This is a genomic window from Pseudomonas viciae, assembly GCF_004786035.1.
GTDB classification, from domain to species: domain Bacteria; phylum Pseudomonadota; class Gammaproteobacteria; order Pseudomonadales; family Pseudomonadaceae; genus Aquipseudomonas; species Aquipseudomonas viciae.
In genome coordinates, this window is the sequence record NZ_CP035088.1 from 1,121,034 (window position 1) to 1,175,221 (window position 54,188).

Annotated in this window: 60 protein-coding genes and 1 tRNA gene (2 of these 61 cut by a window edge); 41 read left to right on the forward strand and 20 right to left on the reverse strand. The window is 58.1% G+C overall.

Annotation, left to right across the window (positions count from 1 at the left end):
- From dctM to EPZ47_RS04975, 4 genes are all read right to left on the reverse strand, one after another.
- Positions 1-1,031, reverse strand: the 5' portion of a protein-coding gene (gene dctM / locus EPZ47_RS04960; RefSeq protein ID WP_135843786.1) for a C4-dicarboxylate TRAP transporter large permease protein DctM. It extends 253 nt beyond the left edge of the window; 1,031 of the gene's 1,284 nt are visible here — the first part of the coding sequence; its start codon is at positions 1,029-1,031; the stop codon falls past the left edge of the window.
- Positions 1,028-1,660 (reverse strand): TRAP transporter small permease, encoded by a 633-nt coding sequence (locus tag EPZ47_RS04965; RefSeq protein WP_135843787.1) that lies wholly within the window; start codon positions 1,658-1,660, stop codon positions 1,028-1,030. The genes dctM and EPZ47_RS04965 overlap by 4 nt, the downstream gene beginning before the upstream one ends.
- Before the next feature lie 63 nt (positions 1,661-1,723).
- Complete coding sequence (gene dctP / locus EPZ47_RS04970) at positions 1,724-2,719, reverse strand: C4-dicarboxylate TRAP substrate-binding protein DctP (RefSeq protein ID WP_135843788.1); 996 nt, start codon at positions 2,717-2,719, stop codon at positions 1,724-1,726.
- 183 nt (positions 2,720-2,902) lie between these two features.
- Entirely contained in the window at positions 2,903-3,952 is a 1,050-nt protein-coding gene (locus EPZ47_RS04975; RefSeq protein ID WP_135843789.1) for a hypothetical protein, read from the reverse strand.
- A 115-nt stretch (positions 3,953-4,067) separates the two neighbouring features.
- On the opposite strand from EPZ47_RS04975, the gene EPZ47_RS04980 reads away from it, so the two are divergent.
- The 8 genes from EPZ47_RS04980 (at position 4,068) to EPZ47_RS05015 (ending at position 12,126) form a co-directional block, all read left to right on the forward strand.
- Complete coding sequence (locus EPZ47_RS04980; protein WP_135843790.1) at positions 4,068-4,439, forward strand: PH domain-containing protein; 372 nt, start codon at positions 4,068-4,070, stop codon at positions 4,437-4,439.
- A gap of 375 nt (positions 4,440-4,814) precedes the next feature.
- Complete coding sequence (locus EPZ47_RS04985; protein ID WP_178084234.1) at positions 4,815-5,969, forward strand: mandelate racemase family protein; 1,155 nt, start codon at positions 4,815-4,817, stop codon at positions 5,967-5,969.
- A 72-nt stretch (positions 5,970-6,041) separates the two neighbouring features.
- A complete protein-coding gene (locus tag EPZ47_RS04990) occupies positions 6,042-7,664 on the forward strand; it encodes an ABC transporter substrate-binding protein (protein ID WP_135843791.1) in 1,623 nt (540 codons plus the stop codon).
- A 34-nt stretch (positions 7,665-7,698) separates the two neighbouring features.
- Positions 7,699-8,736 (forward strand): ABC transporter permease, encoded by a 1,038-nt coding sequence (locus EPZ47_RS04995; RefSeq protein ID WP_135843792.1) that lies wholly within the window; start codon positions 7,699-7,701, stop codon positions 8,734-8,736.
- Entirely contained in the window at positions 8,736-9,644 is a 909-nt protein-coding gene (locus tag EPZ47_RS05000) for an ABC transporter permease (RefSeq protein WP_135843793.1), read from the forward strand. Before EPZ47_RS04995 ends, EPZ47_RS05000 begins: the two co-directional genes overlap by 1 nt.
- Positions 9,645-9,655: 11 nt before the next feature.
- A complete protein-coding gene (locus EPZ47_RS05005; RefSeq protein WP_135843794.1) occupies positions 9,656-10,495 on the forward strand; it encodes an ABC transporter ATP-binding protein in 840 nt (279 codons plus the stop codon).
- A 10-nt stretch (positions 10,496-10,505) separates the two neighbouring features.
- Positions 10,506-11,273, forward strand: a complete 768-nt coding sequence (locus EPZ47_RS05010; RefSeq protein ID WP_135843795.1) for an ABC transporter ATP-binding protein — start codon at positions 10,506-10,508, stop codon at positions 11,271-11,273.
- Positions 11,274-11,403: 130 nt separating this feature from the next.
- Positions 11,404-12,126 (forward strand): oligogalacturonate-specific porin KdgM family protein, encoded by a 723-nt coding sequence (locus EPZ47_RS05015; protein WP_135843796.1) that lies wholly within the window; start codon positions 11,404-11,406, stop codon positions 12,124-12,126.
- An 11-nt stretch (positions 12,127-12,137) separates the two neighbouring features.
- Here EPZ47_RS05015 and EPZ47_RS05020 read toward each other — a convergent pair whose 3' ends face one another.
- Entirely contained in the window at positions 12,138-12,881 is a 744-nt protein-coding gene (locus tag EPZ47_RS05020) for a FadR/GntR family transcriptional regulator (RefSeq protein ID WP_135843797.1), read from the reverse strand.
- 97 nt (positions 12,882-12,978) lie between these two features.
- Here EPZ47_RS05020 and EPZ47_RS05025 point away from each other — a divergent pair, with 97 nt between their 5' ends.
- The 3 genes from EPZ47_RS05025 to EPZ47_RS05035 all read left to right on the forward strand — a co-directional run bounded on the left by EPZ47_RS05025 (position 12,979) and on the right by EPZ47_RS05035 (position 16,376).
- A complete protein-coding gene (locus tag EPZ47_RS05025; RefSeq protein ID WP_135843798.1) occupies positions 12,979-13,692 on the forward strand; it encodes a FadR/GntR family transcriptional regulator in 714 nt (237 codons plus the stop codon).
- A 251-nt stretch (positions 13,693-13,943) separates the two neighbouring features.
- Positions 13,944-15,104 carry a hypothetical protein gene (locus EPZ47_RS05030; protein WP_135843799.1) on the forward strand — a complete coding sequence of 387 codons (1,161 nt, stop codon included), beginning with the start codon at positions 13,944-13,946 and terminating at the stop codon, positions 15,102-15,104.
- Positions 15,105-15,413: 309 nt separating this feature from the next.
- A complete protein-coding gene (locus EPZ47_RS05035) occupies positions 15,414-16,376 on the forward strand; it encodes an IS110 family transposase (protein ID WP_135843800.1) in 963 nt (320 codons plus the stop codon).
- Between the two features lie 68 nt (positions 16,377-16,444).
- Here the strand turns inward: EPZ47_RS05035 and EPZ47_RS05040 are convergent, their stop codons facing one another.
- The 3 genes from EPZ47_RS05040 to EPZ47_RS05050 all read right to left on the reverse strand — a co-directional run bounded on the left by EPZ47_RS05040 (position 16,445) and on the right by EPZ47_RS05050 (position 18,327).
- Entirely contained in the window at positions 16,445-16,861 is a 417-nt protein-coding gene (locus EPZ47_RS05040; RefSeq protein ID WP_135843801.1) for a VOC family protein, read from the reverse strand.
- Positions 16,862-16,987: 126 nt separating this feature from the next.
- Positions 16,988-17,719 (reverse strand): transporter substrate-binding domain-containing protein, encoded by a 732-nt coding sequence (locus tag EPZ47_RS05045; RefSeq protein ID WP_135843802.1) that lies wholly within the window; start codon positions 17,717-17,719, stop codon positions 16,988-16,990.
- 80 nt (positions 17,720-17,799) lie between these two features.
- Positions 17,800-18,327 (reverse strand): GNAT family N-acetyltransferase, encoded by a 528-nt coding sequence (locus EPZ47_RS05050; RefSeq protein ID WP_178084235.1) that lies wholly within the window; start codon positions 18,325-18,327, stop codon positions 17,800-17,802.
- 80 nt (positions 18,328-18,407) lie between these two features.
- Between EPZ47_RS05050 and EPZ47_RS05055 the strand changes: the two genes are divergently transcribed.
- Entirely contained in the window at positions 18,408-18,944 is a 537-nt protein-coding gene (locus EPZ47_RS05055; protein ID WP_135843803.1) for a DUF4256 domain-containing protein, read from the forward strand.
- Positions 18,945-19,041: 97 nt separating this feature from the next.
- On the opposite strand, the gene EPZ47_RS05060 is transcribed toward EPZ47_RS05055, so the two are convergent.
- Positions 19,042-20,550, reverse strand: coding sequence for a DUF6630 family protein (locus EPZ47_RS05060; protein ID WP_135847952.1), 1,509 nt, complete (start codon positions 20,548-20,550; stop codon positions 19,042-19,044).
- Between the two features lie 274 nt (positions 20,551-20,824).
- On the opposite strand from EPZ47_RS05060, the gene EPZ47_RS05065 reads away from it, so the two are divergent.
- Entirely contained in the window at positions 20,825-21,448 is a 624-nt protein-coding gene (locus EPZ47_RS05065) for a YopT-type cysteine protease domain-containing protein (RefSeq protein WP_135843804.1), read from the forward strand.
- A gap of 22 nt (positions 21,449-21,470) precedes the next feature.
- Here EPZ47_RS05065 and EPZ47_RS05070 read toward each other — a convergent pair whose 3' ends face one another.
- The 3 genes from EPZ47_RS05070 to EPZ47_RS05080 all read right to left on the reverse strand — a co-directional run bounded on the left by EPZ47_RS05070 (position 21,471) and on the right by EPZ47_RS05080 (position 23,695).
- Entirely contained in the window at positions 21,471-21,875 is a 405-nt protein-coding gene (locus EPZ47_RS05070; protein ID WP_135843805.1) for a DUF488 domain-containing protein, read from the reverse strand.
- A 130-nt stretch (positions 21,876-22,005) separates the two neighbouring features.
- Positions 22,006-22,893: a dihydrodipicolinate synthase family protein gene (locus EPZ47_RS05075; protein WP_135843806.1), complete on the reverse strand. Its 888-nt coding sequence runs from the start codon at positions 22,891-22,893 to the stop codon at positions 22,006-22,008.
- Positions 22,894-22,912: 19 nt separating this feature from the next.
- A complete protein-coding gene (locus EPZ47_RS05080) occupies positions 22,913-23,695 on the reverse strand; it encodes an aldolase (protein ID WP_135843807.1) in 783 nt (260 codons plus the stop codon).
- Between the two features lie 150 nt (positions 23,696-23,845).
- Between EPZ47_RS05080 and EPZ47_RS05085 the strand changes: the two genes are divergently transcribed.
- The 4 genes from EPZ47_RS05085 to EPZ47_RS05100 all read left to right on the forward strand — a co-directional run bounded on the left by EPZ47_RS05085 (position 23,846) and on the right by EPZ47_RS05100 (position 26,576).
- Positions 23,846-24,412, forward strand: a complete 567-nt coding sequence (locus tag EPZ47_RS05085; RefSeq protein ID WP_135843808.1) for a helix-turn-helix domain-containing protein — start codon at positions 23,846-23,848, stop codon at positions 24,410-24,412.
- 221 nt (positions 24,413-24,633) lie between these two features.
- Complete coding sequence (locus EPZ47_RS05090) at positions 24,634-25,119, forward strand: DUF3592 domain-containing protein (RefSeq protein WP_135843809.1); 486 nt, start codon at positions 24,634-24,636, stop codon at positions 25,117-25,119.
- 115 nt (positions 25,120-25,234) lie between these two features.
- Positions 25,235-25,840: a hypothetical protein gene (locus EPZ47_RS05095; protein WP_135843810.1), complete on the forward strand. Its 606-nt coding sequence runs from the start codon at positions 25,235-25,237 to the stop codon at positions 25,838-25,840.
- Positions 25,841-26,222: 382 nt separating this feature from the next.
- Positions 26,223-26,576 carry a DUF6124 family protein gene (locus tag EPZ47_RS05100; protein ID WP_135843811.1) on the forward strand — a complete coding sequence of 118 codons (354 nt, stop codon included), beginning with the start codon at positions 26,223-26,225 and terminating at the stop codon, positions 26,574-26,576.
- 70 nt (positions 26,577-26,646) lie between these two features.
- Here the strand turns inward: EPZ47_RS05100 and EPZ47_RS05105 are convergent, their stop codons facing one another.
- Positions 26,647-26,877: a DUF7683 domain-containing protein gene (locus tag EPZ47_RS05105; protein WP_135843812.1), complete on the reverse strand. Its 231-nt coding sequence runs from the start codon at positions 26,875-26,877 to the stop codon at positions 26,647-26,649.
- Positions 26,874-28,067: a colicin E3/pyocin S6 family cytotoxin gene (locus EPZ47_RS05110; RefSeq protein ID WP_135843813.1), complete on the reverse strand. Its 1,194-nt coding sequence runs from the start codon at positions 28,065-28,067 to the stop codon at positions 26,874-26,876. The genes EPZ47_RS05105 and EPZ47_RS05110 overlap by 4 nt, the downstream gene beginning before the upstream one ends.
- A gap of 492 nt (positions 28,068-28,559) precedes the next feature.
- Between EPZ47_RS05110 and EPZ47_RS05115 the strand changes: the two genes are divergently transcribed.
- The 3 genes from EPZ47_RS05115 to EPZ47_RS05125 all read left to right on the forward strand — a co-directional run bounded on the left by EPZ47_RS05115 (position 28,560) and on the right by EPZ47_RS05125 (position 31,426).
- Positions 28,560-28,919, forward strand: a complete 360-nt coding sequence (locus EPZ47_RS05115) for a DUF6124 family protein (RefSeq protein WP_135843814.1) — start codon at positions 28,560-28,562, stop codon at positions 28,917-28,919.
- A gap of 241 nt (positions 28,920-29,160) precedes the next feature.
- On the forward strand, positions 29,161-29,604 hold the full coding sequence (locus EPZ47_RS05120) for a hypothetical protein (RefSeq protein ID WP_135843815.1): 444 nt from the start codon (positions 29,161-29,163) through the stop codon (positions 29,602-29,604).
- Between the two features lie 238 nt (positions 29,605-29,842).
- Positions 29,843-31,426: a DUF6119 family protein gene (locus EPZ47_RS05125; RefSeq protein WP_135843816.1), complete on the forward strand. Its 1,584-nt coding sequence runs from the start codon at positions 29,843-29,845 to the stop codon at positions 31,424-31,426.
- Between the two features lie 295 nt (positions 31,427-31,721).
- On the opposite strand, the gene EPZ47_RS05130 is transcribed toward EPZ47_RS05125, so the two are convergent.
- The 5 genes from EPZ47_RS05130 to EPZ47_RS05150 form a co-directional block, all read right to left on the reverse strand.
- Positions 31,722-32,669 carry a retron St85 family RNA-directed DNA polymerase gene (locus tag EPZ47_RS05130; protein ID WP_135843817.1) on the reverse strand — a complete coding sequence of 316 codons (948 nt, stop codon included), beginning with the start codon at positions 32,667-32,669 and terminating at the stop codon, positions 31,722-31,724.
- Positions 32,666-33,613, reverse strand: a complete 948-nt coding sequence (locus EPZ47_RS05135) for a retron St85 family effector protein (protein ID WP_135843818.1) — start codon at positions 33,611-33,613, stop codon at positions 32,666-32,668. Before EPZ47_RS05135 ends, EPZ47_RS05130 begins: the two co-directional genes overlap by 4 nt.
- 433 nt (positions 33,614-34,046) lie before the next feature.
- On the reverse strand, positions 34,047-34,451 hold the full coding sequence (locus tag EPZ47_RS05140; RefSeq protein ID WP_135843819.1) for a hypothetical protein: 405 nt from the start codon (positions 34,449-34,451) through the stop codon (positions 34,047-34,049).
- A gap of 98 nt (positions 34,452-34,549) precedes the next feature.
- Entirely contained in the window at positions 34,550-34,879 is a 330-nt protein-coding gene (locus tag EPZ47_RS05145; RefSeq protein WP_135843820.1) for a hypothetical protein, read from the reverse strand.
- 256 nt (positions 34,880-35,135) lie between these two features.
- A tRNA-Leu gene (locus EPZ47_RS05150) sits at positions 35,136-35,220 on the reverse strand.
- 108 nt (positions 35,221-35,328) lie between these two features.
- Here EPZ47_RS05150 and queA point away from each other — a divergent pair.
- The 6 genes from queA (at position 35,329) to EPZ47_RS05180 (ending at position 41,412) form a co-directional block, all read left to right on the forward strand.
- Positions 35,329-36,378 (forward strand): tRNA preQ1(34) S-adenosylmethionine ribosyltransferase-isomerase QueA, encoded by a 1,050-nt coding sequence (queA, locus tag EPZ47_RS05155; protein WP_135843821.1) that lies wholly within the window; start codon positions 35,329-35,331, stop codon positions 36,376-36,378.
- Positions 36,379-36,392: 14 nt separating this feature from the next.
- Positions 36,393-37,508 carry a tRNA guanosine(34) transglycosylase Tgt gene (gene tgt, locus EPZ47_RS05160; protein WP_178084295.1) on the forward strand — a complete coding sequence of 372 codons (1,116 nt, stop codon included), beginning with the start codon at positions 36,393-36,395 and terminating at the stop codon, positions 37,506-37,508.
- A gap of 43 nt (positions 37,509-37,551) precedes the next feature.
- Positions 37,552-37,890, forward strand: coding sequence for a preprotein translocase subunit YajC (yajC, locus tag EPZ47_RS05165; RefSeq protein WP_007916913.1), 339 nt, complete (start codon positions 37,552-37,554; stop codon positions 37,888-37,890).
- 63 nt (positions 37,891-37,953) lie between these two features.
- Positions 37,954-39,822 (forward strand): protein translocase subunit SecD, encoded by a 1,869-nt coding sequence (gene secD / locus EPZ47_RS05170; protein WP_135843823.1) that lies wholly within the window; start codon positions 37,954-37,956, stop codon positions 39,820-39,822.
- Between the two features lie 9 nt (positions 39,823-39,831).
- The gene (secF, locus tag EPZ47_RS05175) at positions 39,832-40,746 is read left to right on the forward strand and encodes a protein translocase subunit SecF (protein WP_135843824.1); all 915 of its coding nucleotides are present in this window, start codon (positions 39,832-39,834) and stop codon (positions 40,744-40,746) included.
- A 117-nt stretch (positions 40,747-40,863) separates the two neighbouring features.
- Positions 40,864-41,412, forward strand: a complete 549-nt coding sequence (locus tag EPZ47_RS05180) for a glycine zipper 2TM domain-containing protein (protein ID WP_047227466.1) — start codon at positions 40,864-40,866, stop codon at positions 41,410-41,412.
- A gap of 219 nt (positions 41,413-41,631) precedes the next feature.
- On the opposite strand, the gene suhB is transcribed toward EPZ47_RS05180, so the two are convergent.
- Positions 41,632-42,450, reverse strand: a complete 819-nt coding sequence (gene suhB / locus EPZ47_RS05185; RefSeq protein ID WP_003185165.1) for a type III secretion system regulator SuhB — start codon at positions 42,448-42,450, stop codon at positions 41,632-41,634.
- A 144-nt stretch (positions 42,451-42,594) separates the two neighbouring features.
- Between suhB and trmJ the strand changes: the two genes are divergently transcribed.
- The 15 genes from trmJ to ispG all read left to right on the forward strand — a co-directional run.
- Positions 42,595-43,365, forward strand: a complete 771-nt coding sequence (trmJ, locus tag EPZ47_RS05190) for a tRNA (cytosine(32)/uridine(32)-2'-O)-methyltransferase TrmJ (protein WP_135843825.1) — start codon at positions 42,595-42,597, stop codon at positions 43,363-43,365.
- Position 43,366: 1 nt separating this feature from the next.
- Positions 43,367-44,143: a serine O-acetyltransferase gene (cysE, locus tag EPZ47_RS05195; RefSeq protein ID WP_135843826.1), complete on the forward strand. Its 777-nt coding sequence runs from the start codon at positions 43,367-43,369 to the stop codon at positions 44,141-44,143.
- A gap of 263 nt (positions 44,144-44,406) precedes the next feature.
- Positions 44,407-44,898: a Fe-S cluster assembly transcriptional regulator IscR gene (gene iscR / locus EPZ47_RS05200; protein WP_003185160.1), complete on the forward strand. Its 492-nt coding sequence runs from the start codon at positions 44,407-44,409 to the stop codon at positions 44,896-44,898.
- Between the two features lie 50 nt (positions 44,899-44,948).
- On the forward strand, positions 44,949-46,163 hold the full coding sequence (locus tag EPZ47_RS05205; protein ID WP_063322856.1) for an IscS subfamily cysteine desulfurase: 1,215 nt from the start codon (positions 44,949-44,951) through the stop codon (positions 46,161-46,163).
- Positions 46,164-46,206: 43 nt separating this feature from the next.
- Positions 46,207-46,593, forward strand: coding sequence for a Fe-S cluster assembly scaffold IscU (gene iscU, locus EPZ47_RS05210; protein WP_003185157.1), 387 nt, complete (start codon positions 46,207-46,209; stop codon positions 46,591-46,593).
- Between the two features lie 24 nt (positions 46,594-46,617).
- Complete coding sequence (iscA, locus tag EPZ47_RS05215) at positions 46,618-46,941, forward strand: iron-sulfur cluster assembly protein IscA (protein ID WP_135843827.1); 324 nt, start codon at positions 46,618-46,620, stop codon at positions 46,939-46,941.
- Positions 46,942-46,949: 8 nt separating this feature from the next.
- Positions 46,950-47,471: a co-chaperone HscB gene (hscB, locus tag EPZ47_RS05220; RefSeq protein ID WP_135843828.1), complete on the forward strand. Its 522-nt coding sequence runs from the start codon at positions 46,950-46,952 to the stop codon at positions 47,469-47,471.
- A 50-nt stretch (positions 47,472-47,521) separates the two neighbouring features.
- Positions 47,522-49,384 carry a Fe-S protein assembly chaperone HscA gene (hscA, locus tag EPZ47_RS05225; RefSeq protein WP_135843829.1) on the forward strand — a complete coding sequence of 621 codons (1,863 nt, stop codon included), beginning with the start codon at positions 47,522-47,524 and terminating at the stop codon, positions 49,382-49,384.
- A 3-nt stretch (positions 49,385-49,387) separates the two neighbouring features.
- Positions 49,388-49,729: an ISC system 2Fe-2S type ferredoxin gene (gene fdx, locus EPZ47_RS05230; RefSeq protein ID WP_003198002.1), complete on the forward strand. Its 342-nt coding sequence runs from the start codon at positions 49,388-49,390 to the stop codon at positions 49,727-49,729.
- Positions 49,730-49,743: 14 nt separating this feature from the next.
- Entirely contained in the window at positions 49,744-49,944 is a 201-nt protein-coding gene (iscX, locus tag EPZ47_RS05235; RefSeq protein ID WP_008147746.1) for a Fe-S cluster assembly protein IscX, read from the forward strand.
- A 92-nt stretch (positions 49,945-50,036) separates the two neighbouring features.
- Positions 50,037-50,462, forward strand: a complete 426-nt coding sequence (gene ndk / locus EPZ47_RS05240) for a nucleoside-diphosphate kinase (protein ID WP_042727994.1) — start codon at positions 50,037-50,039, stop codon at positions 50,460-50,462.
- A 28-nt stretch (positions 50,463-50,490) separates the two neighbouring features.
- Complete coding sequence (gene rlmN, locus EPZ47_RS05245) at positions 50,491-51,639, forward strand: dual-specificity RNA methyltransferase RlmN (RefSeq protein WP_047227475.1); 1,149 nt, start codon at positions 50,491-50,493, stop codon at positions 51,637-51,639.
- Positions 51,640-51,651: 12 nt separating this feature from the next.
- Positions 51,652-52,410, forward strand: coding sequence for a type IV pilus biogenesis/stability protein PilW (pilW, locus tag EPZ47_RS05250; protein ID WP_135843830.1), 759 nt, complete (start codon positions 51,652-51,654; stop codon positions 52,408-52,410).
- Entirely contained in the window at positions 52,410-53,414 is a 1,005-nt protein-coding gene (locus tag EPZ47_RS05255; RefSeq protein WP_135843831.1) for a RodZ domain-containing protein, read from the forward strand. Before pilW ends, EPZ47_RS05255 begins: the two co-directional genes overlap by 1 nt.
- 3 nt (positions 53,415-53,417) lie before the next feature.
- A protein-coding gene (ispG, locus tag EPZ47_RS05260; protein ID WP_003185136.1) for a flavodoxin-dependent (E)-4-hydroxy-3-methylbut-2-enyl-diphosphate synthase crosses the window boundary here: on the forward strand, positions 53,418-54,188 show its 5' portion. 339 nt of this gene lie beyond the right edge of the window; only the first 771 of its 1,110 coding nucleotides appear in the window; it begins with the start codon at positions 53,418-53,420; its stop codon lies beyond the right edge, outside the window.

A 54,188-nucleotide genomic window follows, 5' to 3' on the forward strand; every position in this document is an offset into this window, starting at 1 on the left:
AACAGGATCGGCGCCAGGATCAGGATGATCGCCGAGGGTTCCATGAACGCGCCAGCAATCAGCAGCACGATGTTCACCACCAGCAGGAACGTCACTGGCGTCAGTCCGGCATCGATCACCCATGCGGTGATTTGCTGCGGCAGTTGCTCGGTGGTCAGCACGTGAGCGAAAAGCATGGCGTTGGCGATGATGAACATCAGCATGATGCTCAGCTTCGCCGACTCCAGCAGCACCTTCGGCGTCTCGCGAAACGTGAGGTCCTTGTAGACGAACAGCGCGATGAAAGCCGAATACACAGCGGCCACCGCTGCGGCTTCGGTCGGGGTAAACATCCCGGAGTAAATCCCGCCGAGGATGATGACCATCAGCAGCAGACCCCAGAGGGCCTTGCGCGCCGTGGACAGCCATTCGCGGAACGTCGCCCGGGGCAGGGCTGGCAGGTTCTTCTTCACGGCTACGATGTAGATCGCCACCATCAAGGCAAACCCCAGCAGCAGGCCCGGGATCACCCCGGCCATGAACAACTTGCCCACCGACGTTTCTGTCGCCGCAGCGTACACCACCATTACGATCGAGGGCGGAATCAGGATCCCCAAGGTACCGGCATTGCACACGATGCCCGCGCCAAACGCCTGTGGATAACCCGAGCGCACCATCCCGGCAATGGCAATGGAACCCACTGCCGCCACGGTCGCCGGGCTGGAGCCGGACAGCGCCGCAAACAACATGCAGGCCAGCACCGCCGCAATCGCCAGGCCGCCACGGATATGTCCGACACAGGCGTTGGCAAAGTCGATCAGCCGTCGTGCCACGCCGCCGGTGGTCATGAACGCACCGGCCAGCAGGAAGAACGGAATCGCCAGTAACGTGTAGTGCTCGGAAGTTTCGAACAGCTTGATCGCCAGCGAACGCACCGAGTCCGGGCTGAAGAAAATAATGGTCAGCGAACCGGCCAGCCCCAACGAAATAGCGATGGGCACGCCGATAAACATCAGCGCGAACAGCGCCACGAACAGGAAGGCAATGGTCATGGCTTGTCTTCCTCATGTTCGGTCAGCTTGATGGCTTCCGCCGCTTCATCAGCCAGGCCCAGGCCGGTCTGACGATTCATCAGGATGCGTACGAGAATTTCCGCGAAGCGGATAAACACCAAGGTAAAACCCACCGGCACGATCAACCCGATGTGCCATTGCATGATGCCGAAATGGCCAAGGTCTTCGGCGCCAATCTCGGCGATCATCAAGGTATTGATCCACTCGAAACTCGCCACCGCCAGCAGCCCGGCGTAGGCCAGGCAACACAGGCAGGCGATCACGCCGATGAAGCGTTGCACCGGTTTGCTTGCCAGTTTCACCAGCGCATCGACGCCGATATGCCCGGCCGTGCGCACGCCATACGCCAGCCCGAAAAAGATCAACCAGCCAAACAAGGCCTTGGTCAGTGACGTGCTCCAGGTCATGGCCTGGGCCATGCCCATGATGCCGTCGCCAATGGCAAACATCGGCTCGCTGGCAGCCGGCCAGCTGTCACCGAGGCTGTAGAAAACGGTATAGAGGTTGTTGAGCACGACATAGACGAATGTAACCAGCGTCATGGCGGCCAGGAGGAAGGCAATGAAACCTTCCTCGAAGTGTTCCCAAATGCGCCGAAGGGCGTTCATGGATGACATCTCCTGCTGGAGGGACGACAGGCCGGCGCCGTCAGGGCGGCACCGGCCAACCCATTACTGAGCCTTGTTGGAGGCTTCGGCGGCTTTGATCAGGTCAGCGCCGATGTCACCTTCGAACTTCTTCCACACCGGTTTCATCTTGTCGCGCCATTCACTGCGTTCTTCAGGCGTGAGGGTAATGATTTCGGTGGTCTTGGCATCGAGGATGCGTTGCTTGTCATGCTGGTTCAACTGCGCCGCTTCCTTGTTCACATGCGCGGTCACTTCAACCAGGATCTTGTCCAGCTCGGTGCGCAGGTCTGGAGACAGGCCATTCCAGAACTTGGTATTGGTGATCAGCATGTAGTCGAGTACACCGTGATTGGACTCGGTGATGTACTTCTGCACTTCATGCATTTTCTGGCTGTAGATGTTCGAGTACGGGTTTTCCGCACCGTTGACCACGCCAGTCTGCAAGCCTTGATACACCTCGGCGAAACTCATCTTGCGTGGGTTGGCGTTCACCGCTTTGAATTGTTCTTCCAACACTGCCGATGCCTGCACCCGGAACTTCAAGCCGCGGGCGTCCTTGGGTTCACGCAGCGGTTTGTTGGCCGACAGCTGCTTCATGCCGTTGTGCCAATAAGCCAGGCCGGTGATGTTCTTGCTTTCCATGGACTTGAGCAGCTTCTGGCCTTCAGGGCTCAACTGGAAACGGTCCACCGCGGAAATGTCATCGAACAAAAACGGCAGATCGAACAACTGCACGGTCTTGGTGTACTGCTCGAACTTGGCCAGCGACGGCGCAATCATCTGCACGTCACCCAACAGCAGGGCTTCCATCTCCTTGCCATCGCCGAACAGCGAGGAGTTAGGGTAGACCTCGACTCTCACCTTGCCTGGCAGCCGTTCTTCCACCAGTTTCTTGAACAGCAGTGCGCCTTGGCCTTTGGGCGTTTGTTCGGCGACCACATGGGAGAACTTGATGACCACCGGGTCCGCAGCCATGGCCGTGCCCAATGCACTGAGGGCCAGGGTACAGGCGAGCGCTTTCAAAATAGGTTTGAACATTGCGGGGATTCCTCTTGTTTTTGTATTTATCGTGCGGGCTCATTCAAAACCCGGTGTACAGCGGACAACTGCAAGTCTAGGAGAAAAATTGATGGCTGCATGCTGGCGAAGTCAAACAGTGGCGTCGGTAGCCGGTGTTGTCTGGAACTGGCGACCCGCGCCACCGTGCGTGGTGGCTGTTTGTTATTTGCGCTTCCAGCACTCCGCAAACCGCGCGCACACCCCATAACGCTCATCCATCTGCGCCATCCGCTCCAGGTGATGATCCACGGCTTCGAGCGTAACGCCGTTCCCGATCCGGAAGTACTCCACCATCATCGCCACGTTCAGATCGGTTTCAGCCTTCTCCGGCTTGGCATTGGCCGCTTTTGGCAACGCCCACTGTTCCAGCTGCTCGTCCTTCAACTGCCGCAGGCGCGTCTGGTATTGCTCCTTGAAACGTTCCATTGAGCGCGCTTTGCTCTGCGCCATGTCATCGCCAAAGGTCTTCAGGTTTGCCCGGTACAGCGTCCAGTAGTCAGCCGGCAGCTCGAAGCCGAGCTTGGCCTTGCGTTCGCTGATCAAAGTGTCGAGTTTCTCTGGCGAATAACTCTCGATTTTTTCCTTGGCAGGATCAGTCTTTACGGTGACGACCAGGCTTTTATCGATAACCCGGTTCATCAGCTCCAGGCGATGTGGGGTATCTGCGTAGATCTTGGGAAACAGCGGACTGCGACCAGCGCAGGCGGGGAAGTCGTTTTTCAAGACTGGAATCGGCGTGCGCACATCCTTGCCGTCGACCCGTTGCAGGCGCTGCAACTGCGTCTGGCAAAAATTTCTCTCGGATTTGAACGTCACTTCATATTCGGTATTGGCCTCGGGCGTAAAGTTGAAGCCCTTGCCGCACACGGCATAACCGGTGTTCATGTTGGTGCGCAGGTAAATCTGCTCGCCGGGCTTGAGCTTGACCTCCAGGTAGCCCTTGGCGTCCTTGGGCGCGGGAACGCTCATTCCCACCCGCCGCGCGGTATCGCTCAACAGCAGGTTGTTGAGAATACCCGTGGTCTGCCCGTCGCAATGGGCTGCATCGAAATAATCCAGCGTGGCGTTGCTGGTATTGGCGACGAACCGCAACTTGGCGGCATCCGGTTCGGTGGCGTCGGGGTAACTGCCGTTGACGCTGCATCCGCCGAGCAATACAAACAACGCGGACAGTGCCAACAACGGGGAAGGGCGGCGGGGCAGGGTGAGCATGGGTCATCCTTGAGGGATAGAAAGTGGATGAATGCTACTGAAGTGCCACTACTGCGTCCATCATGTCCCGCTGAGCCGTAAGCAAACCCATCAGTTTTTTAACAAGGACTTACCGATGATCGATTTCAACAACAAAGGCTTCTTCAAACTCAAGCAAAACGACGAATACGCCGAACGCGTCACGGCCCTCCTGCTGGAGGGCGAACAGGTCATCGACGCCTATAAATCCATGCGCGACGGCGTGGTCTTCACCAACAAACGCATCATCGCGGTGAACGTGCAAGGCATCACCGGCAGCAAAAAAGACTTCACCTCCCTGCCGTACAAAAACATCGTCGCCTACTCGGTTGAAACCTCTGGCACCTTCGACCTGGACTCAGAGCTGGAGATCTACTTCTCATCCCTGGGCAAAGTGAAATTCGAATTCACCGGCAAGACAGGCATTGTTGAAATCTCCAAGCTGATCTCCAGACATCTTCTGGCCTGACCCGCTCCCTGGCGGGGTATTCACAAACTCCAAGTCCACCGCCAATCCCCTGTGGGAGCGGGCTTGCTCGCGAAGGCGGTGGCCCATCCCACATCACCGGCCCAGACCCACCGCTATCGCGAGCAAGCTCGCTCCCACAGTTCCTGCATTCAATGACTGCTCCCGCCTGGGGTAAGTGGTATCGCTTTTATGTCGCGTGGTATGACGACATTGTTGGTTGTCCTTCGAGAAAATAATAGCCTTTCCTCAGATGCACCCAAGATTACGCAAGTTTTATTGCGTATCCGGGGTTGACAGCTCGCCGCAAACGTCAGAATAATCCGGCACGTTGTATGACGACATACAAATTAATAACAAGATATGGTGCTCCTTCCTATGAGAATCACAGGCGTTCACGTCGAAGTTTTTGCCACCCCTTCGCGCCGTGCCCAGGACAGCGCCGGCCATGCTCATCCAGGCGATGAGGTCATGATCAAGATGGCTTTGCTGCGAATCGGTTGCGACGATGGCTCCGAGGGTTATGCCTTTGGCCCGCCTGAGTTGATTCGTCCGCACATCATTGAATCGTTCGTGCGCAAAGTGCTGATCGGTCGCGATCCGATGGACCGCGAAAGCATCTGGCAAGACCTGGCGCACTGGCAGCGCGGCAGTGCCGGGCAGTTCACCGACCGGGCGCTGGCGCTGGTGGAGCAGGCGTTGTGGGACTTGGCCGGACGCACGCTAAAATTGCCGGTGCACAAGTTGATTGGCGGTTATCGCGACAAGGTTCCGGCGTACGGCTCGACGATGTGCGGCGATGACCTGCCAGGCGGCTTGTCCACGCCGGACGAGTACGCTCAGTTCGCCGAGAAGCTGGTCCAGCGCGGTTACAAGGCCATCAAGCTGCACACCTGGATGCCGCCGATTTCCTTCGCGCCGAATCCGCAAATGGACATCCAGGCCTGCGCCGCCGTACGTGAGGCGGTCGGTCCCAACATCGCGTTGATGCTCGACGGTTACCACTGGTACAGCCGCATGGACGCACTGACCATCGGCAAGGCCCTGGAGCAGCTGGATTTTGCTTGGTTCGAAGAGCCGATGATGGAAGACTCCGCAGAGTCCTATGCCTGGCTCGCGGCCAACCTGGACATCCCTGTGCTGGGCCCGGAAAGCATCGCCGGCAAGTTTCACAGCCGCGCCAGTTGGGTGACACAAAAATCCTGTGACATCCTGCGCGCGGGTGTGGCCGGGGTCGGCGGTATCGGGCCGTGCCTGAAGGTGGCGCACCTGGCGGAGTCGTTCGGCATGGATTGCGAAGTCCATGGCAATGGCGCGGCGAACCTGGCGGTGGTCGGGGCGATCAGCAACTGCCGCTGGTACGAGCGTGGCCTGCTGCACCCGTTCCTTGACTACGAAGAAGTCCCGGCGCACCTCAATAGCATCGTCGACCCGATGGACGCCGACGGTTTTGTGCACCTCTCGGATCGGCCAGGGTTGGGCGAGGACATCAACTTCGCGTATATCGAGGCCAATACCTTGTCTCGACATTGATCGCGCATCACGTCCGAGGCGGATAACTGCCCGGACGACCAAGTCTTTATAAATATAAGAAAGGACTGAACCATGAAACTCTGGCCCAAGCGCCTGACCAGGCTGCTGTGTGTCGCCGTGGCCCTGTGCACAGTGCAAGTGCCCATCAGCCTGGCTCAGGGCGAAACGCCCGCCGACCAATTGGTGGTGGGCATGAGCATGATCAACCTGCTGTCCCTGGACCCCGCTGCGGCGACGGGTCTGGAGGTCGCCGAAGTCAACGCCAACGTCTATGACATGCTCCTGGAGCAGGACGCGGCGCAGCCGGACAGGCTGATCCCCGCCCTGGCGAAAACCTGGGAAATCAGCCCCGACCGCATGCGCCTGACCTTCCAGTTGCGCGACGACGTGCGTTTTCACTCCGGCGCAGCGCTCACCGCCCAAGACGTCGCCTGGTCGCTGCAGCGGGTGGTCACCCTCAACCGCGCCCTGGCTTCGACCTGGAAAGCCTACGGTTTCACCGCCGACAACGTCGTCCAGCTGATGCGCGCCGAAGGGCCGCACACCTTTGTCATGGAGCTGCCGCGCAGCACCGATCCGATGCTGGTGCTCAACACCCTGGCGACCTCTCCCAGTGCCTTCATCATTGATCGCAGCGTCGCCTTGCAACATCAGGTCGGCGACGATCAGGGCGCGGCGTGGCTGGCGACCCACACGGCGGGCTCCGGCGCCTTCAAGCTCGACATCTGGCGGGCCAACGACGTGATTCTGATGAGTCGTCATGACGACTATTGGCGCGGTCCTGCGAAGTTGCGCCGGGTGATCATGCGCAACATGACCGAGTCCCAGGCGCTGCGTCTGATGGTCGAGCGCGGTGACCTGGACGTCGCCCGAGGCATGGCCGCCACCGACATCAAGGCTCTGGGCAAGGTCGATGAGGTGCGCATCCAGAGCATCGCCCGCGGCACGCTGTACTACGTGGCGATGAGCATGCAGCAACCGTTGTTCCAGGACATCCGCGTACGCCAGGCCATCCGCCTGCTGATCGACTACCAGGGCATCAATGATGTGGTGATGCCGCACTACGGCGTGATCAATCAGCGGCCCTTGCAACTGGGGCTGCCGGCGCGCCTGGACGATCCGGGTTATCGCCTGGACGTGGCCGAGGCCAAACGGCTGCTGGCAGCGGCGGGGCACGCCGAGGGCTTCAAGGTGAGCATCCGTTCGCTGACCGATCCGCCGTTCATCAACATCGCCACCAGCCTGCAAGCGACACTGGCCCAGGCGGGTATCGAGGCGACGATCATCACCGGCACCGGCAACCAGATCTACGGGGCGATGCGCGACCGCCAGTTCGACATCCTCGTCGGTCGTGGCGGTGGCGGGGCGGAGCGTCATCCGCATTCGAGCCTGCGGGCCCTGGTCTACAACCCGGACAACCGCACCGAAGCCAAGCTGAGCAACTTCCAGGGCTGGCGCACCTCGTTCTTCAACCCGCAGCTCAATCAACTGATCGAGCAGGCCGAGCGCGAGCGTGACCCTGAGCGCCAGCGCGAAATCTACGCGCAGATCCAGACCCTTTACGACCAACAGGCCGGGGCGATCATGCCGGTCTCACAGATGGTCGACGAAGTGGTGATCCATGCGGATGTGCGCAACTACATCGGCCACACCGCCGCCACCACGCGTCTTCGGGACGTCTACAAGCAGCGCTGAAATCGACGGCCCCAGGGCCAAGGCAGGAAAGAACATGTCGACTGCATCCTTTTCAATCTGGACCACCCGGGCTGCTTCGGCGACCCGGCGCGGCGGCTCGGTGGCGGTGACGCTGCTGGGGTTGCTGCTGCTGACCTTTTTCATCGGTCGCGTCATGCCCCTGGACCCGGTGCTGGCCATCGTCGGCCCGGACGCCGACGCCTCGGCCTATGCCCAGGTGTACAAAGAACTGGGCCTGGATAAACCGTTGTGGACCCAGTTCGCGATCTACTTAGGCGACCTGCTGCACGGTGACTTCGGCATGGCCCTGCTGACCGGCAACCCGGTCATCACCGACATCGCCCGGGTTTTCCCGGCCACTTTGGAACTGGCCACCCTGGCCATTCTGTTCGGTGTGCTGGCGGGCCTGCCGCTGGGTGTCTACGCCGCGACCCACCAAGGCCGCGCCGGGGACCATATCGCCCGACTGATCACCCTGTTTGGTTATTCCACGCCGATTTTCTGGATCGGCATGATGGCTTTCCTGGTGTTCTACGCCTGGCTAGGTTGGGCCGGTGGCGTCGGGCGCATCGGCCTGGCCTATGACGGGCTGATCCCGAAACACACCGGGCTGTTGTTGATCGACACCGCCTGGTCCGGCGACTGGGAGGCCTTTCGCAGTGCGTTGCGCCACATCCTGCTGCCGGCGGTGATCCTCAGTTTCAATTCGGTGGCCTACATCAGCCGCATGACCCGCAGCTTCATGCTCGAGCAACTGTCCCAGGAATACATCATCACCGCCCGGGTCAAGGGTTTGTCCCAGCGGCGCATTGTCTGGGGCCACGCCTTCGGCAACATCCGCGTGCAGCTGTTGACCATCGTCGCGCTGGCCTACGGTGGCCTGCTGGAGGGCGCGGTGTTGATCGAAACCGTGTTTGCCTGGCCGGGCTTTGGCCAGTACCTGACCAGCAGTTTGCTGCTCGGTGACATGAACGCGGTGATGGCCTGCGTGCTGTTGATCGGCCTCATCTTCGTGACGCTGAACCTGATCAGCGACGCGCTGTACAAGATCTTCGACCCGAGGACTCGCTAATGAACCTGCCCCTGGCTTCCAGCGCATCCGGCGCCACCGCGCTGCCCGCTTCCAGTACCGCAGCGATGGCCGCCAGCGCTTTGCGCCTGCTGCGTTTTTTACTGCGTAACCCGATGACCTTCGCCGGCCTGGTCGTCGTCTCGACCCTGATGCTGGTGGCGGCTTTCGCGCCTTGGATCGCTGGCCACGATCCGCTGTTGCAGAACCTTGCCGGCGCGTTGCAGGCGCCGAGCAGCGCGCACTGGTTCGGCACTGACGAATACGGTCGCGATGTCTTCGCCCGGCTGGTGTATGGCTCGCGCATCACGCTGTACATCGTCTTGCTGGTGACGGTGATTGTCGGCCCCATCGGCCTGCTGGTCGGAACGGTGTCCGGCTACTTCGGCGGTTGGGTCGACAGCCTGTTCATGCGCATCACCGACATCTTCATCTCGTTCCCCAGCCTGGTCCTGGCGTTGGCGTTCATCGCCGCCCTCGGCCCGGGACTGGAGCACGCGGTGATCGCCATCGCACTCACCGCATGGCCGCCGATTGCCCGGCTCGCCCGCGCCGAAACCCTGCCGTTGCGCAACGCTGACTTCGTCGTCGCGGTGCAGCTTCAGGGCGCGTCGAGTACCCGGGTCATCCTGCGGCACATCATTCCGATGTGCCTGTCGTCGGTGATCATCCGCCTGACCATGAACATGGCGAGCATCATCCTCACCGCCGCCGCCCTGGGTTTTCTCGGCCTCGGCGCCCAGGCACCGTTGCCGGAGTGGGGCGCGATGATCTCCACCGGGCGGCGCTACATGCTCGAAAGCTGGTGGCTGGTGGCGGCGCCCGGTGCGGCGATCATGCTGGTCAGCCTGGCCTTCAACCTGTTGGGCGACGGCTTGCGCGACGTCCTCGACCCGCGCAGCCAATCCTGAGGAGCAGCCCCATGACTGAGATAAAACTTGCCGTGCAGGACCTGTGTGTGGAATTTCGCAACGCCGGCAAAACTTCCCTGGCCGTGCGTGATGTGTCGTTCACCCTGGGCCGGGAAAAACTCGCCATTGTCGGTGAATCCGGCTCGGGCAAATCCACCGTGGGCCGCAGCCTTTTGCGTCTGCATCCACCGACGGCGCGGGTCACTGCCAAGACCTTGCGCTTCGCCGATATCGACCTGTTGGCTGCCAGCGAGAAGCAGATCCAGGCGATTCGCGGTGCGCGCATGTCGATGATCATGCAAGACCCCAAATACTCGCTGAACCCGGTGGTGCGGGTCGGTGAACAAATCGCCGAGGCCTATCTGGCCCATCACAGAGTGCCCCATCGCGAAGCCCGCGAGCGCGCCCTGGACATGCTCGCCAAGGTGCACATTCGTGACCCCCGGCGGGTCTACGACCTGTACCCCCATGAAGTTTCGGGCGGCATGGGCCAGCGGATCATGATCGCCATGATGGTCATCACCGACCCTCAGGTGATCATCGCTGACGAACCGACCTCGGCCCTCGATGTTTCGGTGCGCCGCCAGGTGCTCAACGTGTTGGAGGAGTTGGTCAGCGAGCGCGACCTGGGGCTGATTTTCATCAGCCACGATTTGAACCTGGTGCGACATTTCTGTGACCGCGTGCTGGTGATGTACGCCGGCCGCGTGGTCGAGTCGATTGCCGCCGCCGACCTGGACCAAGCCAGTCATCCCTACACTCGTGGCCTGTTGGCCGCACTGCCCAGCCTGGATCATCGGCGCGCCACCTTGCCGGTGTTGCAGCGTGACCCACAGTGGTTGAATGCTTGAGGAGCCTGTCATGAGCATGATCGAAATCGCCGGCCTGAACCTCTGTTTTGGCACCGGCGCGGCACTGAACGCGGTACTGCACGACGTCGATTTGAGCGTTGCCGAAGGCCAGGCATTCGGCCTGGTGGGGGAGTCCGGTTCGGGCAAGACCACCGTCCTGCGCTGCCTGGCCGGGCAGTACCAGCATTGGACCGGGCAACTGCGGGTCGCCGGCCAAGCCGTGACCCGCAACTTGCCACTGAACCACTACCGCACCGTGCAGATGGTGTTCCAGGACCCGTATGCCTCGTTGCATCCGCGCTACACCGTCGATGCCGCGTTGCAGGAGCCGCTGCGCATTCACGGCATCGAGGGGCGTGCGCAGAAGGTCAGCGAGATCCTGCGCAAGGTCGGCCTGAATGACAGCTTCCGCTTCCGATACCCGCACCAGTTATCCGGTGGCCAGCGCCAGCGTGTGGCGATCGCCCGTGCGCTGATCCTGCGTCCCCGGGTGCTGTTGCTGGACGAGCCGACCTCGGCGCTGGATGTCTCGGTGCAGGCGGAAATCCTCAACCTGCTGGCCGACTTGCGCCGCCAGGAAGGGCTGACCTACCTGATGGTGACCCACGATCTGGCGGTGGTGGCGCACTTGTGCGATCGGGTCGCGGTGATGCAGCAGGGCAGGGTGGTGGAGACGCTCGACAGTCAACTTCTGGCGAGCGACGGCGCCACGCACGCGTATACCCGTTTGCTGGTGCAGGCCAGCCGCGACATACAGCGAATACCTATTGCTGTCTGAAGTGATGAGTTTGTTGCACTTGTTTTAACCCGAAACAGACGTTGAACCGCAGGTTTCAATGCCGCGCACGCGCTCGCCTGTGATTTGGCGTTTAACCCAACTTACTATTCAACCAACAAGAATAAAAAACATGAAAAAGACACTCGTAGTAGTTTCTGTCGCTTCGTTGTTCACATCGGTTGTTGCCCAGGCCGATACCGGCTATATCAACGTTCGCCATCAATATGCGGAAAAAACCCGCATGCACGCCGACCGTGCCAAGTTTGGTATTCGGCTGGACAATGGCGTGGGCCTGGAAGGTGAACTCAAATACAAGACCGCCGGTGACCGGCAAGACGTCGCCTTCGACAATACCGTCGGCAGCGGCCATGAATTCACTGTCAACTACCAGCACAAGATCAATGACCGCTGGACGCTGACGCCTTCGCTGGCCCTGGACAGCGATGAGGAATCCACCACCTACAAACTGGGCCTGCGCCTGGGTTACCGCGTGACCAAAGAGCTGAGCATCGCCGGGCGCTACCGTTTTGATTCAGCCAAGCTTGACCGCGACCAGATCGACCGTGACGTGCCGCATAATGGGCAGGACGATCAGAAGGTCAACCGTTACGATGTTTATATCAACTATGGTCCTCAAGGACCGTGGGCCTATGAATATCAATTGACTTACTTCGATGCCGACTACATTCGCTATAACGGCGGTACCGACGACTATGAACAGAATGCCGTGGTCAAATACCAGTGGGACAAACGCTGGGCGCCGTTCTTTGAAGTGGGTGATATTAAAGTCAACTCGGTCGACAGTGATCGCCAGTTGCGGTTGCGTGTCGGTGTTAAGTACAGCTTCTTCTAAGTTGTGGGCATTTATTCGTTGTAAAAAGCCTGGCGTTGTTGGGTTTCACACAGGCGCATGCGGCTATTACTCAAATGCAAGTACATGGCCGCCCGCGCTGCATCGACATGACCACTGGCGATGGCGTCGAAGATCTGCTGATGTTCGGCGTTGATTCCTTGCAAGTAAGCGCTGCGATCACTTTGCCCGGAGTAAGCGGAGTTCATGCGCGTACGCGGGATCAGCTTCGTACCCAGGTGCTTCATGATGTCGATCAGGTAGTAATTGCCGGCCGCCTTGGCGATTTTCAGGTGGAACTGGAAATCGGCATTGATGGTGGTGCCGGACTTTTCCGGACCTTGCAGCAACGCCTCCAGCGCCTGGGCCAGTTCGGCCAGGGCTTCAGGCGTTGCGCGCTCGGCGGCCATGCCAGCGGCCTGGACTTCCAGGCTCAGGCGAAACTCCAGCAGGTTGAGTACATCCGACAAGGTGGCAATCGTCGCCGGCCCCAGGGTGAAACCCTCCGGTGCCGGCATGTCCAGGACAAAGGTGCCGACGCCATGCCGCGTCTCCACCAGCCCCGCCGCCTGCAAGCGCGACAGCGCCTCACGCACCACCGAACGACTGACGCCTTCGGCTTCCATGATGTGCACTTCGGTGGGAAGCTTTTCGCCGCGCTTGAGAACGCCTTCACGCATGCGCTGGGCAAAGCGGTCGACCAGTGTTTCGGCGAGGCGGCGCGGCTTGTTCAGTGGAGATAACGCTTGATCCGTCATCGGCTTGCTCTTGGGTGATCAGCGGGCATTATAGTGCGTTTCGGCGCAAGGTCGCGGCTATAATGCCGCGATCGTCTGGCTTTAATGGATAGGTGCAATGGACCGTGTCACAACCGATCGACGCCTGAGCATGACCCAGCAACTGGTGGTCGACCTGACGCAGCAGATACTGGCCGGCGAACTGCCCGCAGGCAGCAAACTGCCTACCGAACAGGTGATCATCAAGGAACGCGGCGTCAGTCGGACGGTGGTTCGCGAAGCCATGTCGCGGCTCCAGGCCGAAGGCTTGGTCGAAACCCGCCACGGCATCGGCACCTTCGTGGTCGACACCGCTCGCCCGGGGGATTTCCAGGGCAGCAAGCATGTAAAGGGCGGCGCGTACGACGCTCTAGCGGTGATCGAACTGCGCCTGAGCCTGGAAGTGGAAGCGGCCGGCATTGCCGCGCAACGTTCCACGCCGGAACAGTTGCAGGCGATGCGTGAGGCGCTGGATGCGGCGAACGCTTTCGAGGCAACGGATGACGAAAGCGCCCGGGTGGATTTCGAATTTCATCTGCAGATTGCCCAGTGCACCGGCAACAGCTTCTTTATCGATGCCATGGCTCATGTGGGGAGTGCGTTGATCGCGGTTATCCAACAGGCCGGACCTGCTGTCACGGTTGAAAATCGGGCGTTGGTGATTCGCGAGCGCGAGCAGATCTATGCAGCGCTGGCGCGGCGTGATGCGGAAGCTGCACGGGCGTCGATGCGGTTGCACTTGATCAACATGCTGCAGCGGATTCGGGGTGTGGTTGAGTTGACGGCGCAGTAACCTCCACAGAACTTGAGCCCGCCACAGCCCCCTGTGGGAGCGAGCTTGCTCGCGATGACGGCGGCACATTCAACATCTCCATTTCAGGCAGACTGCCTTCGCGAGCCGACTCCAGTGGAGCGTGCCTGGGTTCCCCTTGGCTAAAGTTCACCAACAGTAAGTCGATAGTGTCTTTCTGGATGAGTGCATTGATTGAGGCATCAATCAGCGTCTCTCGTTATCGTTTAATTGGGAATGGATAAGGATAGGTAATGGAGCAGGAAGTTGGTACCAAGGACGAGAAACACAAGCGCGTTTCGTTCCAACAGGATATCTATGCCGCGCTGAAACTGATGGCCGAGCACTGGGGCCTGATAGGCAGTCTGGGTGCGTTAATCAGTGCGGTGGTCAGTTTTGCAATCCTGATGACGTATGCGAAGGCGATCGATCGAATCGACCTTTTGCCATTGGTGTTCGATAAGAAACTATCTGCGCTGCTTCCGTGGATGGGCGTGGTTGCCTTTGTCCTGTTTCTTTACATGGTGGTGATGTGTGTCACCACCTTGTTCTATGCGTTAGCCGTGTCCTTTTTCAACCAAACACCGAACCTCAGGCCAGCGGTTGCCCGATGGTTTTTCTGGGCGGCGGTCGTGGGCTCGTTGATTATTGTGGCCTTCGCGTTCCAGGCACCTCTGGTCGACCATTGGATTGTCGCCTTTGTCATCCTTTCAGGCATGAGTGCGGTCTTGGGCTTATCGTTGAAATCAAAAAAAATCCGAATGGCCTTGAAGTTGGTGTCCCTCTTTAACAACCTCAAAGGCCTTGGGGTTTGGTGGCATCAGGCAGGTGTTTTGTTTTTTGCCTACTTTATTTTGATGGTCGCCGTTTTCGCCGCCGTGTACCCGATGTTGATATTGCTGAAGTCGTACACGGGTAAAGACACTCCGGAAGCCATCACCACGCTGATGGTCATTTCCATGGTGGCGGTGGTCTTGTTGTTCTTGCCGGCCTTGATCTTCTTTGTGAGTAAAAAACATATTGTCGCCCGAGGGCTGTTGTCGTTCGGATCGGCATTGCTAGTGACCTTGGTAGTTGTCGCCATCTATCCAGGCGCGAGTTCTACCGTAGTGTTCAAGGCGGCGGGGATGATGGGGGTGCGCGAGACGACTCCACTCAAATATCGGTTGTTGAAGAATTTTGAGGTCAAAGACTTTGATGCGGCGAGCTGGGGAACGGTGGACGTGAGCCGGGACCTCCCGGTTGTAGAAGCCTTTCCACTCTTCTCGCTTGGGGATGTTCTGCTGCTGTGCCCCAGTGGCTTGAGCGGTACGCGCCTGGGCCAGTGGCCGGAGCATTCACATGTCTGCATCGTCACGCAACGCAGTGATGTGGTGATATTGCCCGGCGCGACAGTTGTGCCCGAGCAAACGTAGCAATGGGTTAGACAGCCACAGCCCCTGTAGGAGCGAGCTTGCTCGCGATGACGATGGCACAGCCAGCATCACCGTCCCAGACAGACCGCTATCGCGAGCAAGCTCGCTTGTATGTTTAGACTTGAAGGGGTGGGCGGGACTAAAAGCTCGATTCCGACTCTAGCCAGTACGGACCGTGGGAGACTTCTCGTTCCGCCCTTTCTACCTAAAGCGCCGATAAGGAATTCATCGGTAAAACCGACGATAGAGGCAAGCCAGCGCAAAGGTAGACCCCGACAAGCACCTAAACCCTAGCTCCGAGGATTCGTCATGACAATCCTTAACTCACCAACGGTTATTGGTATCGATGTAGCGAAGGCCGAAATCGTCGTTTACCGCGAAGACCTGAAAATCACTCAAGCCATCGACAACAATCGCGAAGCTCTTGGCCGGTGGCTCAAAACGCTACCAGCCCAAAGCTCGATTGCGCTGGAAGCCACCAGCTTTTATCACCTGGACACAGCTGAGCTGGCCCATGGAATGGGGTTTCATGTTTACGTTGTGGATCCTTATCGGGTGGCCCATTACCGTGAAAGTATTGGTCTGCGGGCTAAAACTGATCCTTGTGATGCGCGTTTGCTGGCTCGCTATCTAACGAACGAGCAAGCAAGGCTGCGTATCTGGAGCCCACCTCCAGAAGCCTACAAAGTGTTAAAGAACCTGCTTAGAAAACGTGCGGCACTCATCAAGGCCCGCGTCAGTATCGTGCTGAGTTTTTCGAACGAACCACGTCTGAAGGACATCTTGGCCCGGCAGCTGGAGGTCTTCAAAGAGTCCGACCAGGCCATTCAGAAACTAATGCGTGAGGCCAGCCAAGCGGCAGGGATCACTGAAAACATCAACCGCTGCAAAGCCATTGAAGGGATTGGTGAACTGACGGCCATTGGCTTGGCGACCGCATTCATGCGCGGTCACTTCGTCAGTGGCGATGCATTCATTGCTTTCTTGGGGATGGATTTGCGCCCAAAAGATTCAGGGAAGAAGCACAGTCCTCGTCACTTGAGCAAAAAAGGGGACGGGGAGCTACGACGCTTGGCGCACAACGCCGCGATGGCGGCCTGTCGGTCTCCTGCCTGGAAGCCTTACTATGAGGCCTTCTTGGCACGAGGCCTGGCCAGAACTCAGGCCTTGGTTATCCTCGCACGCAAGTTGTGTCGGGTAGCATTCGCCCTGATGAAAAATCAGAGCGAATACCAACCAAATTCACGGTTGCAGGGTTCCCCTGCAACATAGAATCTCCCACAGTTTTTGATCGCAGGGTTTACAGGTTTTGTGCCCTGCAGTTCCCGCCAGGTTAAAGCTCAGGGCTCCAGCGCCGGCCCCTTCAGCTCGATCTGATTACCATCCGGATCGAAGCAGTAGATCGACCAACCTTTACCCTCCGCGCCATACCGCATCTGCGCTTTCTCAACACTCAGGCCGGCGGAGGCCAAATGAGCGAGGAGGGCTTGTTCATCAAACGGCTCGATACGCAGGCAGAGGTGGTCGACGTTGTGCCCTTGCTTGCCAGCCGCCGGCCCACCCTGGCGACCAAGCGGCCCGTCGACAGCCACCAGATCGATCATCGAAACACCGGTGCTGAGGTGGATCATGCCCAGATCGTCCCGGCGCTTCTTGAGCTCGCAACCGAGCACGGACGTATAGAAAGCGAGGCTGCGCTCGATGTCTTTTACGCGCAGGACGATGTGGTCAATACGTTGAATCGTGAAGTTCCTCATACAGGCCTCCTGTGTTCAGTAGTGGCAGGGCCAAGGGGTTCCTTCACCATAGCGGACAACGCTGGGATGTCGCCCCACGAATGGACTTCAGCCTGCTGCGAATCAGCGGGCTGCGCGACGTTTTTCTCAGGCTAAAGGCGCGACAGTCACGTCCGCCTGGCCGCTGTCGATCAAAGCCGCACGCACGAAACCGTCCGCTTTCTTTCGCTCGACGAAATCCCTGACGTAGGCCGCGCCGGCTTCATGGGCCCTTGGAACCGCCATGGCTTGCCTGATGGAAGTGAAAGCGTCGGCGAGCACGCGGTATGCCGGGTTGTTGGCCGCCACTTTCTCCAGCGGCTGCCTCACACCGGCTGCCGCATCCAGGGATTTTTCGATGTACAGGTCTACCGCAGCCGCAGAGGTCGCAGCGCGTTCGAGTTGTGCATGTTCCAACGTGCGAGAAAGAAAAAGGTCGTACGCAGCGCCTTGGCCAACGGCGAGTTTTAGTCCCGGTTGGTCGAGATCCTGGACGTGCTGATAGCCCGAATCAGCTGCCACCAAATAAGTCCCTTCGATAATGACGTAAGGTTCGCTGAACGCAATCTGCTCTTCGCGCACAGGCTCAATGGCCAGGAACGCGACGTCCCACACATCCTGATCCAGCGCTGCAAACACTTTGCCGGCGGCATCGAAAGTGACCATCTCCAACTGGGCACCCAGCTCCTGGGCCAGTGCCTTGGCCAAAGCTACCGACACCCCTTGGGGGGAGCCGTCCGGACCCTGTTGAGCCAACACGGGGTTACCGAAATTGATCGCGGCACGCAGCACTCCTTTTGGGGCCAGATCTTCAAGCACTGCACGGTCGAGAGACGTCATCCTTTTTGCTCCGGGTAGGGGGATTATTGGTTTTTATCAACTGGGCAAGGTTTGGAAACGCCCCAGATGAATAGCCTTGATCATACCTGCATGAGGCCAATGGCCTTTTCCATCAACCGCAAACGCAGTTCCGGCTTATCTTGCCTGGCCCCGATATCAATCCAACCATAGTGCCTATAAAACCGCGCCGCCCTCTGGTTCGTTTCGCTCACAGACAACCTCATCCGTTCACATCCCAGCCCTGCAAAAAAGTCGGTGGCGTAGGCCAGCAGCAACTTCCCGGCACCGCGTGATCGCCACTCAGGGGTGAGGTAGAAAAAATGGATGTAGCCCACCGCAGGTTCTGCCTTCAGCCGTGACATTTCTATCTGGCCCACGATCTGTGTTTCATCCCAGGCATGGACAATGCTGCCAGGAAGCTCGGCTGCTTTTTCTTGGAGAGATTGAAGGTAACGCTGTGTGCCATCCGGGTCGTGCAGTTTTTGTGCGGAACCAAACGCGCAGAGCAGCATGTCCTCAAAGAAACGTATGCAAACGCCGCTGTCCCGGTCGAGGTTGACTGGACGCAAATGCAGGAGAAAAACGGGTTGAGCGTCGCCGCGCATCATGGTTCGTGACCTCATGCTTCAATGGGTTGCTACGCTGGTACTGCCAGAATTTGGAACCGACCAGCAACGGACCCAAAACCATGAAAAGACAAGACCTTCTCCAAACCCTGGAAACCCGCTTCGACCAGAACCCACATCGCCACCCGGACATCCTCTGGGCCGACGTCCAGGCCAAGCTGGAAAGCAACCCTAACGCCCTGAAGTCGCTCCAGGCAATGGAGGCCACCGGCGGCGAACCCGACGTGATCGGCCACGACGAAGGAACCGGCCTTATCACCTTCTGCGATTGCGCCAAAGAAAGCCCAACCGGTCGCCGAAGCCTCTGCTACGACCGCGCCGCCCTGGACGCACGCAAGGAGAACAAGCCCCAAGGCAGTGCCATCGAAATGGCCGAAGAAATGGGCATCGCCCTGCTGACGGAAGACCAGTACCGAGCCCTGCAGCAGCTCGGCGAGTTTGATGCCAAAACGTCCAGTTGGTTGGCAACACCCCCTGAACTTCGCGCCCTCGGCGGTGCGCTGTTCGGTGACTATCGTTATGAGCGGGTGTTCGTTTACCACAATGGTGTGCAGTCGTATTACGCGGCGCGAGGGTTTCGCGGCGTGCTGTGCATTTAAGCAAACCTGTGGCGAAGGGGCTTGCTCCCTCGCCACAATGGCTCATACTTTCGAAACACCGTAGCGGGGCAGTGTTTCTGAGTGCAGCAAAGCCCCCTCACTCAAAGACCAAAACCTCACATCCCTTGGCCTCAACCATCTGCGCAAACCCCGGCAACCGCGCCACAAACTCCGCCTCAAACGCCAAATACCGATCCTGCGCCGCCAGGTAACGAATCTCCGGCTTGACCCGCGCAATATCCTTGGAAGACAGCTTCACCACCTCATTGCTGCGCTGATTCCAAAACCAGGCCAAGGTCTGCGTGCCGAACGTATTCGTCCGGTAATTCCACACCCACCAGTCCCCATGTCCCCGGGCAACATGCAACTGTCCATGAAATGTGCGCAACGTGATGACCTGCTTGGGCTGCGTAACCAGCAGGCGCGTGTCCTGGCGCAGCTCACTGCCAAAGCCGTCCAACAGCGCCTTCGTCGTAGCGCCAGTCACGAAGTTGAAGCGCCACGCCAGCAGCATCGTCTCCTGATAACCGGAGTGCTCAAGGTTCTGCCGCTCGCCTTCGCTGAACAGCAGGACCTCGTCACCCCCCAGGTACGCGGTCGCCGCCCGCAGTTTATAGGCGTCAGCCGGCATCGGCTTGGCGGCAGTGGCCGGGTGCGCGAGGTCTTGATTCCAGACCCAGCAGCACGGGCCGTTGTGCTGCATGAACAGCAAACGGCGCGGGCCGATGGGCAGGATTGTCAGTTCATCCGAGTATTCGAAAATGACCTCGCTGGAGTCTGCCGTGAGCCGCCAGATCCGGGTCAAATGCTCGGGTTCGTAAATACGCTGACGTTCGAATATCTCTGAATCGACCACCACGCAGGGATCTTCAAACTCCGACCACTCCATCCCGGCGGGTCCGAAACGTTGGATGTCATCACCTTGGCGAATCTCGTATTGGTAGCGGTCATCCGAGCTGTAAGCGCCGCTTTTTACCCGACGCTTCCACAGGCTGCGCTGGGCATTGGCATCGATGAGCTGCAGGTCTGCGCCGTCCACAGCATCGGTGCGGTGTTCGAGCATGTCCTGCTCAGCGGGCGGCCATGGGTTGTAATCGATCAGAAAGCACAGCCACCGGTCTTCGTCCTGCTCGGTGATGGCGGCCCAACCGTTGCGGTAGTTGTATTCATGCACATAAGTGGGCCCGGGATAGTCGTGGACTTCCTGCAACCAGTTCAACTTGCTGCGTTTGGCTTTGGTTTTTTTGCGCTCGACGGCGACAGGCTTCGGCGGCTCGATCAACGTCGGCGTGTAGCCTGGCTCTGGGTTCTGTGCCCGCCAGTGTTGTGCAAACGCCTCGCGCTGATCGGCCGGGAATATCACCGGTCGGTAATCATCGCCACCAGCGTCCAGGTTCCACAGGTCGAAACCGTGACGCGCCAACACAGTCGCCAACGCCTCGAAACAGACCTCGGGCATTTCGTTGGAAAGCTCATCCAACAGCGCCTCGAATTCCGGCCCGGAAAACACACCGATATTGGGATAGTAATGCTGCAGCAGCCCAAGCAACTCGCCGCCGGGTGTTTTCCAATCGATATGAACCAACGGATCAAAACGGGATTGCATCACGCCAGCCTTCCTTGTGATTTCGCCTCTGCGCCATCTTAGCCGCACCCCACAAAAAAGTACGCCACCCACGTCACAAGCCACCCACTTACCTCCGGCAACCCCAACCTGTTTGGACAGAGGACATTGTCGACCCTGTGGCGAGGGAGCTTGCTCCCGCTGGGCTGCGCAGCAGCCCCAAAACCATCCACCCAAATGTCCCAGGAAAATGGCGCCCAGCTTACCCCTCGTCTACCGTTGACAAGAACCATCACCCCCCAAGGAGAAAGCCCCCATGTTCACCTTCCCCCGAGCACACCAGAACAGAAGATGGGAAGGGCAGGGCACTCTATTCGGCGGCGGGATTCCCTGGTTTGGCGGGGATGGCCTGGGTGTGTGCTTCGGCTTCAGTACACTCTGGGTCGAGATCGGTGCGCCCTATGACTGTTTCGCCGCGTTGCAGGCCAGAAAGGAGGAGATCGCCGACGCTCAGCAGGGGCTGACTGCCAATATGATTCTCGGCGTGCGCATGGCACTGGAGGACACTGCCGAGTCGATCATCAGGCGCGCTCCCACCAGAGTAATGAGCTATACCGACGGCGTCGCCAGCCACATCATCCTCGACATTCTCCAGCAGCCCGGGGCCCATCACTTCATTATTTCCTTCTACTACGTCGATGGCCCGCAGGGCGGTGGTGGCCATGCCATCGCCGCGTCCTTTGACGAGGGCCAGACGGGGAGACTCTTCGATCCCAACTACGGTGTCGGCGCCTATCAATCGCGGACCGATCTATGCAACGACCTGCACGCGCTGCTGGCGAGCTACGTCGCTCCCGGCGGACATGTAACCGAGAGCTATCTGTTGGAGTTTGATCACGAGGATGAATTCGGTGAGTTCCAAGGAGCAGCAGCCCACTGACCGGCATCGAATTCAGCCCACTTCAGTGGCCGGGGAATTCAGATCGATAGCAAACCGGCGAACTCCCCTCTGCGCGCTTTTCCACCTCATCCTCCAGCCATTCGGCCAACACCACGGCATTGTTTTCCAGCGTGGATTTGGCCGCATACACCAAGGTGAGATTGCCACCCTGGGCAATGTCCACCAACGGCCACCAACACTGCGGCCGCGCAGCCAACTCCTTGCGATAGGCCACTTTGAACTGCTCGAACGAAACAGCCCCGGCCTTGAACGCCTTGCGCAACTCATGGGACGGCGCAACCTCCGGCAGCCACTGCGCAATGGGGAGTTCGTCCTTGCGACAATTACGCGGCCATAGACGGTCCACCAAAACCCGCACGCCATCCTCAGCGCTCGCTGCTTCATAGGCTCGTTTGCATTGGATCATGGGGGCATGCCTGCGGAAGAGGGGCAGCGTCAGAATAGGCCGACGTCCGCGGCGCGGCCAGGTCCCACATGGCAATTGCGGCCGAACAGGTTGGCGTCCAGGTCCGGTCGCAAGGGGCGCCGTGGGCGGATCAGCGCAGTTGCTTCAACATCGTCTGCAGTTGGCTATTGCGCGCCTCGTCGAGTGGGAAGACCGGCAGGCGCGGGTCGCCGACCTCCAGGCCGAGGGTGCGCAAACCGGCCTTGATGGTGGCGGGCAAGCCTCCCTTGAGGATGAAATCCAGCAGTGGCAATTGACGATAGAACAACGCCCGGGCCTGGTTCAGGTCGTTGGCCAACACGGCTGCGTACAGGTCGAGGTTGAGCTGCGGGATAAGGTTCGGCGCGGCGGTGCACCAGCCCTTGGCTCCAGCCGCGAAAGCTTCCAGCGCCAGTGGGTTGCAGCCGTTGTAGAACGGCACCTGGCCTTCGCCGAGCAGTTGCAGCTTGTGCATGCGCTGAATGTCGCCGGTGCTTTCCTTGACCATGGTGACGTTCTCCACGGCGTTGAAAATCCGCAGGATCAGCTCCACCGACATGTCGATGCCGCTGGTGGCAGGGTTGTTGTAAAGCATGATGGGCAGGTCGATGCTGGCGCCGATGGCCTGGTAGTGCGCAAGGATTTCCGCCTCGCTCAGCTTCCAGTAAGAGGCCGGCAACACCATCACCACATCGGCGCCATGGGTCTGGGCAAAACGCGCGCGGCGTACCGCCTTGGCGGTGGTCAGGTCAGACACGCTGACCACCGTCGGCACGCGGCCGGCGACGCGGGCAATGCTGAACGCGCTGACCTGGTCCCACTCCGCATCGCTCAGGTAGGCGCCTTCGCCGGTGCTGCCCAAGGGCGCGATGGCGTGGACGCCGCTGTCGATCAAGCGGTCGATGGACTGGCCCAGTGCATCCAGGTCCAAGCTTTGGCCGTCGGCGGAAAAGGGCGTGATGGTGTAACCGATGATGCCGTGGATGTTGGGGGTAGACATGGCTTCGCTCCTAATGGGTTCAGTTCAGGCAATCGGCGTGTTGGCGCAGGTTCTGCCGGGCGTAGTAGTTGAAGGCGGCGGCGTGACGCTTGGGGCTGGCGATCCAGTCGTGGGCTTCGCGGCCCAGGTGCGGCAGGATCGGTTTCACCTCGCCGGCGGCCATCGCCAGCAATTGCAGCTTGGCGGCGCGTTCGATCAGTTGGGCGATGTTGCAGGCTTCCTCCACGGTGGCGCCGGTGGACAACTGGCCGTGGTGGGAAAGCAGGATGGCGCGCTTGTCACCCAGGGCGCCGGCGATCAATTCGCCTTCCTCGTTGCCCACCGGCACGCCCGGCCAGCCCTCCAGGAACGCGCAGTCCTCGTAGAGCGGGCAGAGGTCCATGTGGGAAATCTGCAACGGCACTTCCAGCATCGACAGCGCGGCGATGTGGGTAGGGTGGGTGTGGATGATGCAATTCACATCCGGCCGGGCGCGGTAGACCCAGGTGTGAAAGCGGTTGGCCGGGTTGGGGATGCCGTGGCCCTCCAGCACCTCCAGGTCCTCGTTGATCAACAACAGATTGCCGGCGGTGATCTCGTCGAAACCCAGACCCAGTTGCTGGGTGTAGTAAGTGCCGGGCTGCGGCCCGCGCGCGGTAATCTGCCCGGCCAGGCCGGAGTCGTGGCCGTTTTCGAACAGGATGCGGCAGGTCAGGGCCAGCTTTTGTCGTACAGTCCACGTATTATCCGGCAGGGTCTTCTGCATCTGGTTAACGGCATGCTGGACCAGCTGGTCCTTGGGCGTCGCCAGGGTCTTGCTCATATCAGCTCTCCCGATTCGTTCTTTGGTTGATCTTGATCCGCGTCATGGAAGCCCGAGAAAAGGTGTGCTCGTGACACAAAAAATACTATATGACACAAAGTGTCATTTGCAATCGAAGATTGTCCGTTTCTTTGGAAATGATGGTTCCCTATGTCCATTCGTTTGAAATTGCTCAGGAAAAAACTCGGGGTGACACTGGATGTCCTGGCCGAGAAAACCGGGATGACCAAGAGCTACCTGTCCAAGGTGGAGCGGGGCTTGAGCACGCCCTCCATTGCCACGGCGCTCAAGCTCGCCAAGGCGTTGCACGTGAAAGTCGAGGAATTGTTTTCCGAAGAAAACGTCGCCCTCGACAGCTACAGCCTGGTGCGCAGCGAAGACCGTCAATCGCTGGCGGCGAGCAGCGGCAGCTCCGAATACGCGGTCCTCGCCCACCAGGTGTCCGAGCGCAGCCTGCTGCCCTTCATCCTCTATCCGGCGAGCGAATTCACCGCCCACCACGCGTTCAAGGAACACACCGGGGAGGAATTCCTGTTCGTGCACGAGGGCCAGGTGGAAGTGGACTTCATGAACGAGCGCGTGCTGCTGAACCGTGGTGATGCCTTGCACTTCAATGCGCAGAAGCCCCATCGCTTGCGGTCGGTGGGCGAGGTTCAGGCGCAGTTGTTGGTGGTGGTGCACAGTGATGAAGCGGCGGAGAAGGGCGAGGGCGCCTAGCACCACGTTGCTCACTGGGTAAACATCAAACCCCGTGGCGAGGGAGCTTGCTCCCGCTGGGCTGCGCAGCAGCCCTTATTCGAAAGTCCCGACCCAAACAAACTCCGGCTTCTCCCCTCCGGCTAAATTTAGGAGGGAGGGGTTACGGCGCTGGATAAAACTCAAGTTGCTCGGTCGACCGTCGATAGGTTGCGCAGCAATCTCATACGAAGGACCGGAACATGTACTACCCACGCGAAGCCGAAAAAGATCACCTGTATACCCGAATCATCCTGCTTACCGTCGCGTGCTGTGTGCTCCTGTTCCTCGCGTCCCTGGCAAAACATTCAGGGATCATCTACGGAGCGATTCAATGGAGTGCCGTCGAGGTGAAAGGCACCGTGACGCAACTTGAAAGCATTCCAATGAACGAAAACGGCATGATCATTCACTACCGATACACCGACGGTGATCAGCGAGTCCACGAAGACGAATACCCAGACCAACGCTATATCGAACACACCCAGTACGAGGTAGGTGGCGAAGTTCCGCTGCTGTACTCACGTTGGTTTCCCGAAGTCAGCAGCATCGCCACCGAACTGCATACGTATCGCTCCGGCTTCTTCATCATGGCTGGCGGGGTGTTGCTGACGTTGGTGTTCCTGTGGATCTCCTTCATGACGTTCGGTCGCATTTACCGCATGAAGGAAGAAGACCGTTTCTACTAAAAGGCTGGCAGGCTAGGTTCTCAGCTAGCCTACTGCCCACCTCACTTCGTAGGGAACGGGGGCCAACTTCCCCAGTTTCCCTTTCTTTTTTCTCCTTAGGGATTAGGAGCTATTGATGACCGATGTCTCAACACTCAAGCAGTACTCACTAAAAAGCTGGGCCGCGATCGTGGCGATTGTTGGCTTACTGGCTGGGTTTCCCAGCATTTCATCCTGGCTGGCCGAAATGAGGGCCGACTACTACAAAAGCCACTTCATTGGCCGCTGGACCGAGGAGTTCAGCTATCCCAATGCCGAAGGTGTTCAGTTCGAGTTCAAGGGCATGATCGAATACTTCGCCAACAACCATTACAACGTCAGCGGCGTGGTCGCGCTGGTTGGAACAGAGCCTTCGAAACCTTACAGGCTCGAATACAGCGTCAATGGCGCCGGGACCTGGAGCGCAGATAGCGAAAACCTGTCGTTCACGCTGCAGCAGATGAAGACGTTGCCCAAGAATTACACGGTAGACGGCAAAGACATTTCGCCTTTGACGGTGGCGCAGTTCATCCGGCCCAGCATGCCCAACCTCAGTGATATCTACCCCGAAGGTGGATCGGGACAGGCGCGCATCAGAGAGATTGCGAAGAACAAGATTGTCTTGGAGCAAATGGACTTGCAGGGCAGGCCCTTCATCGTGACGACCCATCGTCGGATAGCTGAGCCGTCTAAGGAACCTTGATTCGAGGCCCGGATATCCGGCTGAAATGGATAACGTAAGCCGGGTCTGTCAGGCATCGAGCGACCTCCGCCCCGTAAGCCACAGCGCCTTGCGCCTTTGCCTACAACTACGCCAGAATCCGCCGGCTTGTCCGCCTCGGGTTGCGTCGGTAGTTTGAGTCCTGTCACTGCTCATCAGTGATCGGGTTTAGCAGCTCGTGGTGAAACAGGTTGTGCAAGGCGTCATCCAGTCAGGATTCCCATCCTGCACTTGATGGTGGCTGTGCGCAGGGCGTCCCCGGACGCGCCGGTTTCTTGTTTCCCCGGTCTGCTAACCTGCGTACAGCTGCCTCCCATCGTTTAGCAGCGAGCGGGTGATGGCTCCAACTACAGGAAGCAAGACGATGGCAAAAGATTCGCCGAATCCCCCCGATACGAACGAACACGTCTCCCGGGCTCAGTCTGCCCGCAACAAGAAAATCGATGACGCTGCCACGCGAGCGTTGGATTACTACCTGAAGCCTAAGAGCGAAACGTCTGATAAGTCGGACTCCATTTTTCGGATTGATCCGGGTGTGGATTCTGAGTGTTTGCTTGCGAATCTCAGTGAGAATTTGGCTTCGGCGAATGCCATGATCAGTGGTTTGGCGTTTGATCTGGATGGCTCGCGACGGCGTGTTGCGTTGGGGATTTTGCAGGTGATTGAGGTGAGTGAGCTGTTGGCGAATCGGGCGTTGGATATTGTTGAGGTGAGGTAGCGACTCAGTTACAGCGGTGTAAGAAAAAGGTCTTGTCTAACAAGGCCTTTTTCAAAAATGCCCGCGTTCGTCATTCGAGGCAGACGATTTGAATGATGCGGTTATCACCATGAATGGTTGTGTGAGTCCACTCTTCTATGGTCTTTATCTGCTGTGGTGACAGGTCGTAGACAAAGCAAAAATCTTCAGGCTTTGTCCAACCCATAAGTGCAGCCAATGAGTCCATGTATATGCTTGGGACTTCCACGGTCTGTATTAGCTCTTCGGTAGTCTGGTCAAAAATTTCAACGACGGGCTTCATTTTTCTACTTTCCTTGTCAGATCGGCGGGTTTGGTTTGTTCCCCAGTTATTGGATCGAACTCACCAAGGTGTTGACCTTGTTTTGTGTATAGCTCTACAGCGCCATGCTGTGAGTCCCATTCATAAATCTTGCCTTTACGATCCTTCCATCTTCGCCGTTTAACACCGCCGCCACGTACAAACGTTTTGGATGGAGCAATCTTGGCTTCTGGAAACGCTGGAAGCAGCGACGGGGGCTTGTAGTACTTATGATCCCCAGGAACACTCAAGACCACATAAACCGGCCGAACCCCCGAATCCGCCGGAAACACCAGAATGAAATCCCTGTACTCCGGCGGATAGATCGGGTTGACGATGATGCTGTCGGCCATCGGTGTCGGGGGGTAGATCCAGATGTGCGGGGCCTGTGGCGCGGCTTCCAGCGCGGGGATACCGAGGGTGTCAGACGGATTGGTAGCTGGCGTCCAGATCAGTTCGATGCCATCCCCCAGGTCGGCGATGAACTGGTCGGCTCGTGGGGTGAACTGGACAACGTCGACCATTTCCCAATCACGATTCTGGCCGGTGTAGAAGCCGTAGCCCTTGAGGCTGCCGTCGGCCTGTTGCTCGATGCTCAGGCGCATGCGGCTGCGGGCCTGTTTGAGTTTGCGTAATTGGTCTTCGCTATAGAGCGCGCTGTCACCCAGGCTGCTGGGCCAGAGCAAGGCGACGACGCCTGTCAGCAGGGCCGCGCCGACGGTGCCGCCGGCAGTTGCAGCCGTGGAAGTTGCCGAACCGCCCAGCGCGAGCCTGCCCAAGGTAGCGGGAACCGTACCAGCGCCGATCCGCTTGAGGGGGATTGTGCCGGATGAGTCGACGCTCCTGCCGCCGAGCCACATGAGATCGCCGTACTGCTTGACCAGATCTGCCGGGACGTAGCCGTTGGGGTTGCTGTAATTGATGAGGCCGTTGGGCAGCTTGCAGCTTTTGGCAAACACGCTTCTAGTCACGATGGGTAAAGGCTTTTTATCCACCTTGGCCCAGCGTTCTTGCTCATAGACCGCCTGCCGGGCAAGCATGGCTTCATAAGCCTGCTGTCGGGCTTCGCGTTCGGCCAGCTCGGTGGCCGTCATGTCCCGATAGGTGACGTGATGTCCGTCGCCGCCGGGCGGGTTTCGAACCTGGGGGATGTCCTTTTTGCGTGTCGCCACGTAGTGAGTCTCGTCCGGTAAAGGCAGGACAGACGCTAACGCGGGAAGAGAGGGGCGCGATGTAGGAGGTTTCTTGAAGTGGTTGTTCTGGTTTCCTCAAAACAGGTAAGGCTGGCTATTGAGGGGCGGAACAATCTGAAGCGTCAGCCGGGGCTGTCAGTCGTTGGGCAACCGCAACTCGCCAGCCGACGTCGCCTTGCGCCTTTGCCTACAACTACGCCAGAATCCGCCGGCTTGTTCGCCTTGGGTTGCGTCGGTAGTTTGGGACCTGTCACTGCTCATCAGTGATCGGGTTTAGTCGCCCGTCGTTGCTAAGTCGCTCAAGCGTCCATCAGTCAGGAATCCCCATCCCTGCACTCGATGGTGGCTGTGCGCAGGGCGCCTCCGGGCGCGCCGATATCTTAGCTCGTCGGTCGACTAACCTGCGTACAGCTGCCTCCCAATCGTTTAGTCGCGAGTGGGAAGTAGCCTCAACCAAAGAGAGCTAAGGCTATGGTCAAAATTACACCGAATCCTCCAGTTACGGATGAACCCGCATCTCGGGCCCAATCTGCCCGCAACAAAAAGCTCGACGAAGCGGCCACTCGTGCCCTGGATTACTACCTAAAACCCAAGCCTAAGGACGAAACGTCTGATAAGTCCGACTCCATTTTACGGATTGATCCGGGGGTGGATTCTGAGTGTTTGCTTGCGAACCTCAGTGAGAATTTAGCTTCGGCGAATGCCATGATCAGTGATTTGGTGTTTGATCTGGATGGATCGCGGCGACGTGTTGCGTTGGGGATTTTGCAGGTGATTGAGGTGAGTGAGTTGTTGGCGAATCGGGCGTTGGATATTGTTGAGGTGAGGTAGGGCGGCAGCGCTACGTGCTGCCGGGATTGGAAAAAGGTCTTGCCCAGCAAGGCCTTTTTTGTGCCCGAGGGAGGCTAAATCCTCCAGCAAACCCGAGTCCCCTAAGCTCCGCATTCTTCATGCATGCGAGCTTTTCTTCTGCTAGCTGCTGAGGTGTGACAAATTTTCGCAGGGCGGCAGTGGCGTTTTGCTGCTATACCTGAGTCGGACATATTCGGCGCGATGCAAACTGGAGTTCAGGATGAAGATTCTTGCAGGGTTGGTCGCGGGATTGATATTAGCCATTCTTGTTTCGACAGTTGTAGCCATTGCCGGGGCGGCATCTCCGAGAGCCGCCGGAGGGACTGGCGCGATTGTTTTCTTCGTGACATGGATTATTGCACTAGCAATAGCTGTCTTGGCCCCCACTGCTGGCAAGGCATGGCGTCGACTTTTGGTCACCTCGGGCATCGCTGCATTCATGCTCCCCTTGGCTGGTATTGTTTTTACCGGGAGCCATATCGTCACAAATATCAGTGGTGCTCATTCAGGTGCTGAAACCGCAGGAGCCGCGATTGGTGGCACTTTGGTAAGTGGCTTTTTAGGATTCATTGGCTTTTTCCTGGGTGTGATCTTTCTCATCGTCGGTTTGCTGATTGGTCGAGATAAACAAGTGATTTACATTCAGCCGCCACCTAACTCCTGAAGGGTGAAAATAGTGCTGGTTTTGAGTTGCCCATAAATAGCGACTAATAGAGGGTTTCGCCGCGAAAGCGGGGCATATTCCTTCGTATGTTTCAAATTGCCTGATTTATGCTTGATATGTAAAAATAATTTGGCTGTCCATCCTCCTTAGCTACCAGGGTTTTCGAAGGGGGCAAAAAGTTCTAGCTGACGGCTAACCTCAGAACTCCATAACTCTAGTACGTGCAAAAGGAGTTGTTATGGCTAATACTTATAATATCTACAAAGTCAAATCGGCAAAGCTTGACCAGCTAAAAGAGAAGTTGAAGTTAGTTGGATTGGTGGAGCAAAAAACTCTAGAAAAGGACGGGTACTTGAAAGTTTTCTACTTTTCTGAAAAGGTAGAAGGTAACGAAGTTTGGTGGTGGAAGACATACCGTGACTTCTTCAATGAGGGCATTGAGGAACCAAAGAATGTTTTTAACTTTGCTGTATTGTTATGTCAAAACACTGCAGAGCCCGAAAAAATATTCGCTGTTAGTTTGGGTAAGTCGCATTTTTATCTTTCTAAATTCATTCAGCTAGATTTTGGTATTGACCTTGCTCTACATATGGCCGATGAGAGTACAATACTTCTCAAAAAAAGCCGGTATTTTACTGGCACTAAAAGGCAAGACGTTTCCTCTTATCAGCAGTTTCAGGTGAATAACTATGAAGCTGGTGAATCCGTAGATCACATAAAACTAAAAGCAGCAAACAAAACTGTCTGGGGGAATCGTAACATTATTTTTGCTGACTCTATCCAGATGGATGTGGATAAGCAGCCCATGCATCTTCCTGAAATATTCAAAATTATTGAGGCCAGCTTCAAGGATGATCAGATAATCCATCTACCCAAACTTGAATCCGCCAATGCAGATATTGCAGGTGACCTGGATGCTCAAGCTCTCACTCATTTGAGAGATGGCGAGGGGGGCGTGGGAGTTGACCAGTTTCATGTTAGCGGAGTATCGATATGTTTCAGCTTTCATGATTATGACTACGACATCAAAGCTAAGAGCCGCGAAGGAAAACCCCTGAGTAAGCAGCTAGGCAATAGCATAGATATCGAAGCGGTTTCGGAGTTTCTTGCTGATAATCCAGATATCGATGATATAAACAATGTGACGGTGCAGTTTAAAAATGAGGATGCTGGGCGTTTTACGAAAAGTCTTAAAGAGCTGCTGGATATGCCTATTGTTTGGGGCGAACAGCAATATTTTTTAAAAAATGGCGAGTGGTTCTTTTTTAATCAGGTTTTTATGGACTACCTGAAACGATCTCTCAATGCTATTGAGGTTGTTCTCGAAGAACAACTGATTGAAGAAGAGTTTGTTGCTTGGCAAGCACGCAAACGGGCCAATCGAAAAGCCGGAGATGACAAGGTTGATTATCGCGAAGCCTATTTTAATCAAAAAATATGTAACGAGCGCGGATACAAGCTTTTAGACCGAGAGCTCACCGCTATTCGCGCATTAGACAAAAAAAGGAGGGATTATAAAGTTGAAGTGGCTGACCTTTACTACAAGGGTGAGATAGTGTCCGTAAAAATCTCAAAGAAAAAGCCTGAGCTAATTTACAATATTGAGCAGTCGAAAGACTCCATAACCCTTATTAAAAACGGCGCGATAAAATTTCGTAAAAGGCTTACTTCGGCAGCGCTTTGGTTTGTCTTCGAGGAGAATGTTAAAACCATCACGGATGTAAACTCCATTCAGTTTCTATTAGCTGTCGAAGCCTGGAGGAAGCTAGTGGTCGGATACGCGCTCAAGCCGAAAATTTACATATCGCGCCACATAAAATAAAGATCGAAAGGGGTGGATTTGTTTAGGCAGAGAAGCTGTCCCCATTATTGAATGCAGGCGCTCAGCCAAGATGCGGCTACCGATCAATAGCTGCTTGTCACGGGCCGTTTTTAGCTTCTAGTCGAGCAGGCAGAATTTTTTGCAAATTAAACTAAAGACATACCTATAGCAGTTTTATAAAGCTGATTGTTCTTCATGTTTTATCCTCGTTAGGGAGATTTAATGTGAAAAAACGGGTGGTTTTTTTTGTTGAAATTAAGTCCACTCCGTTCGTTCTCACATACAAGCGATTCGCTTATTTTTTTCCTCTTTGTCTGAGCAAATCCGAGATTAGCCGGCCTGTATATTTGCCTCTCATTTTTGCAACAAATAGTGGCTCAATGTCTTGGGCGAAACCCATCAATCCTTGAAGGTGGAGAATTGATTTTTCATCTAGTTCATGATGGGCGTAACGATGAATCATCGCGCTAATCAATCTTTTTCTATCGCGCCCCAAAGAGACCTCGTTATCATTGGATATGATTAGTCCAGTGATACGGCGCTGTTTTTTCTTTGAAGCGTAGACTGTTTTTTCAGAGTTGATATGAAGGCGTGGATAAGGAATGCTTTCAAGCGTTTCCAAGATAAATTTCTCAATCTCAGATGTCGCGCCTTTATCGTTTGTGGAGAATGTAAGATCATCCGCATAACGAGAGTACACTATGTTGCGCTCTAGGCTCCAGGATTCCACTGCAAGATCAAAATAATACATTATCGAATTAGACAGGATTGGAGAACTAGGCGCTCCAATGCTGAGGGCAAGTCGAGCTGTTGCTCGATCTCTAATACAGCTCACTCTTGCAATATCCTTTATGCTTTGCACTGATAGCTTTCCGCAAAGCACGTAGGAAAGGTGATTCACTAGGTCTGATTCGGTTATAGATCCAAAAAAATTGGAAAAGTCGAATTTGGCTATATAACTGTTTTGCTTGTGCCGTTCTGCATTTGCTTTGATGCTTGAGCCTTGCCTGTAGGCTGCAGCGCATTCGTGCACAGGTAACTGAGAGAACCAACTATTAACAAGTAAATTTTGTATTACTTTAGTCTCTTTTGCCGGCTGTGCGATAGGCCTCATTCCACCAGATTTTTTTGGTATGAAGTATCTTTTGTAAGCATAAGGCGCCCTTACAATCAGTCGGGCCACATCATGTTCAGACAAAGACAACATCTCTGACATATGTTTGCGAAAGTCATATAGGCTCATTTTGGGCCCCCCAGTTTCGCACGGTCAATTGCTCTGGTGCGGTTGCGCTCCGTTCCTGTGATCCTGTAATAATCTACGCACTCAACACGCGAGCGTAGCGGGTCAACAGCGATGCCTGATTTCAGGATGAGGCGGAGGGTATGAAAAGTATCGTCATCACAGGCGTAAAATGTTGAATCGCTGTATTCGATTTTTCTAATAAGTCTAAATTCCTGAAGAAGAAAGAGTTTTCGCCTCAAATCGTCCCTATGTACCTCTCGGCCTAAGGCTTTGATTGAGTCAATCAACTCTTTCTCTTTTAATGCGACGAATAGCTTGAGTAGCTCGTAAATTAATACAATAAGATGAATGTTGTTGTTTACGTTAAATGATTGGGTTTTTTGAAGTTCCATTATTTCGCTGGAGATATCTTCAAGGACGTCGGTTACAACGTCTTCAGGTATGTCGCTTGGAAATTTTGGACTCCAAGGGTATACCTTCACCCCGCTACCATGCTTTTCTTTAATGTGGCGTAAAATGCCTAAGTTAATGAAGGAGCTAGCGCCTGCATACTCTTCGGGAACAAAGACAATTAGTTTTTTATTGAAGTCTGGCAGTTGCGAAAATGCACCCAGCTCTGCAATCGCACCTTCACTTTCAACGGCGATTGCTACCAATGAGCAAACACTTCCAAGATCCGCCTCGAAGTCCATCAAGTTTCTGAAGACGCCATCTTCGTGCCAAGACTTGATTTCCTCTGGGCGAAATATATGGGGGGACGTAGCCATCTGAAGTGCTTTGCGCTTCACTGCGTCACGGAGGGACCTGATCGGTGGGTCGTCGGCGTCCGCATGTTCCTTTTCTGGAACGAATCCCCCGCAAAGTAAAACGATAGGATTTTTTGAGAAATGAACCTTGCTTTGTTCAAGATCAACGTCAGCAAGAATTCTTTGTCGCGGGTCCATGCGATGGGGGCTCTTTACCAAGAATCAGCCGCAGACAAGATCTGTGGACCGGAGTGAGCGAAGCGAGCGTAGGGCCGCAGATCTTGTCTGCGGAATAAAACAACGCAATGCAATTGAGTCTGGCGAACCGCCTGACTAAGCCATTGACGGAAACCGTCTAGCTATAAACGCGTAAAGAGATGGCGAATCTAGATCAGAGTGCCATCACTGTCAACGTTTCGCTTAACTTGGAGGGGAATTTAAGGCGGCATGCTTGGGAAAACGCTTGCGGAGTAGCAGTTGGCGAATCAGAGGAAGCGGTTTTGACTACCAGCGGCAAGCTTCGGACTGCTTGTGAAGGTTTTCGTAATTGCCGGCCACCGCAATGTCATACGTTTCTTTCATGGCATCTTTAGCTCGCATTTTAGCCATGACTGACGCTTGCGACCTCACTTCAGCTTTTGAAATCCGACAAAACAAACGAAGTACAGTTTGTAAGATAAACCTCAACCTTCTCCAGCGACGGCATCACCTCGCTACACGACTCGGTGCGCTCCCCGTCAGCCTCCCGAATCAAGCTAACGGTATACCCGCCCTCAACCCGCCGTAGGAGGCCAACATATTTAACCGCACGACCCTCTTCGTCACTAAACGACGTAGCGACGAGATCCTTCTCCGGCAAGGCCTGCTCCGTTCGCGCCATCAGCGCCTTACGCTTCGCAGCGTAATCCTTCGCGGCGATCGCGCCGACAATCGCGGCGGCGATCCAGAAGAGCATTTCCAGATTGCTCACCATCCGCCGTTTCGCTTCATGGGTTTCGGTCAGCCAACTGCCTATCGCTGTGATGATGTCGTCCATGGATTGCCTTCGTAGGAGCGTGTCTTGCCTGTTAAGTCTGCAACGCGGAGCGTCGCGGGATGCGTTACCACGCGGAGCGTGGGAACGAGCGCTGCGGGTTATAGAATATCTTTCACATAACCGTTAAGCGCGATGAGCGGAGCGTAAAGATCATCCATTTTCTGCACTGCGTTGAAATCCGCAGCCAAACGATGCAGCTCTCGGCCCAGCACTGTATCCACCCCACCAATCGCCCCCAACGCTAAATCCAGGCATCTACCGATTTCGCCCTGAATCCCAGCCATATCGCCCCGCCGTATCAACAGCTCAAAAACCTCACGGTCGCAACTGCCCATCAATGGATCATCCCGCAGAATCGGGCTGTGACCTTCCGTCTCATAAGCCAGCTTGAGCGAGTAGAGAGCAACCGTTTCCAGCAGCAATTCCATGGGGTGAAATCCTTAGTGACTGGGTGAGGAGGGTATGGTGAAGCTGGGTTGGTGGTTCATGGCTTGGGAGGCGGATTGGGACCACCCTCGGGTGTGTGGAGGCCATCGGTAAATGGGGGCCGCTTCGCGCCCCAGCGGGGATAAATCCCCTCGCCACAAATGGATCACCCTCAGATGAGATCTGCTTTGCTCGCGGCCAACCCACTTTCCTACAGACGAAAAAAAAGACCTTGAATTTCAAGGTCTTTCTTTAAGATGGTGCCCCGAGGGAGACTCGAACTCCCACTCCTTTCGAAAACGGATTTTGAATCCGCCGCGTCTACCAATTCCGCCATCAGGGCTCAATGGCGGCGAAGTATAGAGAGGTGACTACCGTTGGTCAATCACGTTTCATGGTGAATTTTTGATATTTCCGATAGACTTTCCGGCCCTGCTAGACGAACCCCATCATGCGTGTTGCTGACTTTACCTTCGAACTCCCTGATTCGCTGATCGCTCGCCACCCTCTGGCCGAGCGTCGCGCCAGTCGACTGTTGACCCTGGATGGGGTCAGCGGTGCCATGGCTCACCGTCAATTCACTGATTTGCTTGAGCATTTGCGCCCGGGCGATTTGATGGTGTTCAACAATACCCGGGTGATTCCGGCGCGGTTGTTTGGCCAGAAAGCCTCCGGCGGCAAGCTGGAGATTCTGGTGGAGCGGGTGCTGGACAGTCATCGGGTGCTGGCCCATGTACGGTCGAGCAAGTCGCCCAAGCCCGGTTCGTCGATTTTGATCGACGGCGGTGGCGAGGCGGTGATGGTGGCGCGGCATGACGCGTTGTTCGAGCTGGCATTTGCCGAAGAGGTGTTGCCGCTGCTCGACCGTGTCGGGCACATGCCGTTGCCTCCTTATATAGACCGCCCGGACGAAGGTTCGGACCGCGAGCGTTATCAGACCGTGTACGCCGAGCGCTTGGGGGCGGTGGCGGCGCCGACGGCGGGGCTGCATTTTGATCAGCCGTTGCTGGAGGCGATTGCCGCCAAGGGCGTGGAGACCGCGTTCGTGACGCTGCACGTCGGCGCCGGCACGTTCCAGCCGGTGCGGGTCGAGCGGATCGAAGACCACCACATGCACAATGAATGGCTGGAAGTCAGCCAGGACGTGGTCGATGCCGTGGCGGCCTGTCGCGCCCGCGGTGGTCGGGTGGTGGCGGTGGGGACCACCAGCGTGCGGTCCCTGGAAAGCGCTGCCCGCGATGGCGTGCTCAAGCCGTTCAGTGGCGACACCGATATCTTTATCTACCCGGGGCGGCCGTTTCATGTGGTCGATGCCCTGGTCACCAATTTTCATTTGCCTGAATCCACGCTGTTGATGCTGGTTTCGGCGTTCGCCGGTTATCCCGAAGCCATGGCCGCCTACAAGGCCGCCGTCGAGCATGGATACCGCTTTTTCAGCTACGGTGATGCGATGTTCATCACCCGTAACCCCGCGCCACGCGGACCCGAGGAAACAGTATGAGTCGCACCTGTCGCATGTCCTTCGAGTTGCTCGCCACCGATGGCAAGGCTCGTCGCGGTCGTCTGACCTTCCCCCGCGGTACCGTGGAAACCCCCGCGTTCATGCCGGTGGGCACCTACGGCACGGTCAAGGGCATGCTGCCACGGGACATCGTCGCCACGGGCGCGGAGATCATCCTCGGCAACACGTTCCACCTGTGGCTGCGCCCGGGCATGGAAGTGATCAAGGCCCACGGTGACTTGCACGATTTCATGCAGTGGAAAGGGCCGATTCTGACCGACTCCGGTGGTTTCCAGGTGTTCAGCCTGGGCGCCATGCGCAAGATCAAGGAGGAGGGCGTGACCTTCGCCTCGCCGGTGGACGGTTCCAAGGTGTTCATGGGGCCGGAAGAGTCGATGCAGGTCCAACGCGACCTGGGCTCGGACATCGTGATGATCTTCGACGAATGCACGCCGTACCCGGCCGATGAAGACGTGGCGCGGGTGTCCATGGAGCTGTCGTTGCGCTGGGCCCAGCGCTCGAAGAATGCCCATGCCGATAACACCGCGGCACTGTTCGGGATTGTGCAGGGCGGGATGCACCAGGATTTGCGCATGCGCTCGCTGGAAGGTCTCGACAAGATCGGCTTCGACGGCCTGGCCATTGGCGGTCTGTCGGTGGGCGAGCCCAAGCACGAAATGATCAAGGTGCTCGATTACCTGCCGGGCCAGATGCCTGCTGACAAACCTCGTTACCTTATGGGCGTTGGCAAACCGGAAGATCTGGTTGAGGGTGTGCGCCGCGGGGTGGACATGTTCGATTGCGTGATGCCAACCCGTAATGCCCGCAATGGGCATCTGTTCATCGACACGGGCGTGCTGAAGATCCGTAACGCGTTCCATCGCCATGATGATTCGCCGCTGGATCCGACCTGCGACTGCTACACGTGCCAGAACTTCTCCCGCGCTTATCTGCATCATTTGGACAAGTGCGGCGAAATGCTGGGTAGCATGTTGAATACCATCCACAATTTGCGCCATTACCAGGTGCTTATGGCTGGTTTGCGCGAGGCTATTCAACAAGGTACATTGGCCGCCTTCGTCGAGGCCTTCTATGCCAAGCGCGGGTTGCCTGTACCGCCCTTGGACTGAGTTTTCCGATCCTAAGATTCAATACTTGCAACTGGAGTGCTAAATGAGCTTTTTTATCTCTAATGCCATGGCTGACGCGGCTGCACCTGCTGCTGCCGGCCCTATGGGTGGCGGTTTCGAGTGGATTTTCCTGGTCGGCTTCCTGGTGATTTTCTACCTGATGATCTGGCGTCCACAGGCCAAGCGCGCCAAAGAGCAGAAAAACCTGCTCAGCAGCCTGCAAAAGGGCGATGAAGTGGTCACCACCGGCGGCATCGCTGGCAAGATCACCAAAGTGGCTGATGACTTCGTGGTACTGGAAGTGTCCGACACTGTTGAAATGAAGTTCCAGAAGGGCGCAATCGCGGCCACGCTGCCAAAAGGCACGCTGAAAGCGATCTAAGTAACAACTTCTATTCAATCGACGGGGCGCGCAAGGCGCCCCGCGTCATAAGCGGGCGGCGTGATGCTGAACAAATACCCTCTGTGGAAATATGTACTGATCCTGGCGGTGCTGGTGGTCGGTGTGATTTATTCCGCTCCCAATCTCTACCCGGATGACCCGGCCATTCAGGTCAGTGGCGCAAGCACTGCCTTGCAGGTCACTCAGGCCGATCTGGACCGTGCGAGCGCAGCGCTCAAGGCTTCCGGTATCGACGTCAAGGCCGCGACCGTTGCCGAAGGTGGCAAGGGCGGTCTGTTGCGTCTGACCAAGGCTGAAGACCAACTGCCGGCCAAGGACGTGGTACGCAAGGCGATGGGCGATGATTACGTCGTGGCCCTGAACTTGGCCCAGACTACCCCGCAATGGCTGCGCAACCTCGGCGCGCATCCGATGAAGCTGGGTCTGGACTTGTCCGGTGGTGTGCACTTCCTGCTGGAAGTGGACATGGAAAAAGCCCTCGACGCACGCCTGAAAGTCTACGAAGGCGACGTCAAGAGCTTGCTTCGCAAAGAGCGTCTGCGCTATCGCAGCCTGCCGCAGCTCGACGGTGCCATTCAGCTGGGCTTCAGCGATGAAGATACCCGCGAGCAGGCCCGTGCGCTGATCCGCAAGAACTTCAACGATTTCGACATTGTGCCGGCCGACCTCAATGGTCAGGCGGTGCTGCGTCTGGCGATGACCCCGGCCAAGCTGGCGGAAATCCGCGAATACTCCATCAAGCAGAACTTGACCACGGTGCGTAACCGCGTCAACGAGCTGGGTGTGGCCGAGCCGATCGTGCAGCGCCAGGGCGCCAACCGCATCGTGGTTGAGCTGCCGGGCGTGCAGGACACCGCGGAAGCCAAGCGTATCCTCGGCAAGACCGCCAACCTGGAATTCCGCCTCGCGGCTGAGCCGGGTGCTTCCAAGGCCACTTCCGAGAGCTTCGAGTTCCGTGAAGGCGGTCGTCCGTCGGCGCAGATCGAGCGTGGCCTGATCATCACCGGTGACCAGGTGACCGACGCCCAGGCGGGCTTCGATGAGCAGGGTCGTCCGCAGGTGAACATTCGCCTCGACGGCCACGGCGGCGAACTGATGAGCCGCGCCACGCGCAGCAACGTCGGTCGCAGCATGGCGGTGATCTTCATCGAGCAGAAGCCGACGACTACTTACACCAAGCAAGTGGTCAACGGCGTCGAGAAAGACGTCGCAGTGCAGACCTTCAAGGAAGAGAAAAAGATCATCAGCCTGGCGACCATCCAGTCGCCACTGGGCAGCCAGTTCCGCATCACCGGCCTGAACGGCCAGGGTGAATCCTCGGAACTGGCCCTGTTGCTGCGTGCCGGTGGTCTGGCCGCGCCGATGTACTTCGCCGAAGAGCGCACCATTGGCCCGAGCCTGGGTGCCGACAACATCACCAAGGGTATCGATGCATCGCTGTGGGGCATGTTGTTTGTCTCGCTGTTCATCATCGCCATCTACCGCTTCTTCGGCATCATCGCCACCGTCGCGCTGGCGGTGAACATGGTGATGCTGCTGGCCCTGATGTCGCTGCTGGGTGCCACGCTGACCCTGCCGGGTATCGCCGGTATCGTGTTGACCATGGGTATGGCGGTGGACGCCAACGTGCTGATCTTCTCGCGGATACGTGAAGAGATCGCCGCGGGCATGTCGATTCAACGGGCAATCAACGAAGGCTTCGGCCGGGCATTCACCGCGATTCTCGACGCCAACCTGACCACGTTGCTGGTGGGCGGGATTCTCTTCGCCATGGGCACCGGCCCGGTCAAGGGCTTCGCAGTGACCATGTCCCTCGGGATCTTTACCTCGATGTTCACAGCCATCATGGTGACCCGCGCAATGGTCAACCTGATCTTTGGTGGTCGTGACTTCAAGAAGTTGTGGATTTAAGGGGCTGCCATGTTACGTACTATCAACTTCATGGGCGTTCGCAACGTTGCGTTCGGCGTCACATTGTTCCTTACCCTTCTGGCGTTGTTCAGCTGGGGCACCAAGGGCCTGAACTACGGCCTGGACTTCACCGGCGGTACGCTCATCGAGCTGACCTACGAGCGCCCGGCCGACGTTACCAAGGTGCGCGAGCAACTGGCGAGTTCGGGCTACAGCGATGCCATCGTGCAGAGCTTTGGCGCGACCACCGACCTGCTGGTGCGCATGCCGGGTGAAGACCCGCAGCTGGGCCATCAGGTGGCCGAAGCCTTGCAGAAGGCTGGCGGCGACAACCCGGCCCAGGTCAAGCGCGTCGAGTTCGTCGGCCCGCAAGTGGGTGAAGAGCTGCGCGACCAGGGTGGCCTCGGCATGTTGATGGCGCTGGGCGGGATCCTGATCTACCTGGCCTTCCGCTTTCAGTGGAAGTTCGCGGTGGGCGCGATTGTCTCGCTGATCCACGACGTGATCGTGACCGTGGGCATCCTGTCGTTCTTCCAGATCACCTTCGACTTGACGGTGCTGGCGGCGGTGTTGGCGATCATTGGTTACTCGCTCAACGACACCATCGTGGTGTTCGACCGGGTGCGTGAGAACTTCCGTGTGCTGCGCAAGGCGTCCTTGATCGAGAACATCAACATCTCGACCACCCAGACGCTGCTGCGGACCATGGCGACGTCGATCTCCACCTTGCTGGCGATTGCCGCGCTGCTGATCTTTGGTGGCGACAACCTGTTCGGTTTCTCCATCGCGCTGTTCATCGGTGTGTTGGCGGGTACTTACTCGTCGATCTACATCGCCAACGTGGTGCTGATCTGGCTGAACCTGAGCACCGAGGATCTGATTCCTCCGGCGGCCACTGAGACGGAAGTCGACGACCGCCCGTAAGGCTCGTTGCTCCATCCGTCACGGCTGAAAAGGCGCGAGTTGAACTCGCGCCTTTTTTTATGCTCCAAGGCTGGGAGAAGCGCGGATTAATCCGCTTGTGATGGTCAGGAGGTTCAAGTGAACAAATCGATGCTGGTTGGTGCGGTGTTGGGTGCTGTCGGTGTAACTGCCGGTGGTGCGGTAGCCACCTACAGCTTGGTAAAAAGTGGCCCTGAGTATGCGCAAGTGTTGGCCGTGGATCCGGTCAAGACACAGATCAAGACCCCGCGTGAAGTGTGCAAGGACGTCACCGTGACCCGGCAGAAGCCGGTCCAGGATCAACACCAGATCGCTGGTACCGTGCTCGGCGCCGTAGCCGGTGGCCTGTTGGGCAACCAGATCGGCGGCGGCACCGGCAAGAAAATCGCCACCGTGGCAGGTGCGGCCGGCGGCGGTTATGCCGGTAACAAGATTCAGGAAGGCATGCAGGAACGCGACACCTACACCACCACCCAAACTCGCTGCAACACGGTCAATGACATCAGCGACAAGGTTGTAGGCTACGACGTTCGCTACATGCTCGACGGCAAAGAAGGCAAAGTCCGCATGGACCGCGACCCGGGCAACCAGATCCCGGTGAACAAGGAAGGTCAACTGATCCTGGGGCAGAACGAACCGGCTCAGTGATCCAGCCGCTATGAAAAAAGCACCCTTCGGGGTGCTTTTTTTATGCCCGCATTTTATGGCCCGCTACCAATCCTCTGTGGGAGCGAGCTTGCTCGCGATAGCGGTGGGTCAGCTTCCATCAATGTTCAGGGTGTCATCCATTGTGGCGAGGGAGCTGAGTGGTGTGGGGCAGGCATAAAAAAAGCACCCCGAAGGGTGCTTTTTCTGTAGCCGAGCTGCTTAACGCTTCAGCGAAGCCGGCAAATGCGGCTGGATGGCGGTGAGCACAGCCTTGAAGCATTTGGTGTTGCCGGCAACGATATGGCCTTTTTCAAGGAAATCATGGCCGCCGGTGAAGTCGCTCACCAAACCGCCGGCTTCCTGGATCAACAGGGCGCCTGCAGCCATGTCCCATTCGGACAGGCCCGACTCCCAGAACGCATCGAAACGGCCAGCAGCCACATAGGCCAGGTCCAGGCTCGCGGCACCGGCGCGGCGGATGCCGGCGGTCTGGCCAACCAGGGCGCGGAACATGCCCAGGTAGTTGTCCAGGTTGTCCATCTGATCGTCACGGAACGGGAAGCCGGTACCCAGCAGGGCGCCGTCCAGGCTGGTGCGGCCGCTGACGCGCAGGCGGCGACCGTTCAGTTGGGCGCCACGGCCACGGCTGGCGGTGAATTCTTCCTGGCGAACCGGGTCCAGCACAACGGCGTGTTCCAGGCGGCCACGGTATTTGCAAGCGATGCTGACAGCGAAATGAGGAATGCCGCGCAGGAAGTTGGTGGTGCCGTCCAGCGGATCGATGATCCACAGGTACTCTTCACCTTCGATGCCGGTGCCGGCGTGCATGCCGGTCTCTTCACCCAGGATCGAGTGGTTCGGGTAAGCCTTGCGCAGGGCGTCGACGATTTTTTGCTCGGCGGCGCGATCAACCTCGGACACGTAGTCCTTGGCGTCTTTTTCATCGACCTTGATGGTATCCAGGCGCTCGATGGAGCGGAAGATCAGTTCACTGGCGCTGCGGGCGGCGCGCAGCGCGATATTCAGCATGGGCTGCATGGAGGTGTCACCTAAGGTTGTTAAAGAAAGCCGCGCATTCTATCAGAAAGTTTTCTCAGGAGAAGGTTGGTGTTCGCTTTCATAGCTTAACGGTAGGTGCTTATGTAAGATTTGCTCCCTTTATCGTGTTCGAGAGCGCCTCCCTTGTTGCAGAACATTCGTGTCGTCCTGGTCAATACCAGCCATCCGGGTAACATCGGCGGAGCTGCGCGGGCCATGAAGAACATGGGCCTGTCGCGGCTGGTGCTGGTCGAGCCGCGCCTGTTTCCCCATCACGAAGCCGATGCCCGGGCCTCCGGTGCCGGTGACATCCTTGCCAATGCTCAGGTGGTCGCCACCCTCGAAGATGCCCTGGTGGGTTGCAACCTGGTGCTCGGCACCAGCGCCCGCGACCGTCGCATCCCCTGGCCGTTGCTCGACCCCCGTGAATGCGGCACCAAAGTGGTCGAGGAGGCCGCGCAAGGCTTTGAAATCGCCCTGGTGTTCGGTCGTGAAGACTCCGGCCTGACCAACGACGAGCTGCAGCGATGTCACTTTCACGTGCATATCCCTTCCGACCCCGAGTTCAGTTCCTTGAACCTGGGGGCGGCGGTGCAGGTGTTGAGTTATGAAGTGCGCATGGCCTGGCTCGCCGCTGAAGGCAAGCCAAGCAAGGTCGAAAAAACCGAGGTGACGTCGCCACGCAGTGAGACACTGGCGACCATGGACGAGCTGGAGCGATTCTATGAGCACCTGGAGCAATCCTTGGTGGACATCGAGTTCCTCGACCCGGAGAAGCCGCGGCACTTGATGGCGCGCCTGCGTCGGTTGTACGGACGAAGCTCGGTTAGCCGGGCGGAGATGAATATATTGCGCGGCATCCTCACGGAAACCCAGAAAGCGGCCCGTGGCGAGCTGATTAAGCGGAAGAAATAAAATGTTCGAACGTTTGCGTGAAGATATCCAAAGTGTTTTCCATCGTGACCCGGCGGCGCGCAATGCCTTTGAAGTGCTGACCTGCTACCCGGGGATGCACGCGATCTGGATCCACCGCCTGTCCGGCGCCTTGTGGAACATGGGCTGGAAGTGGCTGGCGCGGCTGGTCTCGAACTTCGGGCGCTGGCTGACCGGGATCGAGATCCATCCGGGGGCCAAGGTTGGTCGCCGTTTCTTCATCGACCACGGCATGGGCATCGTCATTGGCGAAACTGCCGAGATCGGTGACGACGTGACCCTGTACCAGGGCGTGACCCTCGGCGGCACCAGCTGGAACAAGGGCAAGCGCCACCCGACCCTGGAAGACGGTGTGGTGGTGGGTGCGGGCGCCAAGGTGCTCGGGCCGTTCACGGTAGGGGCGGGGGCGAAAGTCGGCTCCAATGCCGTGGTTACCAAGGCCGTGCCGCCCGGCGCGACCGTGGTGGGTATTCCTGGGCGAATCATCGTCAAGTCCGACGACGAACAGGATGCCCGGCGCAAAGCCATGGCCGAGAAGATCGGCTTCGACGCTTACGGTGTCGGCGAAGACATGCCCGACCCGGTCGCCCGTGCGATCAACCAGTTGCTCGATCACCTGCAGGCCGTCGATGGGCGCCTGGAGGGGATGTGCGGGGCTCTGAAGGAACTGGGCAGTAATTACTGTGCCAAGGACCTGCCTGAACTGCGCGAGGAAGATTTTGCGTGTGTGAAGGATAAGGATGAGACCCGGGCCAGTTGAACCGAGGCGCCTGCATCGCGGGCAAGCCTTGCTCCCACAAAAACCTTGCCCCACAGGAGTCCTGTTTCGCAGGCGTCCTGTGGGAGCAAAGCTTGCTCGCGATGAACGATAACGCGGTATAGCTGGTCGCCACTGGCCAGCCTTTGCTATCATGCGCGCGCTCTTTCGCGGGTAAACCTGAGTAAAGCACTAGGTCTTATACTTGACTTAAATACTCGGGAATTGCATACTCGCCCCCATTCCGAACTCCGTGGTAATTGTCCATGCGACTGACTACAAAAGGCCGATACGCCGTGACCGCGATGCTGGATCTGGCATTGCACGCGCAGCACGGGCCGGTGTCCCTGGCCGATATCTCCGAGCGCCAGGGCATTTCCCTGTCTTACCTTGAGCAGCTGTTCGCCAAGCTGCGCCGCAGCAACCTGGTCTCCAGTGTTCGCGGCCCGGGCGGCGGCTACCAGCTGTCGCGCGACATGCAAGGCATCCAGGTCGCCCAGGTGATCGATGCAGTGAACGAATCGGTCGATGCGACCAAATGCCAGGGCCTTGGCGACTGCCATGGCGGCGATACTTGCCTGACCCACCACTTGTGGTGTGACCTCAGCCTGCAGATCCACGAATTTCTGAGCGGTATCAGCTTGGCTGACCTTGTAACTCGCCGTGAGGTGCAAGAAGTAGCCCAGCGTCAGGACCAGCGCCGTTGCAACAGCAAGGCGCCGCACCTGGACAAGATTGAAGCGTCCGCCGTCGAATGACTGCCGCAGAGCACGCGGAACGCCAGCCAGCCTGATTTAGGAGAAAGTCCATGAAATTGCCGATTTACCTTGATTACTCTGCGACCACCCCGGTTGATCCGCGGGTCGCACAAAAAATGAGTGAATGCCTGCTGGTCGACGGAAACTTCGGTAACCCGGCGTCCCGCTCCCACGTGTTCGGCTGGAAAGCCGAAGAGTCGGTCGAAAACGCCCGCCGCCAGGTCGCTGACCTGGTCAACGCCGACCCGCGTGAAATCGTCTGGACCTCCGGTGCCACCGAGTCCGACAACCTGGCAATCAAGGGTGTCGCGCACTTCTATCACACCAAGGGCAAGCACCTGATCACCTCCAAGATCGAGCACAAGGCTGTCCTGGATACCATGCGCCAACTGGAGCGTGAAGGTTTCGAGGTCACCTACATCGAACCGGGTGAAGACGGCATCATCACCCCAGCCATGGTTGAAGCCGCACTGCGCGACGACACCATCCTGGTTTCGATCATGCACGTGAACAACGAAATCGGCACCGTCAACGACATCGCGGCCATCGGCGAACTGACCCGCTCCAAGGGCATCCTGTTCCACGTCGACGCGGCCCAGTCCACCGGCAAGGTCGACATCGACCTGTCGAAGCTGAAAGTCGACCTGATGTCGTTCTCCGCCCACAAGACCTACGGCCCTAAAGGCATCGGCGCGCTGTACGTGAGCCGCAAGCCGCGTGTTCGCCTCGAAGCGACCATGCACGGCGGCGGTCACGAGCGCGGCATGCGTTCCGGCACCCTGGCGACCCACCAGATCGTCGGCATGGGCGAAGCCTTCCGCGTGGCCAAGGAAGACATGGCTGCCGAGAACGTGCGCATCAAGGCCCTGAGCGACCGCTTCTTCAAGCAGGTCGAGCACCTGGAAGAGCTTTACGTCAACGGCAGCATGATCGCCCGCGTACCGCACAACCTGAACCTGAGCTTCAACTATGTTGAAGGTGAGTCGCTGATCATGGCGCTCAAGGATCTGGCCGTGTCGTCCGGTTCGGCGTGCACCTCGGCATCGCTTGAGCCTTCGTACGTGCTGCGTGCCCTGGGCCGCAACGACGAACTGGCCCACAGCTCGATCCGCTTCACCTTCGGCCGCTTCACCACCGAAGAAGAAATCGATTACGCCGCGCAGAAAGTCTGCGAGGCCGTTACCAAGCTGCGCGCTCTTTCGCCGCTGTGGGACATGTACAAAGACGGTGTCGACATCTCGAAAATCGAGTGGGCGGCGCACTGAAGAAGTCGCCACCAGAGCGGCTCACTGATGAGGATTGAAGCAAATGGCATATAGCGAAAAGGTCATCGACCACTACGAGAACCCGCGCAACGTCGGCAAGATGGACGCGCAGGATCCTGATGTCGGCACCGGCATGGTCGGCGCCCCGGCGTGCGGCGACGTGATGCGCCTGCAGATCAAGGTCAACGAGCAAGGCATCATCGAAGATGCCAAGTTCAAGACCTATGGCTGCGGTTCCGCCATCGCGTCCAGCTCCCTGGCGACCGAGTGGATGAAGGGCAAGACCCTTGATGAAGCCGAAACCATCAAGAACACCCAGCTGGCTGAAGAGCTGGCCCTGCCGCCGGTGAAGATCCACTGCTCGGTACTCGCCGAAGACGCCATCAAGGCTGCCGTTCGCGATTACAAGCAGAAGAAAGGCTTGATCTGATCTGTGCACAGGTAAGGAGTTTTCATGGCTATCCAGATGACAGAAGCGGCAGCTAAGCATATCCAGCGCTCCCTCGCGGGGCGCGGCAAGGGCGAGGGTATCCGCCTGGGTGTTCGCACCACGGGCTGCTCTGGTCTTGCCTATGTGCTGGAATTCGTCGACGAAGTGGGCGAAGAGGATCAGGTGTTCGAGAGTCATGGTCAGAAAGTGATCATCGACCCGAAGAGCCTGACTTACCTGGACGGCACTGAACTGGATTTCGTCAAGGAAGGGTTGAACGAAGGCTTCAAGTTCAACAACCCCAACGTGCGCGGTGAATGTGGCTGCGGCGAAAGCTTCAACATCTGAGGCGGCTTGTGGGAACTCCTTGTCATTTTGCTTTGTTCCAGATGCAGCCGGCGTTCCAGCTGGATCTCGACCAGTTGTCCGCGCGTTATCTGGAATTGGCCCGTGGTGTCCATCCGGACCGCTTTGCCGATGCCTCGGAAACCGAGCAGCGGCGGGCGCTGGAGCAGTCCGCGAACCTCAACGAGGCCTACCAGACGCTCAAGAGTCCTGCCAAGCGCGCGCGTTACCTGCTCGCTAGCAGCGGTCATGAGCTGCCCCTGGAAGTCACGGTCCACGATCCCGAGTTTCTTTTGCAGCAGATGCAATGGCGCGAAGAGCTCGAAGACCTGCAGGACAGCGCCGACCTGGCCGGTGTCGCGGTATTCAAGCGCCGCTTGAAAGACGCCCAGCACACTTTGAACGAAAGCTTCGCAGCCTGCTGGAACGATGCCGCGCAACGCGAACAGGCCGAGCGCCTGATGCGGCGCATGCAGTTCCTCGACAAGCTCACCTACGAAGTGCGCCAGCTCGAAGAGCGCCTCGACGATTAACCCAGTGCCGCTCCGGTCGCACGCCTGATTACAGATAAGTCCTGATTACGATGGCCCTACTGCAGATCGCCGAACCCGGCCAAAGTCCACAACCGCACCAGCGTCGCCTGGCTGTGGGAATCGACTTGGGTACTACCAATTCCTTGGTCGCTGCCTTGCGCAGCGGTCTTTCCGAACCGCTGGCCGACGAGCAAGGGCAGGTGATCCTGCCATCCGCCGTGCGCTATCACGCCGATCGCGTCGAAGTCGGCGAGTCGGCCAAGCTGGCCGCCGCCACCGATCCGCTGAACACCATTGTCTCGGTCAAGCGCTTGATGGGTCGTGGTCTGTCCGACGTCAAGCAACTGGGCGACCAACTGCCGTACCGCTTCGTTGGCGGCGAATCCCACATGCCGTTCATCGAAACCGTGCAGGGCCCGAAAAGCCCGGTGGAAGTCTCGGCCGACATCCTCAAGGTGCTGCGCCAGCGTGCAGAAGCGGCATTGGGTGGTGAATTGGTCGGTGCGGTCATCACCGTCCCGGCCTATTTCGACGACGCTCAGCGCCAAGCTACCAAGGATGCGGCCAAGCTGGCCGGCCTGAACGTGCTGCGCCTGCTCAACGAACCGACCGCCGCTGCCGTGGCGTATGGCCTGGACCAGCACGCCGAAGGCCTCGTCGCTATCTACGATCTGGGCGGCGGTACCTTCGATATCTCTATTCTGCGCCTGACCGGCGGCGTCTTCGAAGTCCTGGCCACCGGCGGCGACAGCGCCCTGGGCGGCGATGACTTCGACCACGCCATTGCCGGCTGGATCATCGAGCAAGCGGGCCTGTCCGCCGACCTCGATCCGGGGGCGCAGCGCCATCTGCTGCAAACCGCCTGCGCCGCCAAGGAAGCCTTGACCGACGCTGCCACCGTTGAAGTCGCTTATGGCGACTGGAAAGCCGCCCTGAGCCGCGAAGCCTTCGATGCGCTGATCGAGCCCATGGTTGCCCGCAGCCTCAAGGCCTGTCGCCGTGCCGTGCGTGATTCGGGCATCGAGTTCGAAGACGTCAAGGCCGTGGTCATGGTCGGCGGTTCGACCCGCGTGCCTCGGGTCCGCGAAGCCGTTGCCGAGGCCTTTGGCCGCCAGCCGCTGACCGAAATCGACCCGGACCAGGTGGTCGCCATTGGCGCCGCGATCCAGGCCGATACCCTGGCCGGCAACAAGCGCGACGGTGGCGAGCTGCTGTTGCTCGACGTGATTCCGTTGTCCCTGGGCCTGGAAACCATGGGCGGCCTGATGGAGAAGGTGATTCCGCGCAACACCACCATCCCCGTCGCCCGCGCCCAGGATTTCACCACTTATAAAGACGGCCAGTCGGCGATGATGGTCCACGTGCTGCAAGGCGAGCGTGAACTGATCAGCGACTGCCGTTCCCTGGCCCGCTTCGAATTGCGCGGCATCCCGCCGATGGTGGCCGGTGCGGCGAAGATTCGCGTGACCTTCCAGGTCGATGCCGACGGCTTGCTCAATGTCTCCGCTCGCGAGCTGGGTTCGGGCGTCGAGGCGAGCATCCAGGTCAAGCCGTCCTACGGCCTGACCGACGGCGAAATCGCCAAGATGCTCAAGGATTCGTTCCAGCACGCCAGCGACGACAAGGTGGCCCGCGTATTGCGCGAGCAACAGGTCGACGCCCAGCGCCTGATCGAAGCCGTGCAAGGTGCCCTTGAAGCCGACGGCGAGCGCTTGCTCGACGCCGAAGAGCGCATGGTCATCGAGCTGCAAATGCAGGAACTGTCCGAATTGATCAAAGGCACCGATGGTTATGCCATCGAGTTGCAGACCAAGCGTCTGTCGCAAGTCACCGATGCCTTTGCTGCCCGCCGCCTGGACTCGACGGTCAAAGCCGCCCTGGCGGGGCGCAACCTGAATGAAATCGAGGAATAACTGATGCCGCAGATCATTTTTCTGCCACACGCCGAGCATTGCCCGGACGGTATGGTGGTAGAGGCCGAAACCGGCAAATCCATCCTTGAAGTGGCCCATGACAACCACATCGAGATCGAGAGCGCCTGCGGCGGCGTTTGTGCCTGCACCACGTGCCATTGCATCATTCGCGAGGGTTTCGACTCGCTGAATGAGGCCGATGAGCTGGAAGAGGACTATCTTGATCGGGCCTGGGGCCTGGAACCGACGTCGCGGTTGACGTGCCAGGCCAAGGTCGGGACAGAAGACCTGGTGGTGGAAATACCGAAATACTCGCTCAACCACGCCGCCGAAGCGCCGCACTGATTCAGGGAGTTACAATGAGTCTGAAATGGGTTGATGTACTGGAAATCGCAATCCAGTTGGCTGAGTCCAAGCCAGATGTAGATCCCCGTTACGTGAACTTCGTCGATCTGCACAAATGGGTGCTGGCATTGCCGGAGTTCAGCGATGATCCGACCCGTGGTGGTGAGAAGGTGCTTGAAGCGATTCAAGCGGCCTGGATCGAAGAGGCAGACTGAGTCTGCACTGTACGCAGTTAGGCAATACCCAAGAACCCGCGTATAATTCGCGGGTTTAATTTTTCGCAAATTACCGTTTCTGGAGTTACACCATGGCTGTTCAACGTACTTTCTCCATCATCAAGCCTGACGCCGTTGCTAAAAACGTGATCGGCAAGATCGTTACCCGTTTCGAAGACGCTGGCCTGCGCGTTGTAGCTTCGAAAATGAAGCAACTGTCCAAAGCCGAAGCCGAAGGCTTCTACGCTGAGCACAGCGAGCGCGGTTTCTTCGGTGAACTGGTTGCCTTCATGACTTCCGGTCCGGTTGTCGTTCAGGTGCTGGAAGGCGAAAACGCTATCGCTCGCAACCGTGAGCTGATGGGCGCTACCAACCCTAAAGAAGCCGCTGCCGGTACCATCCGCGCTGACTTCGCCGAGTCGATCGACGCCAACGCCGTTCACGGTTCGGACTCCGAAGCCGCTGCCGCTCGCGAAATCGCTTACTTTTTCTCCGCTACTGAAGTAACCACTCGCTAAGCCCAGGCTTTTGAGTGAAGGTGAATCCATGACTACATCGAACGGCAAAACCAACCTGTTGGGCCTGACCCAGCCGGAAATGGAGAAATTCTTCGACTCGATCGGGGAGAAGCGTTTCCGTGCCGGCCAAGTGATGAAGTGGATTCACCACTTTGGCGTCGACGATTTCGACGCCATGACGAATGTCAGCAAGGCCTTGCGCGAAAAGCTCAAGGCAGTTGCTGAGATTCGCGGTCCGGAAGTGGTCAGCGAGGACATCTCCAGCGACGGCACCCGTAAGTGGGTGGTGCGCGTGGCGTCCGGCAGCTGCGTCGAGACCGTCTACATTCCCCAGGGCAAACGCGGCACCTTGTGCGTTTCGTCCCAGGCAGGCTGTGCCCTGGATTGCAGTTTCTGCTCCACCGGCAAGCAAGGCTTCAATAGCAACCTCACCGCCGCCGAAGTGATCGGCCAGGTGTGGATTGCCAACAAATCCTTTGGCAGCGTCCCGGCGACTGTCGACCGTGCCATCACCAACGTGGTGATGATGGGCATGGGTGAGCCGCTGCTGAACTTCGACAACGTCATCGCCGCCATGCATCTGATGATGGATGACCTGGGCTACGGCATCTCCAAGCGCCGGGTGACCTTGTCCACCTCGGGCGTGGTGCCGATGATCGATGAGCTGGCCAAGCACATCGACGTCTCCCTGGCGTTGTCGCTGCACGCACCCAATGACGCATTGCGTAACCAATTGGTGCCGATCAACAAGAAGTATCCGCTTAAGATGCTGCTGGAGTCGTGCCAGCGCTACATGTCGTCCCTGGGCGAAAAGCGCGTGCTGACCATCGAGTACACCTTGCTCAAGGACGTGAACGACAAGGTTGAACACGCGGTCGAGATGATCGAGTTGCTCAAGAACATCCCGTGCAAGATCAACCTGATCCCGTTCAACCCGTTCCCGCATTCCGGTTACGAGCGTCCGAGCAACAACGCGATTCGTCGCTTCCAGGATCAGCTTCACCACGCTGGCTTCAACGTCACCGTGCGCACCACCCGCGGCGAAGACATCGATGCCGCCTGTGGCCAATTGGTAGGACAGGTGCTGGATCGCACCCGTCGCAGCGAACGCTACATTGCCGTGCGCGAATTGAACGCCGCTGACGATGTCGCGCAAAACGCTGCGAACAGTCACTAAGAGAGGAACTCTATGTCCCTGCGCTTCGCGCTCATCTTGCTGTTGGCCGGGCTCTGCTCCGGTTGTGTTCTGTCGGGTGACTACAACCCGATGAAAACCAGCAAGGGGCGCGACGAGGCACGTGTGGCCTATGTGCAACTGGGCATCGGGTACTTGCAGCAGGGCATGACCGAACGGGCCAAGGTTCCGCTCAAGAAAGCCCTGGAGCTGGACAGTTCCGACCCGGATGCCAACGCGGCCCTGGCCCTGGTGTTCCAGGCCGAGATGGAACCTGAGCTGGCCGATGAGCATTTTCGCAAGGCGCTGTCCGGCCGGCCGCAGGATGCGCGGATCCTGAACAACTACGGCAGCTTTCTTTTCGAGCAGAAACGCTACAAGCAAGCCTACGAGCGCTTCGAGCAGGCTGCCGCGGACACCCTTTATCCCGAGCGTTCGCGGGTTTTCGAGAACCTCGGCATGACGGCATCGAAACTCGGCCAGCGTGATCTGGCCCGCCAGCAGCTTGAAAAGGCGCTGCGGCTCAACCATCAGCAACCGCGTGCACTGCTGGAAATGGCTGAGTTGTCTTACGAAGACAGGCAATATGTGCCCGCCCGCGACTATTACGAACGTTTTAGCCTGCTGAGCGAGCAAAATGCACGTAGTCTATTGCTCGGCGTTCGGCTGGCCCATGTGTTTGAAGATCGCGACAAGGCTGCCAGTTATGGCCTGCAACTCAAAAGACTCTATCCCGGTACGCCGGAATATCAGCAATACCTGTCGGAGCAATGATGAAAGCGGCGCATCCTGAAGTTGTAGCAGCGACTCGCGTAAATCCCGGTGAGACCCTGCGTCAAGCCCGCGAAAGCAATGGTTGGTCGCTGGCCGAAGTGGCCCTCAAGCTCAATCTCACCGTGACTTCCCTGGGCAACCTGGAAACCGGCGCGTTCGACAAGCTGCCGGGGCACACCTTCGCCCGTGGGTACATCCGCGCCTATGCCAAATTGCTCGGCATGGACCAGACCGTGCTGGTCCAGCAATTCGACCAGTACACCGGTTCCGATGCCCAGGGCAGCAACGTGCACAGCCTGGGTCGCATCGAAGAGCCTGTACGCGTTTCCCACACCATCTTGCGTATCGTCAGCCTGTTGCTGCTGATCGCGGTGATAGGTGGCGGTTTTGTCTGGTGGCAGGATCAGGCTTCCTTGCGCAACAAGGAGCCGGTTGCCATGAACCCCGAGCATGTCGAAGTCGAAGGCGCCGACGGCACCACTCAGATCCATCCGCTGGACGAGCCGGAAGACCAGGCCGTCGTGGAAGGCCAGGCTGAAGGCGAAACCACCTTGGCGCTGCCTCAAGGCCAGGACGGCGCCGATGCCGAAGCGGGGGCCGAGCCGGCTGTTCCGGCGCCTGCCGCGCCTGCTGCGCCGACCACTGGCGCACCGATTGCCGCTGCTCCAGTCGTACCAAGCACGCCTGCGCCGACCGTGGCTGCACCTGCGACCCCAACGGCTCCAGCCGCAGCCCCGGCAGCGCCAGTGGCTCCGGCGGCTGGTGAAGGCCAGGTCCAGATTCAATTCGTCGCCGACTGCTGGACGCAAGTCACCGATGGCAATGGCAAGGTGCTGTTCAGTGGCCTCAAGCGCAAGGGCGATAGCACTGCCATCAACGGCAAGCCGCCATTTGCCGTGCGCCTGGGTTATGCCCGTGGCGCGCAGGTCAGCTACAACGGCCAGCCAGTCGACATCGCTCCGTTCACCAGTGGCGAGACCGCTCGCCTGAAGTTGGGTCAATAAGTCATGCACGGCGAATCTCCAATCAAACGTCGCGAATCCCGCAAGATCTGGGTGGGTAACGTGCCCGTGGGCGGCGATGCGCCCATCGCTGTGCAGAGCATGACCAACAGCGATACCAACGACGTGGCCGCCACAGTCGCGCAGATCAATCGCCTGGAAGCCGCCGGCGTCGATATCGTGCGGGTGTCCGTGCCGGACATGGACGCCGCCGAGGCGTTCGGCAAGATCAAGCAGTTGGTCAAGGTGCCGCTGGTGGCCGATATCCATTTCGACTACCGCATCGCCCTGCGTGTGGCCGAGCTGGGGGTGGACTGCCTGCGCATCAACCCGGGCAACATCGGTCGCGAAGACCGCGTGCGTGCCGTGGTGGATGCTGCCCGCGACCGTGGCATTCCGATCCGTATCGGTGTGAACGCCGGTTCCCTGGAAAAAGACCTGCAAAAGAAATACGGCGAACCGACCCCGGCTGCGCTGGTGGAGTCGGCCCTGCGCCATGTCGAGCACCTTGAACGCCTGAATTTCCAGGACTTCAAGGTCAGCGTGAAGGCTTCCGACGTGTTCATGGCCGTCGAAGCCTACCGCCTGCTGGCCAAGGAAATCGTCCAGCCACTGCACCTGGGTATCACTGAAGCCGGTGGGTTGCGTTCGGGCACGGTGAAATCCGCCGTCGGCCTCGGTATGCTGCTCGCCGAAGGGATTGGCGATACCATCCGCATCTCGTTGGCGGCGGATCCGGTCGAGGAAGTGAAAGTCGGCTACGACATTCTCAAGTCC

What these genes read in the sequence shown, in the direction of transcription:
- yajC (WP_007916913.1), top strand. Translation starts at nt 37,552, where the DNA reads ATGAGCTTTTTTATCTCTAATGCCATGGCTGACGCGGCTGCACCTGCT.
- EPZ47_RS05035 (WP_135843800.1), top strand. Translation starts at nt 15,414, where the DNA reads ATGACAATCCTTAACTCACCAACGGTTATTGGTATCGATGTAGCGAAG.
- EPZ47_RS05100 (WP_135843811.1), top strand. Translation starts at nt 26,223, where the DNA reads ATGGCAAAAGATTCGCCGAATCCCCCCGATACGAACGAACACGTCTCC.
- EPZ47_RS05140 (WP_135843819.1), bottom strand. Translation starts at nt 34,451, where the DNA reads ATGGACGACATCATCACAGCGATAGGCAGTTGGCTGACCGAAACCCAT.
- EPZ47_RS05095 (WP_135843810.1), top strand. Translation starts at nt 25,235, where the DNA reads ATGACCGATGTCTCAACACTCAAGCAGTACTCACTAAAAAGCTGGGCC.
- iscA (WP_135843827.1), top strand. Translation starts at nt 46,618, where the DNA reads ATGGCTATCCAGATGACAGAAGCGGCAGCTAAGCATATCCAGCGCTCC.
- EPZ47_RS05120 (WP_135843815.1), top strand. Translation starts at nt 29,161, where the DNA reads ATGAAGATTCTTGCAGGGTTGGTCGCGGGATTGATATTAGCCATTCTT.
- EPZ47_RS05000 (WP_135843793.1), top strand. Translation starts at nt 8,736, where the DNA reads ATGAACCTGCCCCTGGCTTCCAGCGCATCCGGCGCCACCGCGCTGCCC.
- iscR (WP_003185160.1), top strand. Translation starts at nt 44,407, where the DNA reads ATGCGACTGACTACAAAAGGCCGATACGCCGTGACCGCGATGCTGGAT.
- iscX (WP_008147746.1), top strand. Translation starts at nt 49,744, where the DNA reads ATGAGTCTGAAATGGGTTGATGTACTGGAAATCGCAATCCAGTTGGCT.
- EPZ47_RS05105 (WP_135843812.1), bottom strand. Translation starts at nt 26,877, where the DNA reads ATGAAGCCCGTCGTTGAAATTTTTGACCAGACTACCGAAGAGCTAATA.
- EPZ47_RS05050 (WP_178084235.1), bottom strand. Translation starts at nt 18,327, where the DNA reads ATGATGCGCGGCGACGCTCAACCCGTTTTTCTCCTGCATTTGCGTCCA.
- secF (WP_135843824.1), top strand. Translation starts at nt 39,832, where the DNA reads ATGTTACGTACTATCAACTTCATGGGCGTTCGCAACGTTGCGTTCGGC.
- EPZ47_RS05005 (WP_135843794.1), top strand. Translation starts at nt 9,656, where the DNA reads ATGACTGAGATAAAACTTGCCGTGCAGGACCTGTGTGTGGAATTTCGC.
- tgt (WP_178084295.1), top strand. Translation starts at nt 36,393, where the DNA reads ATGTCCTTCGAGTTGCTCGCCACCGATGGCAAGGCTCGTCGCGGTCGT.
- dctP (WP_135843788.1), bottom strand. Translation starts at nt 2,719, where the DNA reads ATGTTCAAACCTATTTTGAAAGCGCTCGCCTGTACCCTGGCCCTCAGT.
- EPZ47_RS05135 (WP_135843818.1), bottom strand. Translation starts at nt 33,613, where the DNA reads ATGGACCCGCGACAAAGAATTCTTGCTGACGTTGATCTTGAACAAAGC.
- pilW (WP_135843830.1), top strand. Translation starts at nt 51,652, where the DNA reads ATGTCCCTGCGCTTCGCGCTCATCTTGCTGTTGGCCGGGCTCTGCTCC.
- EPZ47_RS05030 (WP_135843799.1), top strand. Translation starts at nt 13,944, where the DNA reads ATGGAGCAGGAAGTTGGTACCAAGGACGAGAAACACAAGCGCGTTTCG.
- queA (WP_135843821.1), top strand. Translation starts at nt 35,329, where the DNA reads ATGCGTGTTGCTGACTTTACCTTCGAACTCCCTGATTCGCTGATCGCT.
- EPZ47_RS04980 (WP_135843790.1), top strand. Translation starts at nt 4,068, where the DNA reads ATGATCGATTTCAACAACAAAGGCTTCTTCAAACTCAAGCAAAACGAC.
- secD (WP_135843823.1), top strand. Translation starts at nt 37,954, where the DNA reads ATGCTGAACAAATACCCTCTGTGGAAATATGTACTGATCCTGGCGGTG.
- EPZ47_RS05075 (WP_135843806.1), bottom strand. Translation starts at nt 22,893, where the DNA reads ATGTCTACCCCCAACATCCACGGCATCATCGGTTACACCATCACGCCC.
- EPZ47_RS05070 (WP_135843805.1), bottom strand. Translation starts at nt 21,875, where the DNA reads ATGATCCAATGCAAACGAGCCTATGAAGCAGCGAGCGCTGAGGATGGC.
- EPZ47_RS05085 (WP_135843808.1), top strand. Translation starts at nt 23,846, where the DNA reads ATGTCCATTCGTTTGAAATTGCTCAGGAAAAAACTCGGGGTGACACTG.
- rlmN (WP_047227475.1), top strand. Translation starts at nt 50,491, where the DNA reads ATGACTACATCGAACGGCAAAACCAACCTGTTGGGCCTGACCCAGCCG.
- EPZ47_RS05020 (WP_135843797.1), bottom strand. Translation starts at nt 12,881, where the DNA reads ATGACGGATCAAGCGTTATCTCCACTGAACAAGCCGCGCCGCCTCGCC.
- EPZ47_RS04990 (WP_135843791.1), top strand. Translation starts at nt 6,042, where the DNA reads ATGAAACTCTGGCCCAAGCGCCTGACCAGGCTGCTGTGTGTCGCCGTG.
- EPZ47_RS05130 (WP_135843817.1), bottom strand. Translation starts at nt 32,669, where the DNA reads ATGAGCCTATATGACTTTCGCAAACATATGTCAGAGATGTTGTCTTTG.
- EPZ47_RS05115 (WP_135843814.1), top strand. Translation starts at nt 28,560, where the DNA reads ATGGTCAAAATTACACCGAATCCTCCAGTTACGGATGAACCCGCATCT.
- EPZ47_RS05065 (WP_135843804.1), top strand. Translation starts at nt 20,825, where the DNA reads ATGTTCACCTTCCCCCGAGCACACCAGAACAGAAGATGGGAAGGGCAG.
- EPZ47_RS05145 (WP_135843820.1), bottom strand. Translation starts at nt 34,879, where the DNA reads ATGGAATTGCTGCTGGAAACGGTTGCTCTCTACTCGCTCAAGCTGGCT.
- suhB (WP_003185165.1), bottom strand. Translation starts at nt 42,450, where the DNA reads ATGCAGCCCATGCTGAATATCGCGCTGCGCGCCGCCCGCAGCGCCAGT.
- cysE (WP_135843826.1), top strand. Translation starts at nt 43,367, where the DNA reads ATGTTCGAACGTTTGCGTGAAGATATCCAAAGTGTTTTCCATCGTGAC.
- EPZ47_RS04995 (WP_135843792.1), top strand. Translation starts at nt 7,699, where the DNA reads ATGTCGACTGCATCCTTTTCAATCTGGACCACCCGGGCTGCTTCGGCG.
- EPZ47_RS04985 (WP_178084234.1), top strand. Translation starts at nt 4,815, where the DNA reads ATGAGAATCACAGGCGTTCACGTCGAAGTTTTTGCCACCCCTTCGCGC.
- EPZ47_RS05040 (WP_135843801.1), bottom strand. Translation starts at nt 16,861, where the DNA reads ATGAGGAACTTCACGATTCAACGTATTGACCACATCGTCCTGCGCGTA.
- ndk (WP_042727994.1), top strand. Translation starts at nt 50,037, where the DNA reads ATGGCTGTTCAACGTACTTTCTCCATCATCAAGCCTGACGCCGTTGCT.
- fdx (WP_003198002.1), top strand. Translation starts at nt 49,388, where the DNA reads ATGCCGCAGATCATTTTTCTGCCACACGCCGAGCATTGCCCGGACGGT.
- EPZ47_RS05060 (WP_135847952.1), bottom strand. Translation starts at nt 20,550, where the DNA reads ATGCAATCCCGTTTTGATCCGTTGGTTCATATCGATTGGAAAACACCC.
- hscA (WP_135843829.1), top strand. Translation starts at nt 47,522, where the DNA reads ATGGCCCTACTGCAGATCGCCGAACCCGGCCAAAGTCCACAACCGCAC.
- EPZ47_RS05010 (WP_135843795.1), top strand. Translation starts at nt 10,506, where the DNA reads ATGAGCATGATCGAAATCGCCGGCCTGAACCTCTGTTTTGGCACCGGC.
- EPZ47_RS05025 (WP_135843798.1), top strand. Translation starts at nt 12,979, where the DNA reads ATGGACCGTGTCACAACCGATCGACGCCTGAGCATGACCCAGCAACTG.
- EPZ47_RS05055 (WP_135843803.1), top strand. Translation starts at nt 18,408, where the DNA reads ATGAAAAGACAAGACCTTCTCCAAACCCTGGAAACCCGCTTCGACCAG.
- EPZ47_RS05015 (WP_135843796.1), top strand. Translation starts at nt 11,404, where the DNA reads ATGAAAAAGACACTCGTAGTAGTTTCTGTCGCTTCGTTGTTCACATCG.
- EPZ47_RS05255 (WP_135843831.1), top strand. Translation starts at nt 52,410, where the DNA reads ATGAAAGCGGCGCATCCTGAAGTTGTAGCAGCGACTCGCGTAAATCCC.
- EPZ47_RS05045 (WP_135843802.1), bottom strand. Translation starts at nt 17,719, where the DNA reads ATGACGTCTCTCGACCGTGCAGTGCTTGAAGATCTGGCCCCAAAAGGA.
- EPZ47_RS05090 (WP_135843809.1), top strand. Translation starts at nt 24,634, where the DNA reads ATGTACTACCCACGCGAAGCCGAAAAAGATCACCTGTATACCCGAATC.
- EPZ47_RS05205 (WP_063322856.1), top strand. Translation starts at nt 44,949, where the DNA reads ATGAAATTGCCGATTTACCTTGATTACTCTGCGACCACCCCGGTTGAT.
- EPZ47_RS04965 (WP_135843787.1), bottom strand. Translation starts at nt 1,660, where the DNA reads ATGAACGCCCTTCGGCGCATTTGGGAACACTTCGAGGAAGGTTTCATT.
- EPZ47_RS05125 (WP_135843816.1), top strand. Translation starts at nt 29,843, where the DNA reads ATGGCTAATACTTATAATATCTACAAAGTCAAATCGGCAAAGCTTGAC.
- EPZ47_RS05080 (WP_135843807.1), bottom strand. Translation starts at nt 23,695, where the DNA reads ATGAGCAAGACCCTGGCGACGCCCAAGGACCAGCTGGTCCAGCATGCC.
- iscU (WP_003185157.1), top strand. Translation starts at nt 46,207, where the DNA reads ATGGCATATAGCGAAAAGGTCATCGACCACTACGAGAACCCGCGCAAC.
- EPZ47_RS04975 (WP_135843789.1), bottom strand. Translation starts at nt 3,952, where the DNA reads ATGCTCACCCTGCCCCGCCGCCCTTCCCCGTTGTTGGCACTGTCCGCG.